Raw genomic sequence first — 57,671 nt, 5'->3', positions numbered from 1 at the left:
TTTTTCCAAGTGGATTTTGGGAGAACTTCGCGATCGGATTCTGGCGGCGGACAGACAGGAATCGTCGGATCGTCAGGGACGGGATGCAAATCTTGGAGGATTTCGTCTACCGACTGGTAGCGTTGTCTGCGGGTGCTTTCCACCATTTTGTCGAGAATATAGCCTAATTCTGCACTGACCGTGGCAATGTTGCGATCGCGCCACATCCAAATCTCTTCTTCCGTATCGTAGATATCCAAAGGATCCAGACCCGTTAACAAACACAAACAAGTGACCCCCAAGCTATAAATATCGCTGGCGTAAAGCGGTTTGCCTAAAATTTGTTCGGGAGGAGCATAGCCCATCGTACCAATTACCGTTCCGGTTCCGATTAATGAGGTTGTACGATTGGCCGTCGCCGCGCCAAAATCAACTAAGACTAATTCTCCCGTGTTGCGCTGAATAATATTTTCTAATTTAATATCGCGATGAATGACTTTATGTTGGTGAATAAATTGCAAAACTGGGAGTAAACTATCAAGAAAACTGCGAATTTTTGCTTCGTCAAACTTGCCTTTTTCTTTGAGAACCGTATCGAGATTTTCTCCGGCGATAAATTCTTGAACCAAATATTGTTCTTGGTCTTGATAAAAGTGTGCGAATAAGTTAGGAATTTGTGGATGAGTTCCTAACTCATCCAAACGGGCTGCTTCTCGAGCAAATAATTCTGAGGCTTTACTCAGGGTTTCGGGATCTCGCGCTTGAGGAGAAAATTGTTTGATGACACAATGGGGTTTTGAGGGTTTATCTTCATCGATCGCCAGAAAAGTCTTGCCAAAACTCCCGGAACCGATGGGTTTCAGCGCCCGATAGCGATCGCGTAACAAGAGTTTTCCGCCGCAACTCTGACAAAAATTGACAGTTTCTGAGTTTTCAGGGTTCTGACACTGAGGATTCAAGCAATAGCTCATGGAAAGAGAGTCGAGAAATAAGGGAACTCTATAGATTAAGAGTTCTTTTCTCAGCCTAGCAAACCCCCCTGAAAAACCCTTAAATTCAGTAATTTTGCTTAATTTCCTTATCGGGAATTAATTATCATACTCCTGTAGTCAACTCTGGTGTATTTATTGCCAAGGAACAATTATGGTTAAAACGTTTGTGTTTGTAGCGATCGGTTTGGCGATCGCCTTACTGATAACGCTAACGGCTGCACCCGCGCCAGCAAACTCGACAGATCCAGCAGTGTATGCGTGGGAATACCTCAGACCGGGAAGCGATCGCCTCGTTTGCCAAAAAATCTCTCTTCACCTCAAATCTCTCCCACCAACAACGACCACTCAAAGTCAGCCTATTCATACTCGGTCTCAAATTGTGCGCGATCGCTTCTGTGCCGATTTGACAAAACCGATCGATCGTCCCTAAATAGGTAGAAAATAATTTCTTGATTTACAAAAGTTTCTGTGTAAAACTTTACACTTTCACCTTTTGTTTAGAGCCTTTCGCTAGACTAAAACTATGGGGATCGATTTAAACGAGATCGCCAAAAGTTTTCTTTCCGGTGGAGGTTTTTGTCATGATTCGCGATCGAAACCGCACAAAAGTTCTCATTATGGGGGCAGCAGGACGAGATTTTCATAACTTTAATCAGGTTTACCGCGATCGCTCCGACGTTGAAGTGGTTGCCTTTACCGCCGCCCAAATTTCTGGAATTGCCGGGCGGCGTTATCCCGCTTCTCTCGCGGGATATTTGTATCCAGAAGGGATTCCCATCGTCGAAGAAAACGAGATGGATCGCCTCTGTCGCCAACACGCGATCGATCGCGTCGTTTTTGCCTATAGCGACGTTCCCCATGCCGAGGTCATGCACTTGGCTTCTCGGGCGATGGCTGCCGGGGCGGATTTTCTGCTATTGGGTCCCGAACAAACGATGTTACAGGCAACCGTTCCCGTAATTGCGATCTCTGCGGTTCGCACGGGTTGCGGGAAATCGCAAACCACTCGCTGGCTCTCGAAATTATTGCGTCAAGAAGGGCTGCGCGTGGCTGTCATTCGCCATCCCATGCCCTATGGCGACTTAGAACGCCAAGCCGTACAACGGTTTGCCCAACGCAAGGATCTAGAAGCCGCTCGCTGTACCGTGGAAGAGCGAGAAGAATACGAACCTCACTTAGAAATAGGTAACATCGTCTATGCCGGAGTAGACTACGGCCAAATCGTGCGCCGCGCCGAAGCAGAAGCCGATGTCATTCTCTGGGATGGGGGTAATAATGACTTCCCCTTCATTCGCCCGGATTTACATTTAGTACTGGTAGATCCCCTCCGTCCCGGTCACGAGTCCACCCATCACCCCGGAGAGGCTGTATTGCGTATGGCAGATATTATCCTCGTAGCAAAGGTAGACTCGGCCTCGGCTGCGGATGTCCAGAAAGTTTCCGATGCCGCACGCCAGATTAACCCCGATGCAGTTATTCTACGAGCCGCCTCTCCTATTCGCTTAGATAATCCCGAGTTGGTGCGCGATCGCATTGCCCTCGTGATTGAAGACGGTCCCAGCACCACTCATGGGGGAATGCCCTACGGTGCGGGCTATGTGGGAGCAACCCGCGCCCATGCCGCGCAAATTGTCAATCCGCGTTCCTTCGCCGTCCCAGAAATTGCGGCACTCTACGATCGCTATCCTCACATTGGCAATATTCTCCCGGCAATGGGCTATTCTGCGGCACAATTGGAGGCTTTGCGCCACACGATTAATGCGACCCCCGCCGATGTTGTCGTCGCGGCCACTCCGATCGATCTGGCGGCTTTGATCCAAGTCAATAAACCCGTCATTCGCGCCCGTTACGAATTCGCCGAAGCCAGTACCCCCGGTCTCGGTCATTATATTCATCACTTTATCGCCAAGATATCCGTCAAAGTTTAAGGGGGTTGTCATGAAAATCGTGCTTGCTCTCGGCGGCAACGCCTTACTCAAACGAGGGGAACCGTTAGAAGCAGAGGTGCAGTTGCGGAATATTCAGGTTGCCGCTCGCGGGATCGCGGCGATCGCTCGGGAGCATACCGTTATCGTCACTCATGGCAATGGTCCGCAAGTGGGGTTGCTGGCGTTGCAGGCAGAGGCGTATCAGGAGGTGCAGCCCTATCCTTTGGATGTTTTGGGGGCGGAAACCGAGGGAGCGATCGGGTATTTATTGGAGCGAGAATTACAAAATTGTTTGCCCGATCGCCAAGTGGCTACTTTATTAACTCAGGTGGAAGTCGATCGCCAAGATCCGGCTTTTGCTTGTCCTCGCAAGTTTATCGGCCCGGTTTATACCCCGGAAGAGGCGCAAAAACTGGCTCGCGATCGCGGCTGGGCGATCGCGCCGGATGGGAATGCCTACCGTCGCGTCGTCCCGTCTCCAGAACCCAAGCGCATACTAGAGTTAACGGCAATTCGGCTCTTGCTGGCGGCGGGGGTTTTAGTGGTTTGTGGGGGAGGGGGTGGCATTCCGGTGACGGTTGATGCGATCGGTACGATTCGCGGCGTTGAAGCGGTGATTGATAAGGATTTAGCTGCGGCTTTATTAGCGCAACAAGTGAGAGCCGATTGGTTGTTATTGCTCACGGATGTGGATGCAGTTTATGCGAACTGGAATGAGGCGAAAGCGCAACCTTTGGGGCGGGTAACGGCGAAACAACTGCGGTCTTATCATTTTGCACCGGGATCGATGGCACCTAAAGTAGAGGCGGCCTGTCGTTTTGTGGAGCAATTTGGGGGTCGCGGGGCGATCGGTCGATTGGAGGATGCTGGGGCTATTCTCGCCGAACAAAAAGGAACTCAAATTTTTGGCGATCGCGCTTCCTTTTAGACATATTTTGGTGCGGCTGCGATCGCTTTAATACAACCCATAAAAGTTATTGTAATAATCGATTTGTCCAATAATTGGGTTTGCGTTGCCAGTGCATCACAGCAATAATTACAAGTTGTTCTTCCTGAATTTGATAAATAATGCTGTAGGGAAAACGGCTCATGCGACAGCGCCTTGTATTCACAGATAATAAAGACCAAGCCTCTGGAAATGCCTGAATTCTCTCGACAGCCCGTTCAAATTCATCTAAAAAGGCTTCACCCAACGAAATGCTAATATTATCGTAATAGTTAATTGCTTCCTCTAATTCTTGCCTTGATGACGGATGAAAACGATATATCATTGTTGGTGTCTCGATCGCAATTCTTGGATGACTTGTTGACTGGGAAGCGATCGCACTTGACCGTCAGTCAGTTCTAATACTCGTTTTTCTGCTTCTTCAGCCCAAGCTGCATCAATTTCACGCTGTTCTGCTGAATCAAGACTTGTTAATAATTGTTCTGCTAACATAGCTCGCAAATTCGGAGAGAGTGCGATCGCAGCACTAAAAATGTCATCGTAAGTTGCATTAATCATAACGTTATAGCGTGGATTTTTAGAGATATTCTCATTTTAACGCGATCGCGCTTCCTTTTAGACATATTTTGGTGCGGCTGCGATCGCTTGCCAATCGGGAAAAGTTTGCGCTACAACTGAGGGAGATTTTGGCAAGTTATTATGTTACCTCTCGCAGCAAAAATTATCGAACTTGTTTTTGAAACCGCGATCGCAACGGGGGCGACCCAAGCAACGGAAGGGGCGATCGCACAAGGGAAAGCACTATGGCAGAAGATTAAGGCGCGTTTTCAAGGTCAACCGCAATTACAGCAGGCTTTGGAGGAGGCTGAAAAACAACAGTCGCAAGAAATTTTGGAGGCTGAGATATTGACTCCTTTGGCTGAAGAAATGCAACGCGATCGGGCTTTTGCGGAGGAAATTGAAGCACTTTATCGAGAAATCGAGCAACTTCGGCAGGAAGGCGATAAGATTTCTATGACAGGGACTTCCCATGATGAAAGTACCCTCAAAATGGTGGGTAAAATTGAAGCGAAAGAAGTCAATTTTTAAACTCTGGGATAAATAATGACGGAAGAGAATCCCAATTCTGTAAATATGGATGCGATTGCCCAAGATAAGAGTAACTTCAATCAGATCGCAAACCTTAAGGCAGATACAGTTAATATTGGCACAGGTTCAGATCGAGAAACTTCCTATCGGGAAACTTCCGCGAGAAACAATGAGGGCGATCCTTATAAAAGGCTCGCCTATTGGCAAGGACGAAAGGAGGAGATTGCCAAAATAAATCAATGTTTAGCCGATCCTAATATTAGTTTAATTGGGATTCATGGGGTCGGGGGTGCAGGAAAATCGACTCTTGCAACGAAAATCTTTATAGAACAAGAACAATCAAATCGCTATTGGCGAGATGTTACTTTTAGGTCTGATTTTGCAGAATTAGCGCAGGATATTTTAAATAAGTTTGGCAGACCAATTCCCGAAGAGTTAAACAAACTTGGCGAACCGATTACCAAAGAAAAAGAATTGATCGGGGCATTAATTAAATGTTTGCAACAGGAACATTGTTTTCTGGTTATTGATAATTTAGAAAGTCTGCTTGAAAGGAATAATCGTCAGTGGAATAATGAATTTTATCAGGAATTTTTTAGGCGCTGGCTCGAACATGGTGAAAATAGTACGATTTTGGTGACGACGCGGGAACAGCCAGATTTAAACGGGTTTAATGAGTGGATTCCTTTGAAAGGTTTAAAAGTAGAGGAAGGCGTTCAATTATTGCAAGATTCAGGAATTCGGGGTGATTTAATAGCATTTTCTCAATTAGTTGATGGGCATCCTCTAATATTGCATTTAGTAGCAGATTTTCTTCGTAGTAATTATCGTCAAGATCCAGATTTAAAATGGTTTCCGGCATTAGGGACGTTGCGAGAGTTGTTAAGAAATCCGGAGATCAAAGGGCAGCATCGTCAGCAAGAAATCGCGATCCAGTTCGTTTTTGAGGAAAGTTTTGAGCGCTTGAGTGAAATTCAGAAAGAACTTTTGTTAAATACTAGCGTTTATCGAAGGGAATTCGATACAGAAATGGCTGAGGCTGTTTTAGGCAATTGCAAAGAAGATAGTCAAAATATTGAGGCAGAGTTGAAAAATTTAGTTAAACTGTCTTTATTAGAAGAAAGATTAAGCGATCGGTATTTCTTTGAGTTTCAGCCTGTTATTTTGGAGTATATACGCGACAAGGTTGAGAAGAGACTGACCGCGCATTATAGAGCAATAGATTATTATCGTTCCCAATTTAAACCTGTAGAGAAACAAGAAGATATTAGAGGATATCGAGAAATCGTTTATCATTATTTGCAACTGAAAAACTATGATACTGCTTTTGACACCATTCGACAAATTGACGAGTTTTTGACTTTACAAGGACTGGCGACAATTCGGATTGAATTATACGAACCTTTAGCTCGGGTTTGGAAACAAAAAAACGCTAAGCAAAATAGGAGATATGGTGCAAGTCTAATGGTTTTGGGAAATGTCTACACTTCCTTGGGAAAGTATAAAAAAGCGAGAGATTACCACCAGCAGTCTTTAACTATCGCAAGGGAAATCAGCGATCGCTCTGGTGAAGGAGGTTCTTTATGTAACTTAGGAAATATCTACAATTCTTTAGGAGACTATGAAAAAGCTATCAACTATTATAAACAAGCTCTTACAGTTTTAAAGTTAATAAAGCATAGCGAATTCATTGCTAATACGCTTATGGGTTTAGGAAATGTCTACAATTCCTTGGGAGAATATGAAAAAGCGAGAGATTACCAGCAGCAGTCTTTAACCATCGCAAAGGAAATCGGCGATCGCCGTGGGGAAGGGAAATCTCTGGGCAATTTGGGAAATGTCTACAATTCCTTGGGAGAGTATGAAAAAGCAATAGATTACTACCAGCAGTCTTTAACGATTAAAAGGGAAATCGGCGATCGCAGTGGGGAAGGGATTTCTCTGGGCAATTTGGGATTAGTCTACTATTCCTTGGGAGAGTATGAAAAAGCGAGAGATTACCACCAACAGTCTTTAACGATTACAAGGGAAATCGGCGATCGCAGTGGGGAAGGGATTTCTCTGGGCAATTTGGGATTAGTCTACTATTCCTTGGGAGAGTATGAAAAAGCGAGAGATTACCACCAACAGTCTTTAACGATTACAAGGGAAATCGGCGATCGCAGTGGGGAAGGGATTTCTCTGGGCAATTTGGGATTAGTCTACTATTCCTTGGGAGAGTATGAAAAAGCGAGAGATTACTACCAGCAGTATTTAACCATTGCTAGGGAAATCGGCGATCGCAGTGAGGAAGGGAAATCTCTGGGCAATTTGGGAAGTATTTATGCAGGTTTAGGACAATTTTTAACAGCAATTGAATATCACGAAAAATCCTTAATTATTAAACGAGAAATTGGCGACGAAAGAGGCGAAATGAACTCGCTTCAATCTCTCGGGCATTTATATCTCAAGGTGGGTAGAATCCAAAAAGGGATTGTTGCAAGTATTCAAGCCTTAGCAATTTCCCGAAAGTTAAACTTACCGCTTAAGGTGCAACCTTATCCCAATTGGCTGAAATCTTTGATACGATTTGCTCAACGCAGTAAATTGCATCTCGTTTTATGTTTTATCCTTGGTTTTATTGCTTCTCCTGCGATTTTAATCTGGATTATCGGGGGTTTTCTTGTTGCATTGATTCTCGCTCCCTTCTATCGAAAATGATACGAGAGAACCTCAAATCCATAACTTTTGCGTTAATCCTAAATGGGGGTTGCTGATAAAAAGGGAAAAGGTTGCTCCGCAAGGGCTAGAGGAGAAAAATCCAGAAATCAAAGGGAGGAAAAAGAGGTAAAATGGTAAAAATCCTTGTATTTTTCAGCAGAAAATGTACCGAAAAATTGAGAAAGCTGAAAAGATCGTAGAAACATTTGAACTGCCCTTTGAGGGAAAGTTATGTGAAGAAAATCGATGGGTAATAATGTCAAAGCTCATCCCGTTCTTACTTGGTTGGATATGGCGAGGAAACCTCGCCATCCCCCAAGCGCTGGGCAGAATTTGAAGAGGAATATGCCCAAAATTTCTCAGAGGAAATGGGAGCACCAGCAAAACCATTGAGGAAAGGATTATCGATAATCCCAGATTATGATTTCTCACTTCTAAAATGCGATCGCCCTCTCCCCCAATTTTTTTCTAACTTTTTCAGCAAACCCTAATTAGATTCTATTTCTAGGGCGCGATCGTAGCTTTCAAATCCTCCAGCACGTCCTCATCTCCTCGCACCGCCCGACAGCCGGATCCTCCGGTTGTAAAGGCGCAGGAGTAAAGGAATTATACATCTCATCGAGGAGAGCTTCCATTTCTGCGGAGGTAAACATAGTACGACGCAATCTGTAGACGACTGATTTGGGTGAAAATATTTGGGTGAAAAAATCTAATTGGGAAATCTTTTGGGTGAATGAATTTTAGCTTGATAAAATACTCTCCGCAAATTAACCAAACTTTGACGAATTTGAGACAACTCGAATAATGCTTGCATTTGTTCCCCATGAATTAACTCCACGCGATCGCTCAAATCAATCAATACGGGATATTCTTCCTCCGTCAGCGTCTCATCTTGACGTTTTTTCACCAACTCGCGATCCTGCTCGCGATCCTCTCAAATAATAGCAAACTCCTGCGATATTTTACTAAACTTGATTTAAAGTCTAGCTTCAACTAACAATTGAATTTCCTCGCGTCTCAATTCAATTGGATTATTCCGATTGCGAGTTTTATCCAAAATTTTCCCTAAATCTTTTTTCTCAATACCATATTCTCCCAAACGAGGGATTTCTAAAAGTTCCGTCCATTCCGCTAAAATATCGACTAAAACATCGCAATAATAAGGAATACTTTGCCCGGTTTTTCCTGAAAGTAATTCTCCGAGTTTGGCCATTTTAATAGCTGCCGGATTATTGCGATCGCGCTCTTTTATCGCTTGCCAATTCACCCGCACCGCCGCCGCCATTAAAGTCCCGCAAACTACTCCATGAGGAATGGGAAAAAATCCCCCAATGGGAGAAGCCAAACCATGCACGATTCCCAATCCTGCATTAGCCAAAGCGATCCCCGACATCAGTGAAGCACAAGCCATTTTTTCTCGCACGGCAATATCTCTCGCACCTTCTCCATAAGCAGGGAGTAAATTCGCCGCGATCGCTTCTAACCCTCCCCAAGCGATCGCATCGGTAAAAGTCGAAGCTGTCGGAGAAAGATAGGGTTCGAGAAGTTGAGTCAAAGCATCCATTCCGCAAGCCGCCGTCACGGAACGCGGACAAGAAACAAGTAATTCCCCATCAACAATAACCGCATCGGGAATTAAATTTTCATGGCGCAAAGATTTTTTATAACCATTTTTGCCAACTTCACTAATAACCGCATTTTTGGTGACTTCTCCTCCCGTTCCCGAAGTCGTGGGAATGGCAATATAAGGCAATTTAACTCCGCTATGAGGCATTCCTTTTCCTACCCCTTCGAGATGGTCGAGAAGGGAATTTTCGTGGGGAAGCATCGCCGAAATCGCTTTCCCCATATCAATAACACTTCCGCCCCCAATTCCCACCACCGCATCGATCGCCTCAGTGCGTTTTTCGTGGCAAATGCGATCGATTTCCGGGGTCGTAGGTTCCCCCGTACAAGTAATAGTTTGCTGGGCAATGCCCTCTTGACTTAAAATACTTTCAATCTCGGATAACTTTCCCGATTCTGCCAAAGATTGGCGACCGATAACCAACAAAATATTCTGACTGGAAAATTTAGCCAGAATTTCCGGCAACTTTTTGAGATTTCCCGCCCCAAAATAAAGCGGTGGAACTTTAGCGAAATTAAACATAATGCGATCGCAACTAAAAATTTAGGGCGCAATAACAGTGTAAGAAATTCCTTTACGAGGTTCGGCCATCCAAGAGGCGACTGTTTCTCGCCAAGTCTGGTAATGTGCCGTTTCTTTATGAGCCTTGGGACCCGCCTCATTCTCATAGGCTTCATATAAAATAAACTGGCTCGGATCGTTCGGGTCTTGCAAAATATCAAAACGGCAATTTAACGGCTCTTTGATTGAATTCTCGTGATTGATTTGAGTCGCTTTGATAAAATCTTCGATATTTTCCGGCTTGACGGATACATGAACGCAGGTAACAATCATTGTTTTCTCTCCTCGATCGCAAAACTCATTGATAAGGTATAGTCTCGCATCGCTTAACTTTTTAGATAAATTTTACCGGAAAAACCGGGTAAACTAAAAAAGTAAAGACTCCTCCAGTTTCTCCCCTCAATTTCTTAACGCGCATTTTCCAAAAACTTATGAAAACTGCTCTCGTTGTTGAAGATAGCAAAACCGAACAAGAATTCATGAACCGCACCCTCACCCAAGCAGGTTGGCAAGTGGTCATTGTCTCCGATGTAGATGATGCTCGCGGGAAAATGGCAAGCGGAAAACCCGATGTTATCTGTCTGGATGTCATTCTCCCCGGTCAAAGTGGTTTTGAGTTTTGCCGGGAACTGAAACTCAACCCCGAGACCAAAAATATTCCCGTGATTATCTGTTCGACCAAAGGCACAGATGTCGATCGCACTTGGGGAACCATGCTCGGTGCCGATGCCTATTTAGCGAAACCCATCGATCCCGAAGAATTGAAAAAAACAGTCGATCGCTTAAGTTAACTTGGAGATTAATGGTGACTGGTGACTGGTGACTGGTGACTGGTGACTGATTTAAGCGTTGGGGTAAAGCAAGGAATGGGTTGCAAGGGAAACATCCAAAAGGAAAATCGGTCTTTTTTCCGCTTCTGTTTCCGTTGCTTGTTTCTCGTTAGATTGCCAAAGGGCAACATATTGAGCCAAACGACCGAGATTAGACTGACGCGAGGAAGTCGGCATTTCCTGTACCGTCGCGAGAGACAAATCCATCGCCGTAGGGAGTTCATCAATTTCGATACCGCACAACTGTTCGCGATTATTGCGAATGAGAATGAGATATTTTCCCGCACGAGGGCGGCGATCGCCCTTCTCCCATTCCTCGAGAATCCAGATTAAGTTTAATAACAATACCGTTTCCCCTTCAATTTCCAACAAACCCACATCGTCAAAACCTTCATCGAGTTCGGGAGGTCGGGGAATAATTTTCAGAACGGCTTTGAGGGGAAGGGCAAACAAATAATGATTCACCGCAAAAACGATAACGCGGACGGTTTGCGGCTCTCGGAGGGTCTTGCTCATGGGAAAGAGTCTCTCGGAAGGGAAAAGGCGATCGCGAACTCATCAACTCTAGCAAAACGCCAGCAGTTGCCACAAAGAAGAATTTGACTTATCATCAAGAGAAAGAGATGGCTTCCGTCGCGAAGTCATCACCAATGACCAAACATCAATTAAAACGTTTGGAAAAGTGGGTGAGACCCGCTTTTTTTTGTTGGCTTTATCTCTTGTGAATTTATTTTTTTGAATTCATCTTGTTGATTTTATTCAGTTGATTTTGTCATCGTGACTCATCCTCTCATTCCTCAAATTCTCGAACTGGCCGCGTCCATCGCCGAACAACTGGAACTGGACGTAGCAGGAGCCGTTTATCAAACCAACCAGAATCCTCCCATTTTGCGCGTGAATATTCGCAACCCTAACGGCGATATCAGCTTAAAAGATTGCGAGGGGATGAGTCGCGCTCTCGAAGAACGTCTCGATGCGATCGAACTCATTCCCAATGCCTACGTGTTAGAAATTTCTAGCCCCGGACTTTCTCGCCAACTAACAAGCGAGCGAGACTTTAGCACCTTTAAAGGCTTTTCCGTCCTCGTTAAAACCCATACTCCTTTTAAAAAGAAAAAAGAATGGCAAGGACGGCTTCAGGGTCGCGACGAAACCCACATTCATCTCAATCAAAAAGGTCGAGCGATCGCCATTCCCCGAGAAGCGATCGCAGAAGTCGAACTTTGGGACAAGGATGAGGGGTGACAAATTCTCCCCCACTTCCTCAACGCCCCACTACCCCAACCCCCAACCCAATATATAAGGAGATATCCCCGTGTCCCTAGTCAGTTTGCCAGGACTCAAAGAAATGCTTGAAGAGATTAGCGCTCAATATCACCTCCCCGAAGAAGACGTGCAAGAAGCCCTGCAAGAAGCCCTTCTCAAGGGTTACGAACGCTATCGCCGAGCGCAACAACTGGAAAAACGCATTCAATTTAGCGAAGACTATTTCGATAATTTCGATGTCGAACTCGATACAGACGAAGAAGGGTTTCGCATCCTCTCCACCAAAATCATCGTCGAGGAAATCGAAAATACCGATCATCATATTGCCCTTGAAGAAGTGCAAAGTTTGCTGACCGAAGAACAAGACAGCCCTGAAGAAGCCTTTGTCCCAGAAGTTCAACTCGGAGAAGCCGTGGTCTTGGACGTTACCCCCGACCAAAAAGAATTCGGACGGATGGCCGCCATTCAAACCAAACAAGTTCTCTTGCAAAAACTGCGCGATCGCCAGCGCAAAATGATTCAAGATGAATTCAAAGACCTCGAAGGAACCGTTCTCCCCGCCCGGGTGTTGCGCTTTGAACGCCAGTCCGCGATCGTGGCCGTAACAAGCGGTTTTGGCAAACCGGAAGTCGAGGCAGAACTTCCCAAACGCGAACAATTGCCCAACGATAACTATCGCGCGAATGCCACCTTTAAAGTCTTCTTAAAAAAAGTTAAAGATGGAACCCATCGCGGCCCTCAACTCCTCGCCTCCCGAGCGGCGGCCGGTCTGGTGGTCGATTTATTTGCCACAGAAGTCCCAGAAATTGAAGATGAGGTTGTTCGCATCGTCGCCGTCGCCCGAGAAGCCAGTCCTCCCTCTCGTCATGTCGGGCCTCGCACCAAAATTGCCGTTGATACCCTCGAACGAGATGTAGATCCCGTTGGAGCCTGTATTGGAGCCCGAGGCTCTCGCATTCAAGCCGTTGTCAACGAATTGCGCGGTGAAAAAATCGATGCCATTCGCTGGTCTCCCGATCCTTCCACCTATATCTCGAATGCTCTCAGTCCTGCTAAAGTCGATGAAGTGCGCCTCGTGGATGCGGAAGAACGTCAAGCCCTTGTCTTAGTCCCAGAAAATCAACTCAGCCTCGCCATTGGCAAAGACGGTCAAAACGTTCGCCTTGCCGCTCGTTTGACCGGCTGGAAGATTGACATTAAAGATACCGCCACCTTTAAAACCGAACAAGCCGTCCGGGAAACAATGCCCGAACCCGAGCCGATCGCCGAATTTGAAGCCGAAGGAGAAGCGATCTCCGAAGAATTATAGCAATGGCCGCTCTTGCGAAAGACGAATAAATAAAAGATGCCCCTCAAACCGAAAAAAATGAGAAAATCAAAGTAGTGTTTCTCTAATGCCAGCCCGGGTGACGTGAAGGAGGAAAGGAGGATAATTTTTGAAACCGAACCTGCGCCGCTGTCTAGCCTGTCGAAAAATTGCCCCCAAAAGCTACTTTTGGCGAATTGTTAGACAAGTAGGTGATGATATCCATCCCGAGCAAACGGTACAATTAGATCGAGGGATGGGTCGGTCTGCCTACCTCTGTCCCCGACGCGACTGCCTCGAGGCAGCCCAAAAGAAAAACCGATTGGCGCGATCGCTCAAAGCCAACGCGCCCCAAGAAGTCTACCAAGACATCTATCAAACCCTTCGCTCGCGCCTGGCAGCGAACGAAGAACTCAATCCCAGTCCACCTTAACCCCTAAATACAATGAGAGCCAGCAATGTTTAATCCACCCTTACACCCAAATAACCACCGAGCGCGAAAACGGGGACTATTGCATGAACAACGGAAAAACCAGAATTTACGACTTATCTAAAGAGCTTAACTTGGAAAACAAAGACATCTTAGAGATTTGCAGCCAACTCAATATTGCTGTGAAAAGTCATAGCAGCACGATTACAGATGCACAAGTCGAGCGGATTTGTGCGGCAGCGAAAACTTACCGACCCTCGCCCAAAAACGAGAGAAATTCTCCCTCAAAATCCAGAGAGGAGCGAGGCTCTGCCGTTAAGTCTCCCGGTCCAAAAGCGCCGCGCAAACCCGAAATTCGCGGCATTGTTAAGAACGCATCTCATTTCGATCGCGCCCAAAGACCTCAGACTTCTCATGGGAACAACCCAAAATTAGTTGCCCCTCCCCATCGTCCTCAAAAAAACAAGCCGGTCTCATCCGAGGCAACAGTCGTCAAGAACGTGCCGGTCAAACCTCCCAACCGTACCTCGCAACGGGAATCGGAGGAGACGACAATAGAAGAGAGCCGTCCGTCACCATCATTCGATGTGCCGCCCAAACGCCCAACGGAAGAACATTCTTCTGTAGAGCGTCCTCTCAAACCAACCGCAGGCACGCCGGAAAAACCCGAGGAAAAACGCGAACTGCTTGTTCCTCCCAGCAGACCGCAAGCCCCTGCGGTGAAAAAACTCGATGAACGACCTACCCCTCGTAAGGGGAAAAAATCCGATAAATCCGAGCGGAAACAGTTTGGCGAGAGAACGCCAAGTCAACCAGACAAAGCGATCGCGACAACAGACGGTAAAAGTAGAGACAGTAAACAGGAAGGTAGAAAAGACAAAGAAACCAAAAAAGCCAAAGTTGGTACAAAATTACAACAAAAACCCCAAAAAGCCGGTACTCCCCAATTGCGGAAACCGAAAGCGATCGCAGAAACTGCGTCAGACGATCTCGATGAAGGGGTAAGCGGTGATGAGAATCAAGAGCTTTTTGAAGAAACGACTCTTCTCGCTCCACCAGAACGACCGCAACTTAAACTCAAGCGCCCCAATGTCAGTCGCAAACCGAAAGAATGGGAAGACGACGACGACAGTGAAGGGAAAGGCAAAGCGGGTAAACCGGGCAAAGCCGGCAAAGTCGGCAAAGCCGGTAAAGCAGCAAGTAAGAAGAAGCGCAAATCCTTAATTCTCGAAGAGGACGACGATGAATTTAATGTCGATCGCGGTAGCCTTGTCGCGCCAGCCGCTGTAAGTTTGTCCATCGCTCGTCCTCCCAAGCCAACCGGTAATCGACCGAAAGCAACTCCTCAGGCCAAAACGGCCAAGAAACCATCGGTGAAGGGGAGTAAAGATCGCGTTAAAGAAGATTCTCGCAGCAAAGCCGAGCGGGAAGTTGCCGAAAAACCGCCAGAGAAAGTTGCGTTGACCGGGAGCTTGAGTCTGCGGGAACTCGCAGAATTGATTCTCATTCCCGAAACCGAAATCATTAAACATCTTTTCTCGAAGGGAATTGCTGTCAATATTACCCAAACTTTAGATCTCGATACCGTCAAGATGGTATTGACAGAATTGGGAATTGAGGGGGAAACCCAAGAAGAACAAGCTGCTGCCACCAAGAGTGAAATGCTCGATGTGGCAGATTTGGAAAATCTGCAATTCCGTCCTCCAGTAGTGACGATTATGGGTCACGTGGATCACGGAAAAACCACTCTCCTCGACTCCATTCGCAAAACCAAGGTCGCTCAAGGAGAAGCCGGGGGAATCACTCAACATATCGGTGCCTATCACGTCGATATGGAACATAACGGCAAAATGCAGCAGGTGGTCTTCCTCGATACTCCCGGTCACGAAGCCTTTACCGCCATGCGGGCGCGGGGTACGAAGGTCACGGATATTGCCATTTTAGTGGTGGCTGCCGATGATGGGGTACGACCGCAAACTAAAGAAGCGATCGGCCATGCCAAAGCCGCAGAAGTCCCCCTCATTGTCGCGATTAATAAAATCGACAAGCCAGGAGCCGAACCCGATCGCGTCAAGCAAGAATTGGCAGAGTTGGGTCTGGTGACGGAAGAATGGGGAGGCGAAACCATTATGGTACCGGTGAGCGCCCTCAAGGGTGAAAATCTGGATTCTCTCTTGGATATGATCCTATTGGTCGCAGAACTCGAAGAACTCTCTGCCAACCCCGATCGCCCGGCGAAAGGAACGGTCATTGAGGCCCATCTCGATAAAACGCGCGGTCCGGTGGCAAGCCTATTGGTACAAAATGGCACCCTCCGCGTGGGCGATTGTGTCGTGGCCGGGGGAACATTTGGAAAAATTCGTGCCGCCATTGACGATCGCGGCGATCGCGTCGAAGCAGCCACACCCTCCTTTGCGATCGAGGTGTTGGGTATGAATAACGTTCCCGCCGCCGGAGAAGAGTTTAATGTCTTCCCTACGGAAAAAGAAGCCCGCACCATCGCCGAAAGTTATGCTTCAGAAAACCGCGAGACCCGTCTACAACAGGCTATGTCCCGTCGCGTTTCTTTGAGCAGTATTTCGGCACAGGCACGAGAAGGAGAACTCAAAGAACTCAATCTCATCCTCAAAGCCGACGTACAAGGTTCAGTGGAAGCAATTTTGAGTTCCCTCGAACAATTGCCGCAAAATGAGGTACAAATTCGCGTGATCCTCTCGGCTCCCGGTGAGGTCACGGAAACAGATGTCGATTTGGCAGCAAGCGGGAAAGGTGCAGTGATCGTCGGCTTCAACACCAATTTGGCAATCGGTGCAGCTTCGGCAGCCGATCGCGAAGGGGTAGATATTCGCGAATACAACATTATCTACAATCTCTTAGATGATATTCGCGCGGCGATGGAAGGTCTACTCGAACCGGAAGAAGTCGAAGAACCCTTGGGAACCGTAGAAGTGCGGGCAGTCTTCCCCGTGGGCAAAGGCTCCGTTGCCGGTTGTTACGTTCTCTCGGGGAAAGTCGTGCGAAATCGCCGCATCCGCGTGCGCCGCAACGGAGAAGTCATCTACAATGGCGTTCTCGATTCTTTGCGACGGGTCAAGGAAGACGTGCGAGAAGTCAATGCCGGTTACGAATGCGGTATCGGTCTTGCCAAGTTCAATATTTGGGAAGAAGGCGATATTATCGAGGCCTATCAAATGGTCATGAAACGCCGAACCCTCTCGCCAGTTTAATCAGTCACCAGTCACCAGTCACCCAGTTACCAGTCACCAGTCACCAGTCACCAGTCACCAGTCACCAGTCACCAGTCACCAGTTACTATGAACTCATTTCGCTCGGAACCTTTTTTATGGATTCACCTAGCAGGGTTGGCAGTTGTCCCTCTGAGTTTGTTGGTGGTATGGCTGGGACTGGCGGTTGGAGATCCGGTTCTTCCCGTTGTCTTGGAGATTGGATTTTTGGCGATCGCGGGTATTGTCCCCATTGTGTGGATGCAGTGGCAGCGACCTTTTGATATTTTCAGTTTGTTGGTGCTGGCGGTTCGTCCCGATCGCCTCACCGAGGAACAGCGCAAGATTTTGCGCTTGCTTAAAACCCTGAAAATTCGCATTGCAGCGATCGCTCTCGCTGTTTTTATGGTTGGGGCGATCTGGCAAATTTATCGGGCTGCTCCCCTCGCCGCGATCGCGACTCCCCTCTCTCCTCGCTGGCATTTACTCGGCTTATTTATTGCCGCCATTGCTTTTTTCTCGAGCAATCTTTTCCTCCAAATTCCCGTGAGCGTCCTCGGGGTGTTACTCACCTCAGATTCTCATTTTGCAAAAATCGAACCCTATGAAGTCGAAAATATTGGGCGAGATTTCTTCATTTTTGGCATGAGAATTCAGAATTTTTTCGCGATTGCTCCTGTCCCGACTTCAACTCCTCCAATTGCAAAAACGCAACCTATCAAACCCCCTGTGGAGGAAGATCCCTTCCCCGAGCAAACTTTTACTGAGTTCCTAGAAAGCGAAGAAAAAGTCCAAGACGAAAATATTGTTATAGAAGAAAATATTGTTATAGACGAACCCGTCACATCCCAAGCTCTAGAAGAAGAAAATCTACTCTCGGAAAATAGAGAAAATACGTTAACAGAAACAGATAAGGAATAATCATCTCATTGATAATTGAGGTCGTTCCCTTTAGCATTCCCGATAAGGAGCAGAGATGGCGAATTGCATTTGCCATCTCCAATCGACCTGTTGTTCATTGCTCTATTGACATAGCTCGTCCCCAATTTTGTGTAATTTGCATCATAATGGAAAGAGAAATCGAGATATTGTCAAGATATTGTTAAAGTATGTTTAATTTTGGAGGTGCAAATGCCTAATTCGACCGCCATGAACTTTCCGGCAAAAACTGGCGATACCAGCGATCGCGAAGTTTGGCAGAACTTGAAAGACGCGATCGCGAATAGCTCCGGGTTTCAGCGTTGGATGTTGGAGCGACAACTCAAAAATACGGTCTCTAACAATACAGTCTTTGAAAATACAGACAAATTAGTGCGTTCCTATTTGCGGGAAACCCTAGAAACGCTGGCTTACTAAACTTTACGATTGTTTAAAGCCTATCTATAACAGCAATTGGAGTCTATTGCTTCTCGATCGTTCGAGCAAACCCAACTCAAGAATAAATCCTCAATCTTATACTAGAAGGTAAGACCTTCAAAAAATTGAGAACGGGCAATGACTCCAAACCCCGCAATTATAAAATCCGTCGAACATCTTGGATATCGCGTTACTGTTGGCGATATCGCAGCACAAACAGGCTTAGATGTCAACCTAGCCCAGCAAGGACTATTAATTTTAGCCTCAGATTCGGGGGCAAATTTACAGGTTGCCGAATCCGGTGATATTGCTTACGTTTTCCCCAAAAATTTTCAAGGAATTCTCCGCAACAAATACTTGCGCTTGCGATTGCAAGAATGGTGGGAAAAAATTTGGAATGTTCTTTTTTATCTGATTCGTATTTCTTTTGGAATTCTCTTAATTCTTTCTATTATTTTAATCTTTCTCTCGATTTTCCTGATTATTATTGCGCTCAATTCTTCTAGTGATAATGATTCCGGTGGTGGAGGTGGTGGGAGAAGTTCCCGTTCCTCGGGCGGTGGCTTGATGTTTTTCCCGCGCTTTTGGTTTTGGTCGGATATTTTTTGGATTTTTAACCCGGGTTATGGGTATTCAGATTATTCTCGACGGACTCATTCTCGGGAACAAGGGCGATCGCGCTCTTCTTCTGAGAAAAGTACCGAGAAAAGCGAACTGACTTTTTTAGAAGCGATCTTTTCTTTTCTCTTTGGCGACGGTAATCCCAATATTGATATAGAAGAGCGACGATGGCAAGAGATCGGTCAGGTGATTCGTAACAATGGTGGAGCAATAATTGCTCAACAAATTGCCCCTTATCTCGATGAAATCGACGCGATCGCCCTTGAGGAAGAAAGTTATATTTTACCCATTCTGTCACGCTTTAACGGCTATCCGGAAGTGTCTCCCCAAGGGGAAATTATTTACTATTTTCCCGAATTGCAAGTGACGGCAAAAGAGCAACAAAAAACCTCAGAATTGACGGCATTTTTGCAAGAGCATCCCTATCGATTTAGTGCAGCAGGAAGCGGTCAACTAATGGGCGCGATCGCGTTGGGTAGCGTTAATTTGATTGGGGCATTAACGTTATGGTCGTTAATGCAAGGCGGTATTGCCGCTCAAATTGTCGGTTTGGTTGCGTTTGTGGCTTCGATTTATTGGTTGTTATTGGGATATGGCATTGCCTTTTTTACCATTCCTTTACTTCGCTATTTCTGGATTCAACAAAGAAATGGCACAATTCAACAGCGTAATGGACAGCGAATTCAACGAGTAGAACGTTTAAAACAAGCGGATGAAGCGATCGTGCAAAAACTTGAGTATGCCCGTCAATTTGCTCGGGAGCATATTATTGGTGCAGAAGATTTAAGTTATTCGACAGAAACCGATTTAATCGATCAAGAGTTAGCCAATCTCGAACAAAGCGATCGCGAATGGCAAAAACGCTTGGAATCTTAAAGAGGATTGTCCTACAAATTGAAAATGAAGCGAAAAACCTAAGAAGATAAAATGAGCATCAAAACTGAGGTAGGTCGAGTTGTCTGGCATGACTTGATGACTAATAATATTGTCAAAGCAAGGCACTTTTACGCCGAATTGCTGGGCTGGGAGTATCACATCGAACACGCTTCTGATTTCGTTTGGAAGCCCGGGGAAGCCGAATATCCTTTAATTATTGCCAATGGGGAAGCACATGGGGGCTTTGTCGATCCCGGGCAGAATATCTTCTCCCATTGGATTGTTTTTGTCGCGGTTGAAGATGTTGATGCTGTCACGGCGAAGGCGAAGAGACTGGGAGGGACAATCGCTCGCCATCCTTTTGATATACCGGGAGTAGGACGCACCGCCGCGATCGGCGATCCCCAAGGTGCAACGATTTATCCGTATATTCCTACACACAACTTTCCTCCTCCAAACGGTACGTTTCTTTGGGATGAGCTGATTACTGACGATGTTGAGTCTGCAAAGAGCTTCTACGGCGAGCTTTTTGGCTGGAAGACTAGGGAGAGCGATCGCTATACTGTCTTCAAGTGTACTGACGGTATCGACGCGGCTGGAATAAAATGTTTGTTTGGAGAGAGGTCGGCTTCTTGGGTGACGTATCTTGCGACTGATGATATCGATGCGACTATTGCTAAAGCAAAAATACTCGGTGCGATCGCTTGCAGGGAAGGTAATATACCCAAAGTTGGAAGATTTGCCCTCCTTACCGATCCGACAGGTGCAATGTTCGGTCTTTTAGCATTAAGGGAATCTCGCAAACCTTGACGTATATGCTGGCCAATCCGCAACGCGATCGCCCTGTTTTTGGTATGGTGACAAATGAGGGGAATTTTATCTTTATAGTCAATTATAAAAATGGTCAAAATTATTAAACGAAAATCCCTTGATATGCAACCTGTCTACGACATCGGTGTAGAACGAGATCATAATTTCTTATTAGAAAGTGGGTTAATTACTTCTAATTGTTTTAATAAATCTCACTCCACTGCCTATGCCTACGTTACTTACCAAACAGCATATTTAAAGGCTAACTACCCCACCGAATATATGGCAGCGTTGCTAACGGGAAATAGCGGCAATAAAGATAAAATTAAAAGCTATATTGCCAAGTGTGCCGATATGGGAATTGATGTCGAACCTCCTGATATTAATCGTTCTAATATTGATTTTACCCCCGTTGGTAAAAAGATTTTATTTGGTTTATCTGCGGTTCCTCAACTAGGAGATGGTGCCATTGAAAGTATTTTAGTTGCTCGCAGAGAAAACGAAGGGCAGTTTCAATCGCTTTCGGATTTTTGCAGTAAAGTCGATCTGCGTACCGTCAATCGGCGTACCTTAGAAACTTTAATTCATTGCGGTGCATTTGACAAAATGCACGATAATCGCAAGCAACTTGTAGATTATCTCGATCCCGTGATTAGTTGGGGACAAAAACGTGCAAAAGAGCGCACTAGCGGTCAGATGAATCTATTTGATATGTTAGGAGGAGGAACAAAGGGAGAAGATGGAGAAACGAAGAGTTTTGATTCTGCACCTTTACTCCCTCAAGTCCCTGATTTTTCACCTCAAGAGAGACTCAAAAAGGAAAAAGAAATTTTGGGTTTCTATGTTTCCTCTAATCCTTTAAATACAATTAAACCGGCTGTTTCTATTGTTGCGCCGGTTAGCTTATCAAACCTGAGAGATTTTCCTAAACGGCACAAAATTTGTGCGATCGCATTAATTAGTTCAGTTAAAACAATTATGACGAAAAAAGGAGATCCCATGGCATTCCTACAGATTGAAGATTTAAGCGGACAAGTAGAAGGGGTTGTATTTCCCAGTGCATTTGGAGAAGTTGAAGAATATTTACAAGACGATGCACGCTTAATCTTTTGGGGGAATGCTGATAAAAAGGATGGTAAAGTTCAATTTATTGTCGAGTCTGTCGAACCGGTAGAAGAAGTTAAAATGGTCATGGTAGAATTGACCGTACAACAGTCACGAGATCCGCGTATTCAAAACAATCTAAAAAGCATTCTCCAGCAACAAGCGGGAAATAATGGCAATGGCGCAAAAATTCCGGTTGTGGCACGAATTGGTACAGGAAAAGATGGCAAACTTGTGCGCTTAGATCGGAAGTTTTGGGTACAAAACGATCGCATTGCTGTCACTGCATTAACGAATGCGAATTATACAGCCAGCAGCGACTATATTCTCCCTCATTAGTTATAGGTTATTTGAGTGGTCTAGTTGATATCATAGGGTGATTATTCACCAACCAATACCCAATACCCAATAACCAATTATTGAGAAGTTACTTGGGTCACTTGACGTAAAGCGCGAGTTTGATCCATTAATGCTTCCATATCTTCTTCGGATAAGCGCTGAACATAATTTATTTTCACTTCTTCAATTAAAGCCACCAATAAATATTCTAAGCGATCGATGCTTTGCTTGGCTTTAATTTCTACTCTCATCGACTCGGTAAAGGTTTCTACCAGATGTTCTAATAATTTATCAAATTCGGGATCTTCCTCAATTAGCTGCTTAATTTGAACGTAAATAATTTGGTAAATCTGCGAGATTGTTTGTTTTGTTAAAGTGCTGGTCGCGTCTTCTACTCCAGGAAGCATCTTGATGCCTTGGTAGGCGGGGCTATCCTTTACTGCTTTTTCGATGCTATATTGTAGAAGTCCTTCAATATCATTCCGAACATCAGGAAGCACTTTATTCACAACCAATTGTAAGACCAAACGAGTAATTTCTGCGATTTCATTGGTATCATTGAGATCGACGTAAGGATTAGTATTTTGTTGTGCTAAAAAGTTGGTTAGCTCTCCTTTTCTAATTGAGCTTTGAACTTGATTGAGAACGCCTACGACGACCACTTCTGTTAAGTCTTCTGCAATCCCAGCAACAAACCCTTGACTGGCTTGTTTTTTGATTTTTTGCATATCAATGATTTTAGCTTGGTGGAGACGAATTGTGACTGGAATAATCCGCAACCAACGTAGGGGACTCAACCAATGCGGAATCGGAAAAAACAGTAAAATATCATACCAACGCCAAAGCATGGCATCTCCCCAACTGACCCCTTTTCGCTGGCGACTAATAAACCACGATCGCGCGATAAATTCAGCAAAAAAAGGAAAAGTAAAGAAAATATCAATTAAGCCAAAATTATTAAAGGGCTGACCATTTTCACCAATAGGACGAAAATAGTTAGTTTCCATGAGAGGACGAATATTGCGATCGAAGAATTCCAGTTCATCTGACGCACTGTTTCGAGAAAGATATTCCTCGCTCCAAAAAATCCTAAAGGCTTCTTTTGCAGAGCCATTCGCTTCTGGAACGCGATCACGCATGAGATTTTTAATTCGCTCTAATGTTCCGGTTTTGTTGGCAACTTGAAAAGGGTTCGTATCGACAATATCAACACTGCGATCGCGCAAATCCGCTAAAATATCTTCAACTTGCGGAGTGCGGAAACTATTCAGTTCTTTGTCAAATTTTTCAACTCGTTTTAAATACTCTTGCGTGTCTCGATTCGGTTCTATTCCTTTAAAATTATCGTAGAATTGCGTAATAGGTAAATCATGAATATCCATTGGCTCTTCAGGAAACTGATATTCAAATTCCCCCAATTTAAAAGCAATTAAAGATACGCGACCTTGCAGCCAGAAATCTCGCAAAGGAATATAAGTATAATCAAATAAAATGAGGATAAAATTGAGGAGCGCCCAAAGAGCCATTGCTCGTTCAAACCAGAGATTCTTCTTTTTCACAAAATCGGTAACTGCGGGAGGAATTCGTTTAGAAAGAGTCATTTCAGTGAACAGCGAACAGTAAACAGTTAAATCTATCGGCAAAAAAAAAGGAGTTTCCCGATACTTTTACCCATTTATAACCGATCGCCTGCCGTCGCGATCGCAACACAACATTTATTAAAGAAATTTGCCTATTGTCTCCTTTCTCTAAAGCCAAAAGCACTCTGCTTCCGTACAAACGCCATCTAAGCGCCGATCCCAAGGATCTACAGGTAATTGAGCCAATAATGCCAATTGAAAAACAATCCCGATCGCGGGGATATTTCGCCATTCTGGTAATGCCAGCATTCGATCGTAATATCCTCCCCCGTATCCCAAACGAAAGCCGCCGCGATCGCAGGCTACTGCCGGAACGAGGATTAAATCGACATTTTTCGCCTCTAAGCGAGGGAAATCGGCATCAGGTTCAAAAATGCCATAAGCTCCTGCTTTCAGTTCTTGTGAGGGCTGCCAGTGATGCCAAATGAGAGATTTATCGACACATCGAGGTAAGCCCCATTGTTTTTGCTGGTTCCCAAATAAAGAACTCAAATCGGGTTCCCGACGAAAATGAGTATAAGCAAGAATCGTGACAGCATTGGCAAATAAAGGCAACCCTTGCAATTGAGAACAAAGGCGATCGCTTTTTTCGCGCCAACTTTCTTGAGTCAAGGCTTGTCTTTGCTGTAATAATTGACGGCGTAGGGCTTTTTTCTTCATCTTTGATTGCGATAGGCTTGCCATGCGAGGGCGACAAGAGCGGCATCATTTTGGTCACTATCTCCCGATCGCATTGCTCTCAAGAGGCGATCGCATTCGCTGCGACTGACATAAGTACACCCCCAAGAAATCAAGACATCGCGATCGACGCGATCGCCATCGGGTTTGTACCAAAACCCCCCAAACTTCGCATTTACGCCGTTGGGATACTTCCAAACGGACCCAAAACTGGCATATTCTCCATTAGGATAACGCCAATCTTGTCCGGTACGAACTTGTTGTCCATTGGGATAATGCCAAAGAGAGCCAAATTTCACGATTTGTCCGTTCGCATAGCGCCAGACTCCCGATCTTCGATTTGCGGTATATTGCGAACAAAAGATCTGCTCTTCACTGGCCACCATCCGTGTCAAGATGCTGTTTCCTTCCCCAACACTGGCCAATCGCGCCATAATCATGAGATGGGAACAGGTAGAACTTTGGGCAGGATCGGAACGACGGATTCGACCGCAATAACGCTCCTCAAGGATGGCTAAATTGCGATCGTCCAACCCTTCAGCCCGAAGAATCTGTCGCGATCGCCGAATTTCCCGACATCGTTGAGAAATAGCTAAAGCGCGATCGCTCTTGAAGAAAGGGAAGAAGCAACAGGCAATCAGCAATAAATAATATTTTTTCATTTCATCATTCCTCCTGCAATTAGAAACGAATATTGGTATAAGATTCTTTGCCTTTGGATAAATACAAATTGAGTAAAGAAAGAGAGAAAATAATTAAAAATAAAACCAATCCCATCGTACAAGCATAACTGATTTCTAAATTATTAAATGCCTGTTCGTAAATATAATAAACTACAGTTTTAGAACTATTCTGAGGTCCGCCTCGGGTCATGATATACACTTCTTCAAAGACTTTCGTCGCCGAAATTGCCGAAATTACCGCAACCAACACTAAATAAGGACGCATTAAAGGCACCGTAATATCCCAATGCTTGCGCCAGCCATCAGAACCATCAATGGCTGCTGCTTCATACAATTCCGCCGGAATAGATTGCAACCCCGCTAAATAGATGGTCATGTAATAGCCCAATCCTTTCCAGATGGTCACCAGCATCACACTCCAAAGGGCATATTTAGGACTGGTTAACCAACGGATTCCCGACTCAAAACCGATGCTTTTCAAAAGTTGATTGAAAATGCCATTGGAAGCATAAAGCGCATTCCAAGCAATTCCCGCGACCACCATGGAAATAACGACAGGAGTATAAAACGACATCCGAAACCAATGTATTCCCTTGAGTTTTTGATTGACTAAAATCGCCAGACCCAAAGGTGCGATCGCTAACACGGGAACGGCTCCCACCAGATAAATTAATGTATTGCCGAGGGTTTTCCAAAAGACGCGATCGCCTGCCAAACGGCGAAAATTTTCCCAGCCGATCCATTGGGGCATCTGAGTTAGATCGTATTCATAACGGGCAAAACTTAAAGAAAATGCTTGTAAAGCCGGTAAAAAAACCGTTAGCGTTAAAATAGTTAGAGCCGGTAACAAAAATAAATAAGGAGTGAAAGACCGACTATGCAGGATTGGCGATCGCGAAGGCAACTTACGCATAAATTTCTCAAAAGAATGTAGTTAGATTAACAGTTCATTGCTTTTTAACTATAGTTTAATTTAATTGAAGACTAAAGTAACAGCTAAACTTAACCCATAACTTTTCAGTCATGCTTTTTCCCCCTTAACCTCCAAGAAAACGAACAAAGGTAGAGAAAAACAGTGGTGTATTAAAATTGTTCAGTCTCCGTTTCAACCCATACTGAAGGTAAATTGCAAATTGAAGTTGGGAGACGGCGAATTACATTCGCCAAGTCAAACCAACCTGTTGCGAATTGTATAACGCCCATGAACTCCATCGAAAATGCTACACAACCCTTCACTCCGACATTTTTTGCTCAAGGATCGCCTCCGATGGAACGAGAAGCACGATTTGCCCTCGCTTTATTTCAGTCTCTCCCCGTTCCGGTTATCGTGGCTAGACTGAAGGATGGAATTATTCTCCACACGAACGAATATTTTTGCTCGATTTTTGGCTTGAGTGTCGGGGAAGTGGTGGGTACTCGCTGTTTACACGATTATTTTGAACCGGCGGCTTGGCAAGTTCTCCAGCAAGCCCTGTTGCAATACGAATTTCTCCCCAACTATGAACTCAAGCTCCGGCGAGTGGACGGCAAAACCCTTTGCGGGGTGGTTTCGCTGCAATTGCTTTCTTTTGAAGGAGAACAAGCGATCGTGGGCGTATTTCACGATATTACCTATTCCAAAAAAGTTGAATACCTCCTCCACGAAAATCGTCGCAATTTTTCCACCCTAGCGGAGAATTTACCCGGAGTTATCTATCGTCGTCTCTGCGATCGCGAGTATCATAGCGGCGAATTGCTTTGCGAGTTCGTCAGCGACGGCTGTTGGGCTCTCACGGGGTATATGCCAGAGGATTTTACCCACCAACGCATCGACCTCGATCGCCTCATTCATGCCGACGATCGCGATCGCGTTCTCAAAACGCGAAAAATCGCTCTCGATCGCCAACAACCTTATACCATCGAGTATCGCCTGATCGCGCGATCGCAGGAACAAAAATGGGTACGAGAAAAAGGTAATGGCATTTTTCGTCAAGGGAAATTAATCGCCCTCGAAGGTTTCATCAGCGATATTAGCGATCGCAAGCGCGGACAAGAAGAATTAAAGTTATTTCAATACCTCACTCGGGCGGTGGCAGAAGCACCAGACTTTAACACCGCCCTCGAATTAGTGCTAAACCGTGCCTGTCAAGTTCTGGAATGGGATATCGGAGAAGCATGGATTCCCAACGAAACAGAAACAATTTTGGAATTGAGTCCGGCTTGGTATGGCGATCTCGCTAAACCCAACTTGTTCGCCTTTCGCGAACAAAGTCATGCCTATTATTTTCCCAATAGCGTCGGCCTTCCCGGACTGATTTGGCAAACCCGTCAGCCGCAATGGTTTCCCGATCTTTCGCACCATAGCGAATTCCTCCGCAATCAATTAGCTTGGGAATCTGGTTTGAGGACGGCTTTTGGCGTTCCCATTATCGCTGATGATAAAGTGGTGGCAGTATTAGTCTTTTTTAGCTGTCGCGATCGCCAAGTCGATCGCCGCCTGCTCGATCTGATTTCCACCATCGCTGCCCAACTTGGCGGGATTATTCAATGCAAGCAAGCCGAAGCCGCCTTGCGGGAAAGTCAACGCCAATTACACAGCTTAATTAACTCCACCCCGGGTATTTTCTTTAACGCTGCCAATGATGCCGGATGGTCCATGACTTACCTCAGTGAAGGCTGTCAAGCCTTGACGGGATACAAAAGCGAGGAATTGCTCGCCCAGAATCCTCACTCTTTTGAAAAGATTATCCATTGCGAAGATGTCTCGAAAGTTTTAGCCGCGATCGAAACCGGCGTTCGACACCAAAAACCCTACGTGGTTGAGTATCGCATCTGTACCAAACAGGGAGAATACAAATGGGTTTGGGAGAAAGGGCGCGGCGTTTATGATGAAGCGTCAAATATTTTGGGATTAGAGGGTTTTATTACCGATATCACCGAACGCAAGCATGCCGAACAAACATTGCGATCGCAAGCCTCGGAACTACAGGCTCTATTTGCGGCCATGACAGATATCATCCTTGTTTTTGATGCCACAGGACGCTATCTCAAAATTGCCCCCACCAATCCAACTTTACTTTACCGACCCTCGCAAAATCTCATTGGCAAACACCTTCATCAAGTCTTCGATCGCGATCGTGCCGATCTCTTTTTAGGGTATATTCAACAAGCCTTACAAGAGAAAAAAACCATTAATGTTGAATATAGTCTCACGCTTCAAAAGCAAGAGATTTGGTTTGCGGCAACAGTTGCTCCGACAGAAGAGAATACCGCCATTTTCGTCGCTCGAGATATTACCGAAGCCAAACACGCCCGAGAAGCCCTCAAACAGGCTGAGACCAAATATCGCAGTATCTTTGAAAACGCAGTCGAGGGTATTTTTCAAACGACCCCAGACGGTCACTATATTAGTGCAAATCCCGCCCTTGCTAAAATCTACGGTTACGAGACCCCACAAGATTTGATCGTTTCTTTGACAGATATCGAACATCAACTTTATGTCGAACGTTCACAGCGAACGGAATTTGCGCGTTTAATTCAACAGGATGATGAAGTCGTCGGCTTTGAATCGCAAATTTACCGACAGGATAAGAGTATTATTTGGATTTCTGAGAATGCCCGCGCCGTTCGCAACACAAAGGGCAAAGTTCTCTACTATGAAGGCATGGTCGTCGATATTACCGAACAGAAACAGCATAAAGAAGAACTTCATCAACGAGCATTTTACGATGCGTTAACGGGACTGCCTAATCGTGCCTTATTTCGCAAGCGTTTGAATGAAGCTTTAAAACAAGCAAGGCAAAACAATCTCGAAAAATCTTATTATTTTGCCGTTCTTTTTTTGGATTTAGATCGCTTCAAAGTCGTCAATGATAGTTTAGGGCATTTAGTCGGCGATCGCTTACTGATTGAAATCGCCAGAAGGCTAGAACAATGCGTGCGACAAGAGGATACAGTGGCACGTTTGGGCGGAGATGAATTTACGATTTTGTTGGATAACATAGAAGATATCAGTACGGCAATTCGCGTGGCAGAACGTATCGAAAAAGAGTTACAAGCCCCTTTTCAATTAGATGGCTATACCGTATTTACTGGCGCGAGTATTGGTATTGTATCTTGTGGCGTTCGCGAAGCATCTCGGCCAGAGAACCAGCTTTATACAGTCAGTCTTAATGAAGTAGAACAATCCCAAGGGGTTCTCTGTCAACACCAACAAGGAGAAAAAATTGAGTCCTGTATTTATTATCAAAATCCCGAGGATTTATTGCGAGATGCAGATACGGCATTATATCGTGCTAAAGAATTAGGAAAAGGGCGTTACGAACTTTTTGATCCTACCATGCACCAAAACGTTGTTTCGCAATGGCAATGGGAAACGGAATTGCGCCAAGCTTTAGAAGAAAAACAATTTGAGGTTCATTATCATCCTATCGTTTGTTTAAGCACGGGAAAGTTACAAGGATTTGAAACGTTATTACGCTGGCAGCATCCCCAAAAAGGTACAATTTATCCCTCTGAATTTCTCGCGGTTGCAGAAGAAAGCGGTTTAATTATTCCTATTGGCAATTGGATTCTAGAAACGGCTTGCACGCAAGTTCAGTCTTGGCAAACCGATCGAGAAAATTATTCTCCCTGTGATATTCATATTAATATTTCTAGTAAGCAATTATTACAGCCGGATTTAATCGATCGCATCGATCGCATCTGCAACCAAACCGGATTCAATCCATCTGCATTAAAGTTAGAAATTGCTGAAAGTTTGTGGACGCAAAAAGTGGATGCTGCGCGGGCTATTTTACAACAGTTACAATCGCGGAATATCGAACTATGTATTGATGATTTTGGAACGGGTTACTCTTGTTTGGAATATTTACAGCAGTTCCCGATTTATGGTTTGAAAATAGAAAGAACTTTTGTGAGTGCAATAGGAAGTAACGAACAAAAAGCAGAAATTGCTCGCATTATTGTTATGCTGGCCAAAAATTTGGGCTTGCGAGCGATCGCGGAAGGAATTGAAACCCAACGACAATTAGAACAGATGCAGGCATTTGGGTGCGATCTCGCTCAAGGATATTTCTTTGCTAAAGTATTGACATCCCAAGAAGCCCAAGAATTATTCGCCAGCAACGAACCGTTATTCTCAAATTAGTGGGTATTAATTATTGGTTATGGATTCATGAATCAAGCGAAAAAGCCCAAACATATTGTTTTAACGTCTCATCCCCATCCTGCTAAAACCAACTCCGTACCGATTTGTTGGGGAGAATTAGACCCCATTAAACGCGGTCCCGTCATTGGCACGTTAGCCAAACAAGACCATCGCAATGCGATCGGAACCCATTCGGGATCTTATGCTGTTTATCGTGCTTTAGCGGTGGCCAGTGGCGCATTACAAGCCGATCATCGTGCAGATCTGACCCATACTTCTCCCATTGAAGCGATCGGTCCTTATCCCAGTTGGGGAGATGCCGATAAAATCGTTTCTTTGGATCCTTTTGGGGCTGTTGTGGATGAGGTTTATGGGGAATTTTACGATCGCGGTTTCGATATTCGTCCTACCATTGCCATTACGAAAGCGCAGATTAATTTGCCGGAGTTACAAGAAGCAGTTGTTAAAGGAAGAGTTAAAATAGATGGGACAATCGTGAAAAAAAATGGCGCTTTGGCGGTGATGAAAGTCGCGATCGATCCGGTCTGGTATTTGCCGGGGATCGCCAAGCGCATCGGGGTTAAGGAAGGGATTTTGCGGCGCACTTTATTTCAGCAAACGGGGGGGATGTTTCCCGAATTGGTCACTCGTCCGGATCTCCATGTTTTTTTACCCCCCATCGGGGGTATGACGGTTTATCTTTTGGGGAATTTAGCTGGCGATCGCCATCCTCTCGCCGTTAGGGTTCACGATGAATGCAACGGATCCGATGTTTTTGGCTCGGATATTTGCACCTGTCGTCCCTATTTGATTCATGGGATTGAAGTTTGCGTGCAGGCAGCACAGGAAGGCGGATCGGGGGTTATCATCTACAATCGCAAGGAAGGACGTGCTTTGGGGGAAGTGACGAAGTTTCTTGTTTATAATGCCCGCAAGCGTCAGGAAGGGGGCGATCGCGCCGATGCTTATTTTTCTAGGACAGAATGCGTGGCGGGGGTTCAGGATATGCGTTTCCAAGAACTGATGCCGGATGTGCTGCACTGGTTGGGGATTACACGGATCGATCGCTGGGTATCGATGAGTAATTTAAAATATAATGCGATCGTCAATTCGGGAATTGAAATTGTCGATCGCATTGCCATTCCCGATAATTATATTCCCGAGGATGCCCGGGTCGAAATTGCTGCAAAAACGGCGGCGGGATATTACACGGAAGGAGAAACGCCAGATGAAGAAAAGTTAACACAAATTAGCGGCAGGAATTTACAGGAATATTAATAACTGCTGGCATCTTGGTGCAAATTAAAGAGAATAGCCGTGCGATTGTCAGAACATAGGCAGATTTTCGGAAACACCATACCTTGTCAATATTCCCCAGCTAAACTAGATTAGATATCTTCTGTTAGAGTATCTTCTTCTTCTCTGATTCCGACCAGCAAATCATTTTTAGAAGAGTTCGGCGATCGCAATCTCTCCCATCCCTATTATTGGAGTGCTTTTACTTTAGTCGGCAGTCCTTGGTGATTTCAGCGATCGGTAAACAGTTATCAATTATCAGTGGGGAATGCGATCGACAAATTAGTGGCAACTGATGGTTTAATAATGGCCAAACAACCCATAACAACTTATTTCTAATCCCTAGCGGGGAATAATCAATATAAACAATGGTTTTACCGAATTATATCAACGGAGCATGGCAAGCGTCAAAAGGAACAGAAATCCTCGATATTGTTAACCCTGCAACGATAGATATTCTCGATCGCGTGCCTTTATCCCGTCGTGTAGATATAGAAAGTTCAGTGCAAGCGGCTTCTACGGCTTTTAAAGATTGGCGCAAAACGCCCCCTCTCGACCGCATTCAATATTTATTTAAATTAAAAACATTAATTGAAGAGAATTTAGAGGAATTGTGCCGCACGATTACCCTTGAATGCGGGAAAACTTTGGCAGAATCCAAAGGAGAATGGCAGAGAGCGATTGAAAATATCGAAGTTGCTTGCGGTATTCCCATGTTAATGCAAGGATACAACTTGGAAGATATCGCTCGGGGCATTGATGAAATTATGATTCGTCAACCTCTTGGCGTAACGTCAATTATTGCCCCGTTTAATTTTCCGGGGATGATTCCCTTTTGGTTTTTACCCTATGCGATCGCTTGTGGCAATACGGTCATTGTCAAACCTTCAGAAAAAGTTCCCCTCACCATGCAGCGCATCTTTGCGTTACTTCATCAAACGGGTTTACCCAAAGGCGTTGTCAATTTGGTCAATGGCGCAAAAGAAGTTGTTGATACCATCTTAGAACATCCTCAGATCCGGGCGGTGAGTTTTGTCGGCTCTTCTCCTGTTGCGAAATACGTTTATAGCAAAGCTGCCAGTCACGGTAAGCGGGTTCAGTGTCAGGGAGGAGCCAAAAATCCGATTATTATCCTCCCCGATGCCGATCGCGTCCTGACGACTAAAATTGCGGCGGATAGTGCCTTTGGTTGTGCGGGTCAGCGCTGTTTGGCGGCTTCTTTAGCCGTAACGGTGGGAGAGGCGAAAGATTGGTTTGTGGAAGCGATCGCAGAGACCGCAGAAACGCGCATTGTTGGCAATGGTTTAGAGGAAGGGGTGCAAATGGGTCCCGTGATTAATGCTCAAAGTGCGAGCAGAATTTCCGGACTGGTGGAGGAAGCGATCGCCGCAGGGGCCAAACCTTTAGTCGATGGACGCGATGCCAAGATTTCCGGCTATGAAAAAGGGCATTTTCTCCGCCCAACTCTTTTAAGCGAGGTCGATCCTATCAGTACCCTTGCACAAACCGAAGTGTTCGGACCCGTTTTGGGATTAATGGAAATGGAAACGATTGACGATGCGATCGCCCTCGTTAATAGCGGACAGTGGGGCAATATGGCGTGTTTGTTCACTTCTAGTGGTGCTGCGGCAAGGAAATTTCGTTATGAAGCCGAAGCGGGAAATATTGGCATTAATATTGGGGTAGCAGCACCGATGGCCTTTTTCCCGTTTAGCGGCTGGAAAGAGAGCTTTTTCGGCGATCTCCACGGTCAAGGAAAACATGCTGTCGAATTTTTTACGCAAACCAAGGTTGTAGTCGAACGTTGGTTTGAAGACTGGACGCGACAATTTTAGCGGTGTAGATATGTTTTGCGATATTCTTGCCGTGCCATTTCCTTTGCTTCTTTTCGAGTCCATTGAGAAAACGAAGGAAGCTGAGGAAGTTTTAGATATTGAGAGGGTAAAGGTTGCCGATAAAGAGTGAAAATAACTTCTGCGATCGTCCGACAGCAAGCCTTCGGATAGCGCACGGTTTGCTCCTCGCAAAATCTAATCACCATCCATCTTCGGCTGAGAAAAAATTGATTGCGGCGATTATCAATCCCTTGAAAATGAATGGGTTTTCGGGTATTATAAACATAAGGTTCATCCAGTTCAATATCAATATGTAGCCCATTTTCGTCAATATAAGTAAAATCGGCAGTATAAGAAAAACCACGAGAAAATTTGGGATTATGCAGTGTTTTGCCAATATAAATTTTACCCGGAAAGTATTGCTTTAATGTGCGTTCAAAGGATTTTTCGTTATAACCTCGCGGAATGAGTTTGTTATCTCCCGGTTTTGTTGTTTTCGCTAACTGTTTTTGCATTGCCCTCAGTGCAATTTTATAATTGCTTTGCCATTGTGCGAGACGGCGATCGCTTTCTTGTTTTTTTCGTGCAGATGTGGCTAAAGTCGTTTTAGGTGTGCGATCGCGATAGTGTTGCAATTTTTGTTGATAGGTGCGTTCTCGTTCTAAATGAATTCTGTATTTTTCACGGCGATCGAAGTAGAGAAAGAGAATGGCAGCGATCGCAACAACAATAAACATGGTAATACCCAGCAATGGGATTGTAAAAGTCCAATATCCCCCAAAAAAGCAACCCAACAAACCAAAACCCACGATTAAAGGATGGGGTTTAAAATCGAACTTTGGGGGAGCAATAGGCGGCTTTTGCGGGTCAACAAGAGATATTTCCGGATGAGAAGGCAAACGAGATGAGCATTTTGCGATCTCTGGAGGAATCAAAACAAGCGGATAGGAGGAGTTCATCAACGAATTCAACCAAGCAACGAATATTTGAATCTTCCTTGTCATGGGTTGGCAACAGCAAAATAATTTGTGTACATTAGATTATCTTTGATATTGTACTTCGTTCGTTTGACTGAACTGACAATGACGATTTATTTTTATACGACTCGCGATCGATCTTATGGTTGTTTTTCCAACTTTTCCCCTCATGGTTTCGAATTAGATGAAGTTTGGTGGCCGACGAGCGAACATTATTTTCAGGCGCAGAAGTTTGCCGGAACCTCTCACGTTGAGGAAATTCGCAAGGCTAAAACGCCAAAAATTGCCGCGAATATGGGACGCGATCGCAAGCGTCCTTTACGACAAGATTGGGAAGCAGTGAAAGAAGAAGTCATGAAAAAAGCCTTATTACAAAAATTTACGACCCATGCCGATATTCTCGCAATTTTGCTCTCGACTGGAACAGAAGAAATTATCGAAAATTCTCCCTTTGATTATTATTGGGGTTGCGGAAAAAATGGCAGTGGTAAGAATCGTTTGGGTTTTCTCTTAATGGAAGTTCGGGAAACTTTACGCGATCGCAGCGAACAATAAACAACCAAAAAGCCTTCTGGTTTTTCTGGTGCAAAGAGAATTAACCCATCATCTTTTCATCACAAGTTTAGTTTTGTTGAGAGACTCAGCATATTTTCAACAAAACCCAGTAAGCTCATAACGATGTCATTAGTATTCAAAATTAGATCGGCTGAGAAATACATGAAGTCAGAATTTCCCGCCCGATCGTTTTTAACTGGCAGGATCGTTAAATTTGAGAACTTCAATTATGACAAATACATCAATCCAATGGTTCAAGGTTTTAACACTCGACGAACTCCCGGAAGGCCGCGTTAAAACAGTGGTTGCGGGTCATAAAAGTTTAGCGCTCACTCACTACAACGGTCAGTATGGCGCTTTGGATAATCGCTGTCCCCATCAAGGCGGACCTCTAGGAGAAGGCTCGATTGAGAATGGGATGTTGCGCTGTCCTTGGCATGGTTGGGATTATTGTCCTTTGACCGGACGGCCTCCGGGGGATCTGGAGGTCGATGACGCTCTGGAAACCTTCCCTGTTGAGGTGCGAGAAGATGGAGTTTATGCGGGCTTACCCGTAGAAAAGCCACACTTGCGAACCGTTAGCGATGTCATGGCCGAAACAATGACGAACTGGGGGATTACGCATGTATTTGGCATGGTGGGGCATTCTAATCTAGGATTGGCAGATGCCCTGCGCCGTCAAGAAGAACAAGGAAAACTCACTTTTATCGGCATTCGTCATGAAGGAGCCGCCGCCTTTGCAGCCTCGGCCTATGCGAAACTGACGGGACGACCCGCAGCCTGTTTGACGATCGCGGGTCCGGGGGCAACCAATTTACTCACGGGAATGTGGGATGCTAAGGTGGATCGCGCTCCCGTGCTGGCTTTGACGGGGCAGGTTAATTCCCAAGTATTGGGGACGGGGAACTTCCAAGAGTGCGATCTGAGTGCAGCTTTTAGCGGCGTTGCTGCTTGGAGTCAAACCGTGTTGAGCAATAGCAAACATGCTGAGTTGATGACCCTTGCGATCAAGCACGCCCTCTTAAAACGAGATGTATCGCACCTAATTTTTCCCGATGAAATTCAGGTACAATCCGCCATTGACGTGCCAGCATCTAATTCAACTGGACGCATTACCCCGCTTCAGATTGCTCCACCTCCCGAGTCTTTGCAAGGCGCGATCGCACGCCTGAAACAATCCCGCCGTCCCGCGATTATCGTGGGTCATGGTTCTCGCTTTCATATGTCCGCTATTATCGAACTGGCAGAACTATTGAATGCACCTGTCCTTACCACATTTAAAGGAAAAGGGTTGATTTCAGATCGCCATCCCCTCGGTTGTGGCGTGTTGGGGCGAAGCGGTACGCCTATTGCCAGTTGGTTTATGAATGAAGCGGATGTTTTGCTGGTGTTGGGGGCATCTTTCTCCAATCACACGGGAATTTATCCCGGTAAGCCCATTATTCACGTGGATTTCGATCCCCTCGCCTTGGGTAAGTTTCATCCGGTGGAGGTGCCGGTATGGGGCGAGATTGGGGTTGTGGTGGAACAACTGAAAGCCGCCCTAACCGGTCAAGTTACCAGCGAAGATATGCGATCGCAAATCGCAGAACGTTGGCAGATTTGGCGAGCCGAAAAAATCCGTCGAGAAGCCGACGATCGCGGTCAGGGATTAAACTCGGCGGCCATTTTTGCGGCGATGACCCGTCAGGTTCCCCATAATGCTGCGATCGCTGTCGATGTGGGCAATAATACTTATTCCTTTGGCCGCTATTTTGAATGTGAAGCGCAGTCGGTTTTAATGTCGGGTTATTTAGGCTCAATTGGTTTTGCGTTTCCAGCCGCAATGGGAGCATGGGCTGCAGCCGGACAAGAACGTCCGATCGTTTCCGTGTCGGGAGATGGCGGTTTCGGTCAATACTTGGCAGAGTTTACTACTGCGGTTAAGTACGGCATGAACATCACCCATTTCTTGGTAAATAACGCTCAACTGGGCAAAATTAGCAAGGAACAACGAGCAGGAGAATGGGACGTTTGGCAGACTTCATTGCACAATCCCGATTTCTCAAAATATGCCGAGATTTGTGGCGGGCTGGGCATTCGGGTCACTCGTAAAGAAGAACTTGATGAGGCAATGCAGCAAGCATTAGCGCATCCGGGGCCGGCGTTGGTTGAGATGATTGCCGATCCAGAATTGATCTAAAATCATTAAACTTTAGCGTCAGGGTATCAAGGATTGGGGGTATCGATACACTCATCAATAAAGTTAAGAATATTTTGTGGTAACTCTTCTCCTGTTCTCAATTTTCTGGCAATTTCCTGATATTGAGAATAAGGAATATTCGCTTTGATTTTATCAAAAGTACAGCCACAAACAATTTGAAATGTTGCACTCTGACCCGATGCACAGCTACTAATAAAAGCTCCTCTTTCATTCGGTGGATAAGAGTTGGTAACGCTTGTATTATTGCCATTCCCATTATTATTTGGTTGGGAAGTTTGAGCATGGGTCAGTGTTGCAAATAACAACCCCGATAAACACAAACCTAAGGAGGATAATACAAAAGAACTTAATTTCATGGGAGCAAAATTGAAAAGAGGACTAAGATCGTAGACTATAAAGGATGATTAATTGTTTCTCAAAGAAAATATTTCTTATTATCTAGAAAGCGATCGCGATTATGGCGTTAAAAAGCGTTCCGATCGCAAAATAAGTTCTTTTTGCAGCACTTCTAAGCGATCGCTGCGGATGCGATAAGTATAGCTACCGTTTTGGGCGGAAAACCCTCCCGCGATCGCCTGTGCGGGCAGCCACAATGAAGAAAAGGGATTGCGTTTCTCTTGAGAGAAATAAAACATTTGACTGCCAGACAAACAGACCTGAACGCGAAAATTGCGGGTTTCTCGGTTAAATAGCAAGCGATCGCTGCATCCTTCTGTCGGTGCGATCGCATTGCCTCGTGCATCGGGAGCATACGTTGAATTTGCCGTAGAGTCGGGGAGAAATCCCAGAGGATCGACGGGATCGCGACCGTTGGGGCGGACCTCAAAATGCAGGTGCGGGCCGGTACTGTTGCCCGTACTGCCCATTTCTGCGACGGCTTGGCCTTGGTATACGGACTGACCGACGCGGACAAAAAGGCGCTGATTGTGACCGTAAACCGTGCGACTGCCATCCTCATGTTGTAGTACAATCGCATTTCCCAACCCCCAATCATCCCAACCTGCCATCGTCACCATCCCGTCTCTCACGGCTAAAATGGGCGTACCCGCAGCCCCGGCAATATCGAGGCCTTCGTGGTAGCGGTGAAAAGTTTGGGAAATTTGCCCGGCGGTCGGCCAGATCAAATCTTGACGATCGCGACGAGACAAAGTAGCAGAAGTGCCGTAAGGACGACTTTCCACAGAACGATCGAGAGTTTGCCGAATGGGAATTGCGATCGCTACTGCCATCGCACCGAATAAACCCAACCCCAGCAAACTGAATGATAGCGATCGCACGAGCCAACTTTTGATCATGATTTATTCAATAGTAAACAGCAAACTCGCAAACTCTGACAAGAGAGTCAAGATCGGTGTTCCCTATTTTCTGAATGAGGGATGAGGGAATGATAGGGACAAAGCAATTCGGTATCGGCTTCTACTGTTTTCTTGTCTCTATGCGTTCCATCCGCAAACTTTTTCTTTATATCATTTTCGAGGGGCATTCATCACGATTTTCCCGATCGCTTTCCCAGTCATTGCTCATTGTTCATTGAAATTACCCTAAGCCCAATTCTCGCTTGAGTAAATTAATCGATTTTTCCCCGATGTAATTTTCACTGCAAATCAAATCGGGATGGCGAATTAAATCCTCTCGAGCCTCGAGGATCGCTTGTTTGGTGGCATCATAACTAGCGCGATCGCAGATAATCGTGTGGGCGCTGCGGATGAGGGCATTGAGGCGATAAGTATCATCTACTTTGGCGGTCATCACTAAAAGATCATCCCCACGCAAACTATGAACTAAAATTTGAGCAATCCCTAAAATGCCATCACTTAAACTCACTAACCCTAAACAACTATTTTGACGGAGATTCTTAACTTTAACCAATTCCTGATTGTAATCGTAAATATCAACAGGAATCACCCGCACGGAGTTGGGAGCCGCGATCGCTTCGGCTTCTTTGATAAAATAGCGACTGGTGACGACGGTTCCGGAATGAGTTTGCTCGAGAATGCCGACTAATTCCTCAAGAGCAACTAATTGAATAGGGATTTTTAACGCCCCTTCTAATTCCTTGACCATTAACTCTCCAGCCCCCATATCCCGTTGAGGAACCGTCACCAATACTCTCGCACTACACCGCAAGCGCCAATCAATTTCCGAGAGAAATAATTCTCTGGCTTGAGAGAGGGTACAACCCTGTACTAATAATTCATCAATGCTTTTCTGGACGACTTGATAAGCCTCAGGGTATTGTTCGAGCATGGGAGAGCCGAGATTTGTCCCCCCTTCGTGACCCTGTGCTTTGACATAGATACCCGATCCCGCTTGAGATTCCACCAACCCAGTTTCTTCGAGTTGGCGATAGACCTTACTCACGGTATTGCGATGCAGTCCCGTAATTTGCGCCAATTGGCGGGTGCTGGGGAGACGATGACCCGGGGGATATTGACGAGAAGCGATCGCAAACTGAATTTGGTCGAATAATTGTTTCGAGGCGGGAATATCACTATCAGTTTGAATATTAAATTGCAACGGGTTAGCCATAGCTGAGAATTCGGCAAAATGAGCGCGTTTCTCTAGTGTAGATTGTTCTCAGACGGTTTTGGGGAAGATTACGAACTATGACAGGTACAAATATTCGCACAGAATGGGTGAAGGTGCAGAATGGAGATTTACAGATTGATGCCTACCTCGCCCAACCGACGGAAAGGGGAACTTATCCCGGTATTATTGTCATTCAAGAAATTTTTGGAGTGAACGAACATATTCAAGATGTAGTTGAACGCATTGCGAAAGAAGGATATGTAGCGATCGCACCAGCCATTTATCAGCGTTTGGCTCCCGGTTTTTCTGTCGGCTACTCTCCCCAAGAGATCGAACTCGGGCGAAAATATAAAGTGCAAACCCAAGCTGACGAACTCTTGGGGGATATGCAAAGTGCGATCGACTATCTCAAAACTCTCCCTAACGTCAAAAGCGGAGGAATGGGCAGTATTGGCTTTTGTTTTGGGGGTCACGTCGTTTATCTGGGGGCGATTTTGGCTGATATTAAAGCGACAGCCTCGTTCTATGGAGCAGGAGTGGCAACCTTGACCCCCGGGGGAGGAGAACCAACTCTCACCCGCAGCCAAGATATTAAAGGCACGCTATACGCATTTTTTGGCCGAGAAGATCGTTTAATTTCTCGCGAGGAAGTGGAGGCGATCGCTGCCGAGTTGAAAAAATGTAACATTCCGCATCAAATTTTCTGCTATGACAGAGTAGGGCATGGCTTTTTTTGCGATCGCCGTTCGGACTACGACGAATCCTCTGCAAAAGATGCGTGGCAAAAAGTGTTACAGTTATTTAGCTCAATACTCTAGTTTCCCGCAGAAACGGTTAACGTAATATAGAAGAGCGCTCTCGTTTTCAATGGCATCCGGATCGGTTTAATTTTCCTCGAGAAAAACGTCCCTACCCATTTGAAAATGCTTAATTTCACCGTACAGACTGTTATGAGTTCCAAACCGACCGATTCTAATCCAGCTAATACATCCTTTTCGATGGATGACTTTGCCAAAGCCCTCGAAAGAGAAACCTTCAGTTTTCAGAGAGGGGATGTGGTACGGGGCAAAGTCATCGAGCATAGTTCCGAGGGGGTTTATGTTGACATTGGTAGCAAATCTTCTGGATTCGTTCCCATTGATGAAGCGGCGTTGGAATCCGCAAGCGATTTGACTAAAATTTTGCCGTTACAGGAAGAATTTGAATTTTTAATCGTTCGCGGACAAGATGCAGAAGGACAAGTCTTGCTTTCTCGCCGCCAACTTTCGATTAAGCAGTCTTGGGACGATATGCTGGAAGTGAAAGAAAACGGTTCTTCAGTACAAATGCGAGTAACGGGAGTCAATCGCGGCGGCGTAACCGGACAAGTGAAAGGATTGCGTTCTTTTATTCCGCGATCGCATCTCATGGAAAAAGAGAATTTAGATGATTTGATCGGGAAGTCTCTCACGGTAACTTGTTTGGAGGTCGATCCCGAACGACGGAAATTAGTACTATCACAACGAGATGCAGCGCGATCGGAAGCAATTAAGAGTGTAGAACCCGGGACGCTATCAGAAGGCAAGGTAGTCAGCATTCAACCCTACGGAGTCTTTGTCGATATTGGCGGATTAACGGGATTATTACACATCAAACAAGTGAGCGACAGTCCCATTCATTCTCTCAATACTGTTTTTAAAATCGGTCAAGAACTCAAGGTGATCGTCGCCGACATTGATGAAGATAAAAATCGCCTTTCTTTCTCAACGAAGATGTTAGAAAGTTATCCAGGAGAAATTTTAGAAAAAATGGATGCGGTGATGGCGGATGCGGAAACACGCCTTGAAGCGGCAAAAAACAAGAAGGCAAATCAAGAACAAGAGAAAAAACACGCATCAATTACTCAACCGCCCCCTCCCGGGGCAATTGTGCAACCGCCTCCTCCCGGTGCGATCGCCCCTCCTCAAGAACAGCCGCCTCAACCGCCTCCTCCCGGTGCGATCGCCCCTCCTCAAGAACAGCCGCCTCAACCGCCTCCTCCCGGTGCGATCGCCTCTCCAACTGCCGTTCCTGACATGGTGACAACAGCAGACCCACTCATCCAACCCCCACCCCCCGGTGCATCTATTCATCAGCAATCGCCGCCGTCGAGGGTGAGTCCAGAAGAAGAGTAATTCTTGAGTTTTATGTCTAGAAAAATAGCCCACCTCGTTTGAGATGGGCTATTTTTCTAGGTGTTCTCTTGAATGAGTTTTAGCTGATGGCGCGATCGTCACGCTTGTACTGCATATAAGCTGCAAAAAACAGACCTAAAAGTGTAACAGAAACCAAACCGAGAACGATTCCTAAAAGTAAATGTTCGACCATGTTTAACTCCGAGATCTTTCTATTCTTCTATTTTATACCAAAAGTCTTCCTTGACAAAGATTGTTTTTTTGGATAGTCTTAGTAGGGATTTTTATTTTTTGCTGTATCAAGAGATTTCAATTGATTAGATTGAATTTGTTTAGTCGATTGAATTAAGAAGCAATATATCTGTTTCAAACCAATACTTTTGAGATCGTAATCGATCGTCAAGATTCGATATTAGTATGACATCAGAATCAAAAACTTTAGCAAAAACTTTTCAGTCAAATTTTAATTTTGGTACAGCTAGTCTTTCTTTAATTGCATTAGGTATAGCTTTAATTGCAATGTCTTTTGCTGGAATCTTCACCAATTTGAGCGAACGGGAAATTAGTCCAAGTGCCACTATTTTTCATCGTTTCTGGACAGCCTTTATTGTTTTATGGCTATGGGTTATCTGTAAAGCAAGATATGGAAAATGGAAAGGCAAATATTTACCAACAGAAGAATACACAACCCAAGATAAATTACTTTTAGTGGCAACAGGTATTACATTTTGGTCGTGGAATTTTCTTTGGGCTTGGTCGTTGACTCAGACCAATGTTACGAACTCTACTCTTCTGCATAACCTGACCTCATTATTTACTTGTTTGGGAGGTTGGCTTTTATGGAAAAGACAATTTGACCAAAAATTTATAATCGGCATGATTTTGGCGATTGGAGGAGCAACAGTTCTCGAAATTGGCGACTTACAGCTATCTTTAAATCATTTTATTGGCGATATTTCTGCTCTTTTGTCGTCGATTTTCTATGCGGCAAATTTGATGTTAATTGAAACGTTGCGCTCTAAGTTTTCAGTGACCACAATAATACTTTGGAGTTGTTCGCTGGCCACAATATTGAGTTTACCCGTATTGGCAGTAACCCAGCAGAGAGTTTTTCCGATTTCTTGGCAAGGTTGGTTTTTTGCAATTTCACTAGGAATTATTTGTCAGCTTTTAGGTCAAGGACTTGTTGCTTACAGTTTGAAAAACTTATCTTCAGCATTTGTTTCTCTGAGTGAATTATTAGAACCTGTTTTTACTGCTATTGGCGCTTTTATTGTTTTTAACGAACAGTTAAACTTGCTCAATTGGTTAGCTTTTTCCGTTGTTTTATTAGGATTGTATTTTGCAACTGTTAGTCAATCTCTTGTTACTGAATCAAGTTTAGAATAGTTACTATCAAGAGGGAAATTAAAGGTAATGGACATTTTTGAAAAACTAGAATCTAATATAAGAAGTTATTGTCGCTCATTTCCAACCATATTTACGGAAGCAGAGGGAGCAATTTTAAAAGATGAAAAAGGAAATCAATATATTGATTTCTTTAGCGGAGCAGGAGTATTAAATTATGGCCACAATCATCCAAAAATCAAAGAAAAGTTATTACGCTACATCGAGAAAAATGGTCTTGTTCACAGTCTTGATATGTCAACTGTGGCCAAACGAGAATTTTTAGAATCTTTTGCGGCTATTATTCTCAAACCGAGAAAGTTAAACTATAAAATCTTGTTTCCTGGCCCGACTGGAACAAATGCCATTGAAGTTGTGTTAAAAACTGTCCGCAATGCGACAGGACGGGAAAATATTATTGCTTTTTCAGGTGGCTTTCATGGTGTTACATTTGGCTCTCTTGCCATGACAGCTAATGCTTACTATCGCGAGGCAGCAGGAATACCTTTGATGGGATCTCATTTTATGCCTTATGATGGGTATCTCGGAGATAATGTTGATACAACCGAATATTTAGATCGGGTTCTTTGCGATCGCAGTAGTGGTGTTGATTTCCCTGCAGCAATTATTGTAGAAACCGTTCAAGGAGAAGGGGGAATTAATGTCGCCCGTTTTTCGTGGTTGCGATCGCTAGAAAAAGTCTGTCGCAAACATCAGATTCTCTTGATTATTGATGATATTCAGATGGGTTGTGGGAGAACTGGATCGTTTTTCAGTTTTGAAGAAGCATCGATTTCTCCAGATTGCATTGTTTTATCAAAATCTTTAAGTGGTTTTGGATTACCGTTATCTGTTGTCCTGATTAAACCTGAATTAGATCGATGGAAACCCGGACAGCATAATGGAACTTTTCGAGGAAATAATCTAGCTTTTGTAACAGGAAAGGCAGCCTTTGAAATTTATTGGCAGAACGATGATTTTGCGATTTCTGTTCGGAAAAAAGGGGAAAAGGTTCGAGATTTTTTAGAGCAAGAGATTCAACAGAACTGGCCGGAAATGTTTAAGATAAGAGGACGAGGAATGATTCAAGGAGTCACGGTTCAAGATGAGACGCTTGCAAGCCAGATCGCCCGTAAATGCTTTGAAAAGGGACTTGTTATTGAAACTTGCGGCTCTCGAGGAGAAGTGGTTAAGTTTCTCTCTCCTTTAACAATTTCTGAAGAAGAATTATATTTAGGACTCGAAATTTTTAAAGATAGCATCCAAGAAATATTATAACGTACGCAATTACTCTTTTACACACCCGTGACATCCATCGAGCGAACGGCTTATCCTCAATTTAAGCGCTATTATACCCCCCAAGAACTCCAAGAAATTTACACCCCCACTCATGTAGAAATTGCCTTTGGACGCACCTCAACCACTGGAGAAAACCACTATCTCAACCTGATGCTCCTGCTCAAATCATTTCAGAGATTGGGCTATTTTCCCAAACTCGAACGCATTCCCCATTCAATCGTCAATTACATTCGCACTTATCTCAAACTACCCCAAGATTTGCAATTTGGATATCAATACCCCCAAACGAAATCGAGTCATAAACGAGCCATCCGTTCTTACCTTCAAATTAGTCCATTCCCTCGAGAAATTAATCGCTCCATTGCAGAAATTATTGAAAGTCTAGCATGGGTTATGGATAATCCAGCCGATTTAATTAATGCAGCGATCGAAGAAATGGTTAAAAATCGTTACGAACTGCCTTCTTTTGCAACTTTAGATCGTCTGGTCAGTCACATTCGCACCCGAGTCAATCATCTCAACGATTTATTCGTACACTTGACATGGCTAGAAACTCTCGGAGATGTTGACTCTGCGATCGCCACTCTCACCCCCGGAAAAAGAGACCATTTTGCCTCGGAAGCTAAAGCGCTAAATGCTTCGGAATTGAAAGAGATGAAAGCACCAAAAAGACTGACGCTGCTTCTGTCTTTAATCCATTCGGCTCGCGTGCAGACCCGCGATAATTTGATCGAAATGTTTCTCAGACAGATGAAAAAGATTCATCATAAAGCCAAAGATAAGTTAGAAGAAATTCACCAAAACGAGCGAGATACGACAGAAAAATTAGTTTCAGTTTTAACGCAGATTTTGCACGTTTTTAACGATCCTTTACCAGAGAACAACGCAGTTCAAGAAGTGCGAGATATCGTCAAATCTCAAGGTGGAGTCGAACGACTCTTGGATGAATGTGAAGCCGTTAATGCTTATCGAGGCAACAATTATTTTCCTTTACTATGGCGCTTTTATAAGAGTCATCGTAGTGCTTTCTTTCGCGTTATTAATGCCCTTCAGTTCGCTTCTACAAACCTTGACAGAAGATTGACGAACGCTTTGGAATTTCTCCTTCAGAATACCCATCGTCGCGGAGAATGGCTTCCGGCTGAAGTCGATTTATCCTTCAGTTCCGAGACTTGGCAAAAGTTGATAAGGAGCCAATCGAATCAGAAGACTAAAATAGTGCGACGACACTTTGAAGTCTGTGTTTTTTCCTACCTCGCTGCCGAACTTAAATCTGGAGATATTTGCGTTCTCGGCAGTCAATCTTATGCTGATTATCGAGAACAATTACTGCCTTGGTCTGAGTGCAAAGATTGGGTCAGACAATACTGCCGGAATTTAGGTTTTCCTGAAGAGGTCAATGGCTTTATCGAACATCTTAAAACTCAACTCACTGAAATTGCTCAAACTGTGGATGAAAGCTATCCCAATAATACATCAATCTCGATTGATGAAGCAGGAAAATCTGTTTTAAAACGACCACTGCGCCAGTTTAATCCTCCTTCTTTACACGCTCTCGAAGCGTTGATTGAAGAAAGAATGCCAGAACGAAATCTCATTGATATTCTCAGAAATGTCGATTACTGGACGAATTTTACTCGCCAGCGACGAATAAAGTGGAAGCCTATCATGGTTTTTCTAAGTGGTTCTTTTTCGGTGGCGATCGCGTTATCGCGACCAATGATGTCGAACAACAAGAAAAGATAATCAAATAGCGATTTGGCGATTACACCATCGATATGGAAACTACTCCTCGTGCTTTGGATGAAGGGATGGCGATCGTTCTCTGAAGGGGTTCGTTACAAAACTTTACATCGCGTTCAATTTTACAGGTATCCCCTCTCTACCTCTAATTAATACTGAAGGAATTTTTAATTCAGGTAATAAATATCTTTCCAACCATCCTTCAAATCCTATTGCATCTAACCTTCCTGTAAATATCATTGGTGCAATTAAATCTTTTTTCTTTTTTCTCCTTCCCGCTACTAAATTTTCTCGTTTTCCTCGTTTTCCTTGTTTCTCTCCATATATTTTTTTGCCTCGTTTTGACCATATTTCTTTCTCACTAGCGATCGCGAGATTCTGTAGGTTTTGAATCTAATCTGTGAATCTGTGGTTCATTTTCTTCATGTCCTAACGTATTTGCGTAATGCGATCTCGAGCGTAACTTGACAAAAATACCTTACTCAATTATCGCGATCGCCCTCTTAAATATCTCACTGGATAATTTGGGTCAGGGTATCGACAAAATTCGGATAAGAAACCGCCGCCGCTTCCGCACGATGAATGGTAGTTTTGCCCTTGGCTGCTAATGCCGCGATCGCTAAACTCATGGCAATACGATGATCTGTATAGCTATCGGTTTCGCACCCCGTTAAAGTCACCCCCCCCGAAATTTCCAACCCATCAGGTAACTCGGTTATCTTTGCACCCATGCGATTCAACTCCGAAGCCGTCACCGCAAGGCGATCGCTTTCCTTCACCCGCAATTCCGCCGCATCTTTAATCGTTGTCGTCCCTTCTGCAAACATCGCCGCCACGGCCAAAATCGGGATCTCATCGATGAGACGGGGAATGAGATCCCCTGCGATCGCACACCCTTTTAATTTCCCATAGCGCACCCGCAGATCTGCCACGGGTTCCCCGGTTACGAGGCGTTCATTTTCCCGCACGATATCTGCACCCATCATCGCCAACGCCTCCAAAACCCCCGTCCGCGTCGGGTTAACCCCCACATTTTCAATCAACAATTCCGAACCCGGTACGATCGCCGCCGCCACCAACCAAAACGCCGCCGAACTGATATCCCCGGGTACAATCACAGTTTGACCTCGTAACATTGCCGATTGTCCCATCACCGTCACGCTGCGAGTCTCGCGATCGACGTTTAAATCTGCCCCAAATGCCTTTAGCATCCGTTCGCTGTGATCCCGCGAGAGAGCGGGTTCTGTCACCGTTGTTTGACCTTGCGCCAATAACCCCGCTAAAAGAACGCAGGATTTCACTTGAGCCGACGCAATGGGAGAATGGTAATGAATGCCCTGCAATTGCCGTCCGCGAATGGCTAACGGTGCGAGAGAATTCTCCTTGCGTCCCCAGATCGTCGCCCCCATTTGTTCAAGCGGTTTCACCACCCGGGACATGGGACGCGATCGCAAAGAATCATCCCCCGTCACCGCAAAAAAGCGATCTCCGTGAGAAGCCAACAACCCCAACATTAACCGCAAGGTCGTTCCCGAATTTCCGGCATTTAATACGCCTTGCGGTTCTTGCAAATTTCCCAAACCAATCCCTTCTACAATAACTTCTTTCTCATTTAAATCAGAAATTGTCGCCCCCATCGCTCGAAAACAAGCGGCGGTACTGTGAGGATCTTCCCCTAATAACAATCCTTGAATCGTTGTTTTTCCTGCCGCGATCGACCCTAACATGAGAGCGCGATGGGAAATCGACTTATCTCCCGGAATTTTCACCGTACCTTGTAAAGAGATTCCCGCCGTCGGTGGCGTAACGATTAAATCTTGATGGGGCGAACAATTCTCGAGCAGGACAACCATGAATCAAAAAAAAGGGGGGGGTGCAAAACTTTTTGATTGTACAACGATCGCACCCCACTCTCAAACAAAAACGATCGCGAGATGAGGATCGCTTTCATCATTACAAATTGTGAATTGTTAAACTTTGACGAGCATTATTATGTTTGTTCTCGAGTTTAAAGTTAAACCAAAACCTCATCAAATTGAATCTATTAACGAAGCGATTTGCACAACTCAGTTTGTCCGAAATAAAGTGTTGCATTATTGGATGGATCGCCGAGGGATTGGAAAAAAAGGACTCTTCAGATACTACTGTCCTGTTTTTAGGGAAGACGACAGCGATCGCAAGCTCAAGTTGCACATTCAGGCATTTTTCAGTAAAGATAGCCAATATTAAGATAATCCGATCGCAAAACATCTGAATGTCCAATCAATCCCCCGATATTATCCTTCTCGTCCTCGATACCCAGAGAGCCGATCGCCTGTCCTGTTACGGCTACGAAAAAGAAACCTCTCCAGCCCTAGATCGCCTCGCTACAGACTCTACCTTATTTCGTCATGCCGTCGCCGCTGCCCAATGGACGATTCCTTCCCATGCGTCTATGTTTACGGGGGTGTATCCCGACATTCATCAGATGGTACAGTCTTATTCCGTTTTGCCTCGGACACTCCCTACTTTAGCGGAACGTTTGCGAGAAGGTGGTTATTATACTGCCGCCTTTTGTAATAATCCCCTTGTCGGTGTCGTCAATAATGGCTTGCGACGGGGCTTTTATAGCTTTTTGAATTATAGCGGACTCCTCACCGATCGCCCCAACCAAGCGGGCATTCCCGCGAACTTAATCGATCGCTATCGCTCTTGGTTCAAGCGAGTTTTAGCGGGAACTTTTGGTAAAGTTCAGGATGCCTTTGCTCGCAGCGATGCCTTACTCTCTCTCTCCTTTAATCCCCTCATGGTTCCCCTCTGGCAAACCGCATTGAGTTTTAAGGGCAATACGGCGAAATCCTTAAATGATGCGGCAGAACTCCACATCGAGCGCAAAAAAACCGAAGGGCAACCCATCTTCACTTTTATCAACTTGATGGAAACTCATATGCCCTACCATCCCCCTCGCAAATTCGTCGAGCGTTTTGCTCCTCACGTCCTCAAAGATAAAGACGCGCAAGGCTATCTGCGCCAATTTAACAGTGATGTGTACGGCTGGTTGGCTCCCCTCGCCGATCCCCTCAATGCCCGGCACAAGGAAACCTTAGACGGAATGTATGATGCAGAAGTTGCGGCGCAGGACGAACAAGTCGGACTGTTTATCGAACAATTACAAAGGAGCGGCATTTTGGATAATGCTTTATTGGTTGTTTGTGCGGATCATGGGGAACATTTGGGAGAAAAACGGCTCTTGGGTCACACAAATGCGATTTATAACGAACTGGCACGCGTTCCCTTAATTGTCCGAGATGCCACCAATGCCTTTCCTCGCGGTACGATCCGAGATGAAGTTGTGTCCACCCGACAACTTTTCCATAGTATTCTCACCTCCGCAGGCTGCGCGACAGAAGTGGAAATGCCTCTCACTCTCGCCTTAACGGGAGAAACACAACCTGTATTTGCAATGGCTATCCCTCCGCAAAATGTGCTGAACTTATTAATGCAGCGACAACCGGAATTAGTGCGAGAAATGCAATGCGATCGCCCAGCTTTAGCAGTTTGGGAACGAGAGTATAAGTTATTGGCACGGGGAAGCAGTGAAGACTTTCTCGAGAGTTGCGAACTCTATAATATTGTCAGCGATCCCACAGAAACCCTAGATTTGCGAGATATTTTACCCGAACAAACAGAAATTCTGCAAGATTATTTAGAGGATTTTTATCAACAAAAAGATCTGGTTGGAGTTAGCGATCGCCCCGATAATTTCGACGATCCCCAAGTTTATCAACGCTTGAAAGACCTCGGCTATTTAGAATAATTTGAGCAATTTTCCGCAACTTTGAGAAAAAAATCGTCGCGATCGGCAATAATCGATGGGGGAATTAGTCTTACCGATTACTGATTTCCCATTACCGATTACCTAAAAAAATGTATCCACCTGTCGATCCAATTCTCTTTCAACTCGGTCCCTTAACTTTACGCTGGTATGGCGTATTAATGATGAGTGCCGTTCTCATTTGCGGTTGGCTTGCCAGCCGAGAAGTCGAGCGACGAGGGCAAAACTCTGACGATCTCTGGGATATGCTGCTCTGGATTATCATTCCGGGGTTTCTGGGTGCAAGGCTATACTACGTCTTTATTCAGTCTCCTCGAGATGGTTCTGGTATTGGTTATTATTTAGCCAATCCGGGGAAAATCTTGCAAATTTGGAGCGGTGGAATTCACATTTTTGGGGGTTTTATTGCCGGAGTTATTGCCTTGTGGATTTTTACGCGAGTGCGAAAATTACCTCCCTTAATTTTCCTTGATGCGATCGCTCTCGGACTTCCTCTCGCACAAGCGATTGGACGTTGGGGTAATTTCATCAACCAAGAATTATACGGACCTCCGACAACCCTTCCTTGGGGCTTAAGAATCGATCCACAACATCGCATTCCTCCTTATAACAACTTGGGACAATATCCTGAAAGCGATCGCTTTCATCCCCTCTTTCTCTACGAATCTCTCTGGAATTTCCTCGGTTTTGCTATTCTGTTTTGGATTTCTCGCCGTTTCTCCAAACAACTCAAACCGGGGGATATGAGCTTGCTTTACTTAATTTGGTATCCGTTAGGACGCTTTTTTATCGAATTTCTTCGCACGGATTCTTGGTTTTTTACCGGTACGCCCTTTAATATGGTTCACATTCTCAGTTTTATTGCGGTTGCAAGCAGTGCGATCGCTTTATATTTGCATCATAAAAATGTAACCAGCAGCCGCTAAATTTCCAGCGATCGCCTTGGGAAGGAAAATTTCGCAGGCGATCGCTGAATGAGTCCAAGAATTTCGCTTCGATCGCATTCTGGATTTACTCGAGGAGATGATTGATTGAGAATCCCATAAACGTTAGATATCTAACATTTATCAAGCGTAAACTTGACAATCATTATGGTTTTATCAAAACTTTAAAGAATGAATTATTCTCTATCTTGATTATCTATGAAAAAATAAGAGATGTTAATGCTCGATCGCTAAAGATTTACTATTGCGGGTGAGAGCATTTAAAAATCTTGGCCAGCACAAATCTATAAACCCATAAAAAATTCATAAAAAATTCATAAAACTAATACTCATATTAATTGTGTGGACAGTCAATATCGATTTTGTTAGGATTGAAAAACCTTGGCAGTACAAAACCTTGAAAATGATTTCACCCTTGGGAGCAAAAATGAAAATTCGGTTGAAAATTTGGCACTGGGAGAAAATAATAGGTGTATTTTGCTTGGGTTTATTGCTAACAAACTGTGCGGGAGCGATCGAAAAGCAAGACCCCAACTCCTCGGAAAAGCCATCTCAGAAAGATGAAACGTTAACCATTTGGTGGAATCGAGGTTATTACATTCAAGAAGATGAAGCCCTCGAAACTATCATTACAAAATGGCAACAGGAAACCGGAAAAAAGGTCGCACTCTCTTGGTTTTCTCAAGATGATTTGCTCAAAGAAATCGATAATGCGGTTAAAACAGGAACTCCTCCCGATATTGTTTTTTCCAGTCAAGCAGATAACTTGACAACTCCTCGTTGGGCGTGGGAAGGAAAACTGGCGGATGTTTCTGAGGTGGTCGAACCTTTAAAAGAACTGTATAGTCCAGCCGTCCTACAATCTGTTTATCTTTATAACAATACCGCGCGATCGCGTTCTCTTTATACCGTCCCTATTAAACAGCAAACCGTACACATTCACTACTGGCGCGAAATGCTGGCAGAAGCAGGTTTAAAGGAAGCAGATATCCCGACAGAATGGGATGCCTTCTGGAAATTTTGGCAACAAGCTCAAGATAATTTGCGCGAGAAAGGGCGAACGGAAATCTACGGTATCGGTTTTCCGTTATCCAGTGAAGCCAATGATACTCACTTAGCGTTTGAACAGATATTAGATAGTTATGACATACAAATATTGGACGAAGAAGGCAATCTTCTCATTGAGGATCCGCAAGTGCGTCAGAGTGTTGCGGCGGCTTTAGCATGGTTTACCAGTTTATATAAAGCAGGTTATATTCCCCCCGAGGCAAATAACTGGACGAATGGCGATAATAATACCGAATTTCTCAATCAAAAACTCTTGATGACCTTCAATCCTACTCTTTCGATTCCAGGATCTCAGCGAGAAGAGGAAGATATTTATCGCAACCAAATCGCAACCATTGGCTTTCCCAATGAACCCGATGGAGAACCCCCTCAATATGTTGCCACGATCAAACAAGTGATGCTTTTTGCCTCGTCTCCTCGTCAAGAGACTGCCAAGAACTTTCTTACTTATTTCGTTCGTCCCGAACATCTGGCCCCTTATCTTGAAGGGGGTTTTGGCCGCTATTTCCCAGTGATGCCACAATTAACAGCCCAGCCATTTTGGAACGATCCGGCGGATCCTCACCTTTCTGTGGCGGCTCGACAATTCCAAACGGGAAAAATTCGCTCTAATTACCAATCTCGCAACCCGGCTTATGCTAACGTGCAATCGGAAAGCATTTGGGGTCGAGCGATCGAACGCATTATTGATAAAGGTGCATCCCCTGAAGAAGCGGCGAATGAGGCCTTGAACCGGATCGAAGAAATTTTTGCGGAATGGGATAGTTAACGCGATCGCAAAGCTCTCAAAAATTATTATGATTCATTTCTGGAAAAAAAGCCTGCTGGTGCAAATTGTCGGATCGTTTTCCGTCTTATCTTTGGCAATTGTTGCTTTGGTGGGTTACGTTGCTTTTAATCAAGCCCGAGATTCCCTCAAACAATCCGTGTTTGACCGACTGACGGCGGTGGCTGCTTCTAAGGAAGGAGAGTTAAATCGTTGGTTGCTCGATCGCCGGGATACTCTCATCTCCCTCAGTCACTTGTTAGAGATCCGCTCTCAAGCAACCATTGTGCTGACTCAGCCCAAATCAGCCCCGGAATATCAAGCTGCTTTAGAAGCCCTGCAACTTTCTTTGCAGAGTTTTATCCGCGATCGCTCCGATTATCGAGAAATTGTCGTCCTCTCGAAAGGGGGACGGGTATTAGCTTCAACCCATTCCGAGAATATCGGCCTGTATTCCCCTCTCTATCAAAATATCCAAATCTCTCGCAGCGATACAAACGACACTTTCGTCTCGAATTTTTACCAATCCTCAGATACGCGCAAACCGACCACCACCTTTAGTACGCCGATTTTTGATGAGGAAGGCAAACGCTTGGGGTTATTTGCCATTCATCTCAATCTCGATCGCATTGATGACATTATCCGAGAGAATCGAGGCTTAGGCAAGACCGGGGAAACCTATTTGGTCGCCAATATGGGGAGTAATTTTTCGCCTCGTAATGTTTTTGTATCTGCGACAGGATTTGGTTCGGAAGAATTTCCCGATGGGGTGAATAGTCAAGGAATTAACATTGCGATGGCTGGAGATGAAGATCGCGGACTTTATCGGAATTATCGAGGCATTCCCGTTATCGGCGTGTATCGGTGGCTAGATAATCGAGATGTGGCTTTGCTGGTGGAAATGGAGCAAAGAGAAGCGTTTGAGCCAGCACGTCGCCTCGCTCGCTCGATTTTATTAGTGGGTTTGAGTTTTGCGGGAATTCTCACGGTGGGAATACTGATGATGAGTCGTCAGATTGTCAAACCGATTTTAGCGATCGCTCAAACGGCGCGATCGGTGGGAGGAAAGGTGCGAGCGGGCAATTTTACCGATCTGCAAGCCGCCCCGGTTTTAACTAACAATGAAATCGGCATCCTTGCCAGAACATTTAATCAAATGACGCGACAATTGCAGCGATCCTACGAGCAATTACAGGAATACAGTCATGTTTTAGAGTCAAAAGTAGCCGCCCGAACTCAAGAATTAAGCGATAAAAATGAGGATTTGCACTCGACTCTGTACCAACTCAAACAAACCCAGACGCAACTGATTCAAAATGAAAAAATGGCGAGTTTGGGGCAAATGGTGGCCGGGATCGCTCACGAAATTAATAATCCTGTGAATTTCATTCATGGCAATTTAAAACATTTACATGAATATTCAACAAACTTGCTTGATTTGCTTCGGCTTTATGAAAAAGAATATCCCCGAGAAACACCAAGTATTACTGAAGAAAAAGAAGCGATCGATCTCGATTTCCTGCAAAGCGACCTGCCGAAAGTCCTCACTTCGATGAACATCGGCACGACGCGTATTCGAGAAATCGTCATCAGTTTGCGGAATTTTTCTCGCTTGGACGAAGCCGATCGCAAAGAAGCCAATCTTCACGATGGCCTTGAAAGTACTTTGCTGATTTTGCAAAATCGCCTGAAGGCCAAGGCCGATCGCCCGGAAATTCAAATCGTCAAAGAATACGGTCAACTCCCAGAAATTGAATGTTATCCCGGGCAACTCAATCAAGTATTTCTCAATTTGATCGGCAATGCGATCGATGCACTGGAACCTCTAGCGATCTCGGGAGAAATCGTCACTCCCACAATTTGCATTCGCACGATGTTGAAAGAGAAACGCGCCCTCGTTTGTATTGCCGATAACGGTCCCGGAATGCGGGCAGAAACTTGTCAGAAAATCTTCGATCCATTTTTTACGACTAAGGCGATCGGTAAGGGGACGGGATTGGGTTTATCGATTAGTCATTCGATTGTTGTCAAGCGTCACGGTGGGGAGTTAAATTGCATTTCTTCTCTCGGTCGAGGGGCAGAATTTAGGGTAGCGATTCCGGTTTGAGAGGATGCGCGATCGCAAGGTTTTGCAAAGGCGCTTATTAATTTGTTTGTATGGGTTGGGAACGAATACAGGAATGAAGCGATTGAGCTTGGGAGACTTGGGCGAAAAATATCAAGATTTACTGTACGTTCGGCGTAAATTCATCCATGTTTAAGATGTTTTTATTCTCCCAAAAATTGTCCGAGGAGGTGGCGATAGCTATTCCAGTTTTGCGGCCACTGGGCGATCGCTCATCGGGGAAGGTGAGGAAACTGCGGGGGTTGGACTCATGGGAGAGGTTGGGGGAGTTCTATATCGATACGAGGGGTATTATTTCACAAAATGAGTTTTAGGGATGAAGGCGATCGCTTTTCCATTATTTTTCTCGAATCGCCTGATACAACTCGGTATCGATCCCAATACTGTGCTTTAATTTTGGCAGTGCGATCGCTTTTTCCACTTGTTAGATCGCCAGCAACAGAGAGCTATTCTAGCTGAAAATGAGTGCGATCGCGAACGCTTGGAGAAAGAATAGGAACAACAAAGAGCCGATCGCGAACGACAAGAAAAAGAGCAAACTCAAGCAGCCTTAGAAAAGGAAAAACAGAAAAATAAACAACTTCTAGATCGCTTGATACAACTCGGTATCGATCCTGATACTTTGCCTTGAGAGCGCTTTCTTTCAGACTTTATTGGGAATGCGATCGCGCTTTAGAAACAACAGATTGCAAACGACCGGAAATGGTGCGTTTTGCTTTTGCCAACGCACCCTACGGCGATTAGCAATCTAAGTTCCTTATCTTTTTTTATCTTGAATTGTCATTACTAGCTCTATAATCACTAGAATAGCAAAGGTTATCCAAAAAACTGGATTATTTATCTTAACGTCAGCAATCAAAATACCATTGACTGACACAATCAAAAAAGATACTGATATTAAATATATTCGGAACTCTCGTACAAACCATTGCCTGCGTTTTTCTACAAAACTTTGATTCTTTGTTTCAATCTCTGATTCTCGCTCCTCTTGATGATTGGTAGATTTATTTTTTTGAATATTGCGACAAAGTGTCCCTAGAAATTTTGGGAGCATTAGAAGCAAAAATCTCATTTTTTTGATAAAAACAAATAATAATATATTTTCCTCTATAAGAGTACACCATTCTTGTTCTTTTGTCCAGTTAAAGTGTTGTAGAAAAAATTGCAAAAATCATACACAATACTGCACTATACCTATGTTATAAAAATATCTAGCATCATAATTGGACTTTGGACAAAGAAAGGTAAGGACTAGCCAAAGGAAGGGGCAATAGGGGATAAAGAACAAATAGTGAAATCGCTCAACCCAATTGCCCATGAAGAGGTTAGATTGTATCAAATCCTTAAAGGAATTCCGCGAACAAGTATACGCAAGTTTCCCGAAGAGAGCAGATAGTGCAATGGATTTATTGGATGCTCTGTGTGGAAATGAGAGAGGCAACTCGGTGGTAGAATTATCACTAAATCCGTTGTTCCGTCGAGGATATAGTGCATTGTACAAGGCAATAGAAGGGATAGGGAACAGGGAAGAAGCAACAAAAGAGGAAGAAAGTCCACAGAAGCCGTGGCAGAATCAAAGCCAAAAATTTCCCAGTCAGTGGAAGAGAGCAATAGCAGGAGTAATACCATCACCACAAGAGCGGGACTATTGGCTTTGGGGAGTAGATACAACCCCAGTAGCGAGAAGTTATGCCAAGACATTAACGGATCGCGAACGAGTCTATCAACCCACCCCAGTACCGGGAGTGATGCCCATAACCCTAGGACATAATTATTCAATCTTGTCGGGAATAGCGGAAAAGGAATTAGGTGGGAGTAGTAGTTGGGCAATACCGTGGAGTGCGGAAAGAGTCAGTAGTTTTGAGACCGGAGCATCCGTGGGAAAAAGACAAATTCAAGAGATGGTGACGGACTCATCAATGCCTTGGTATCAAGAAAAATCTGTGGTAGTTGCTGATGCCAATTATAGTCATCGAGGTTTTCTTTATCCGTTGAGAAATCAGCCCAAGCTGTGTATTATCAGTCGTTGTCGCTCTAATCGAGTCTTTTATCATCAACCAACAGTCCCATTATCTCCCAAGCGAGGTCGCCCTCGCCGTTACGGAGAACGTTTTGATCTCAAAGAAGAATCGACTTGGGGAAAACCGTGCCAACAAGAGAGTTGGGAGAGTATTACCCGCAGAGGTTCAACGCTTTTGAAACTGCCAACATACAACTCGAACAGACTTGGATTCAATTTTGTTGTCTGGTAATGGCACAACTTTGGGCAGCTCGACCTTTGGCTACTCTTCTCCCTCCTCCTTGGCAACGCTATCTTCCCTCTGTTTCCGATAATATCATTAGTCCTTCTGCCGTTCAACGAGACTTTTTCCGCATTATTCAACACATTGGCACTCCTGCCTCTCCTCCTCAACCTAGTGGTAAATCCCCCGGACGCTCTTGCGGACATACTCTTCCTCCTCGTCCTTTTCGTCCTCTGGTCAAACGACGAGTCAGCCGTGCCAAAAAACGACGATTAATAGCTTAATCTGTCTTCTCCTTTAATGATTTTTGGCTTTTTCTCAGGTTCTTCTCGACTGGGCATAATGGGAGCAGGTCAAACCTGCTGAACACATGAACTATTGACAAATAAGATAAAAAGAGATAAAGAGAAGAGAATCTAAATAGTGATAGCAATGATGACACCAGAAAAACAACAAAAACTAGAAGAACATCTCAAAGCGATCGCAGAAATTCTCTATGAGGAGGCTGACTCGGAAAAAATCAAAGATTTAGAAGGAATAGAAGAAACAATTAGAAAGCAAACTCTCGAATATAGCAATTCCCTAATTCATGAGGTACAGTAGCAGCAATGAGTGTACCAAT

52 protein-coding genes and 4 pseudogenes (1 of these 56 running past the window's edge) are annotated in these 57,671 nt (G+C 44.8%); 37 read left to right on the top strand and 19 right to left on the bottom strand.

Features of this window, described 5'->3' with window-relative positions:
• Positions 1 to 950: the 5' portion of a protein kinase domain-containing protein gene (locus AC6RV6_RS19880; protein ID WP_500242618.1), read on the bottom strand. The gene continues 871 nt to the left of window position 1, outside the view; the window shows 950 of its 1,821 coding nt (coding positions 1-950); it begins with the start codon at positions 948 to 950; the stop codon falls past the left edge of the window.
• Between the two features lie 172 nt (positions 951 to 1,122).
• Between AC6RV6_RS19880 and AC6RV6_RS19875 the strand changes: the two genes are divergently transcribed.
• The 3 genes from AC6RV6_RS19875 to arcC all read left to right on the top strand — a co-directional run bounded on the left by AC6RV6_RS19875 (position 1,123) and on the right by arcC (position 3,827).
• Positions 1,123 to 1,401: a hypothetical protein gene (locus AC6RV6_RS19875; protein ID WP_500242617.1), complete on the top strand. Its 279-nt coding sequence runs from the start codon at positions 1,123 to 1,125 to the stop codon at positions 1,399 to 1,401.
• Between the two features lie 151 nt (positions 1,402 to 1,552).
• A complete protein-coding gene (locus tag AC6RV6_RS19870; RefSeq protein WP_500242616.1) occupies positions 1,553 to 2,899 on the top strand; it encodes a cyclic 2,3-diphosphoglycerate synthase in 1,347 nt (448 codons plus the stop codon).
• Between the two features lie 10 nt (positions 2,900 to 2,909).
• Complete coding sequence (arcC, locus tag AC6RV6_RS19865) at positions 2,910 to 3,827, top strand: carbamate kinase (protein WP_500242615.1); 918 nt, start codon at positions 2,910 to 2,912, stop codon at positions 3,825 to 3,827.
• Positions 3,828 to 3,873: 46 nt separating this feature from the next.
• Here the strand turns inward: arcC and AC6RV6_RS19860 are convergent, their stop codons facing one another.
• Together AC6RV6_RS19860 and AC6RV6_RS19855 are read right to left on the bottom strand one after the other, a co-directional pair.
• A complete protein-coding gene (locus AC6RV6_RS19860) occupies positions 3,874 to 4,170 on the bottom strand; it encodes a type II toxin-antitoxin system RelE/ParE family toxin (protein ID WP_500242614.1) in 297 nt (98 codons plus the stop codon).
• The gene (locus AC6RV6_RS19855) at positions 4,167 to 4,403 is read right to left on the bottom strand and encodes an addiction module protein (RefSeq protein ID WP_500242613.1); all 237 of its coding nucleotides are present in this window, start codon (positions 4,401 to 4,403) and stop codon (positions 4,167 to 4,169) included. Before AC6RV6_RS19855 ends, AC6RV6_RS19860 begins: the two co-directional genes overlap by 4 nt.
• Positions 4,404 to 4,544: 141 nt before the next feature.
• On the opposite strand from AC6RV6_RS19855, the gene AC6RV6_RS19850 reads away from it, so the two are divergent.
• The 3 genes and pseudogenes from AC6RV6_RS19850 to AC6RV6_RS19840 form a co-directional block, all read left to right on the top strand.
• Positions 4,545 to 4,934, top strand: a complete 390-nt coding sequence (locus AC6RV6_RS19850) for a hypothetical protein (RefSeq protein ID WP_500242612.1) — start codon at positions 4,545 to 4,547, stop codon at positions 4,932 to 4,934.
• 15 nt (positions 4,935 to 4,949) lie between these two features.
• Positions 4,950 to 7,634 (top strand): tetratricopeptide repeat protein, encoded by a 2,685-nt coding sequence (locus AC6RV6_RS19845; RefSeq protein WP_500242611.1) that lies wholly within the window; start codon positions 4,950 to 4,952, stop codon positions 7,632 to 7,634.
• Between the two features lie 163 nt (positions 7,635 to 7,797).
• A pseudogene (locus tag AC6RV6_RS19840) lies at positions 7,798 to 8,047 on the top strand (hypothetical protein); the annotation flags it as partial.
• 296 nt (positions 8,048 to 8,343) lie between these two features.
• Here AC6RV6_RS19840 and AC6RV6_RS19835 read toward each other — a convergent pair.
• The 3 genes from AC6RV6_RS19835 to AC6RV6_RS19825 all read right to left on the bottom strand — a co-directional run bounded on the left by AC6RV6_RS19835 (position 8,344) and on the right by AC6RV6_RS19825 (position 10,095).
• The gene (locus AC6RV6_RS19835) at positions 8,344 to 8,541 is read right to left on the bottom strand and encodes a hypothetical protein (RefSeq protein ID WP_500242610.1); all 198 of its coding nucleotides are present in this window, start codon (positions 8,539 to 8,541) and stop codon (positions 8,344 to 8,346) included.
• A 69-nt stretch (positions 8,542 to 8,610) separates the two neighbouring features.
• The gene (locus tag AC6RV6_RS19830; protein ID WP_500242609.1) at positions 8,611 to 9,783 is read right to left on the bottom strand and encodes an iron-containing alcohol dehydrogenase; all 1,173 of its coding nucleotides are present in this window, start codon (positions 9,781 to 9,783) and stop codon (positions 8,611 to 8,613) included.
• A 21-nt stretch (positions 9,784 to 9,804) separates the two neighbouring features.
• The gene (locus tag AC6RV6_RS19825; RefSeq protein WP_500242608.1) at positions 9,805 to 10,095 is read right to left on the bottom strand and encodes an antibiotic biosynthesis monooxygenase; all 291 of its coding nucleotides are present in this window, start codon (positions 10,093 to 10,095) and stop codon (positions 9,805 to 9,807) included.
• A gap of 158 nt (positions 10,096 to 10,253) precedes the next feature.
• Here AC6RV6_RS19825 and AC6RV6_RS19820 point away from each other — a divergent pair, with 158 nt between their 5' ends.
• Positions 10,254 to 10,613, top strand: a complete 360-nt coding sequence (locus AC6RV6_RS19820) for a response regulator transcription factor (RefSeq protein ID WP_500242607.1) — start codon at positions 10,254 to 10,256, stop codon at positions 10,611 to 10,613.
• 51 nt (positions 10,614 to 10,664) lie between these two features.
• Here AC6RV6_RS19820 and AC6RV6_RS19815 read toward each other — a convergent pair whose 3' ends face one another.
• Complete coding sequence (locus AC6RV6_RS19815; protein WP_500242606.1) at positions 10,665 to 11,168, bottom strand: chemotaxis protein CheW; 504 nt, start codon at positions 11,166 to 11,168, stop codon at positions 10,665 to 10,667.
• Between the two features lie 261 nt (positions 11,169 to 11,429).
• Between AC6RV6_RS19815 and rimP the strand changes: the two genes are divergently transcribed.
• From rimP to AC6RV6_RS19765, 10 genes are all read left to right on the top strand, one after another.
• Positions 11,430 to 11,897: a ribosome maturation factor RimP gene (gene rimP, locus AC6RV6_RS19810; RefSeq protein ID WP_500242605.1), complete on the top strand. Its 468-nt coding sequence runs from the start codon at positions 11,430 to 11,432 to the stop codon at positions 11,895 to 11,897.
• A 70-nt stretch (positions 11,898 to 11,967) separates the two neighbouring features.
• A complete protein-coding gene (gene nusA / locus AC6RV6_RS19805) occupies positions 11,968 to 13,227 on the top strand; it encodes a transcription termination factor NusA (protein ID WP_500242604.1) in 1,260 nt (419 codons plus the stop codon).
• A 127-nt stretch (positions 13,228 to 13,354) separates the two neighbouring features.
• Complete coding sequence (locus tag AC6RV6_RS19800) at positions 13,355 to 13,657, top strand: YlxR family protein (RefSeq protein WP_500242603.1); 303 nt, start codon at positions 13,355 to 13,357, stop codon at positions 13,655 to 13,657.
• An 83-nt stretch (positions 13,658 to 13,740) separates the two neighbouring features.
• Positions 13,741 to 16,881 (top strand): translation initiation factor IF-2, encoded by a 3,141-nt coding sequence (gene infB / locus AC6RV6_RS19795; RefSeq protein ID WP_500242602.1) that lies wholly within the window; start codon positions 13,741 to 13,743, stop codon positions 16,879 to 16,881.
• Complete coding sequence (locus AC6RV6_RS19790; protein ID WP_500242601.1) at positions 16,812 to 17,162, top strand: hypothetical protein; 351 nt, start codon at positions 16,812 to 16,814, stop codon at positions 17,160 to 17,162. Before infB ends, AC6RV6_RS19790 begins: the two co-directional genes overlap by 70 nt.
• Positions 17,044 to 17,799 (top strand): low-complexity tail membrane protein, encoded by a 756-nt coding sequence (locus AC6RV6_RS19785; RefSeq protein ID WP_500242600.1) that lies wholly within the window; start codon positions 17,044 to 17,046, stop codon positions 17,797 to 17,799. The genes AC6RV6_RS19790 and AC6RV6_RS19785 overlap by 119 nt, the downstream gene beginning before the upstream one ends.
• Before the next feature lie 210 nt (positions 17,800 to 18,009).
• Complete coding sequence (locus tag AC6RV6_RS19780; protein WP_500242599.1) at positions 18,010 to 18,234, top strand: hypothetical protein; 225 nt, start codon at positions 18,010 to 18,012, stop codon at positions 18,232 to 18,234.
• Between the two features lie 138 nt (positions 18,235 to 18,372).
• Complete coding sequence (locus AC6RV6_RS19775) at positions 18,373 to 19,731, top strand: hypothetical protein (protein WP_500242598.1); 1,359 nt, start codon at positions 18,373 to 18,375, stop codon at positions 19,729 to 19,731.
• A gap of 51 nt (positions 19,732 to 19,782) precedes the next feature.
• Positions 19,783 to 20,541, top strand: a complete 759-nt coding sequence (locus tag AC6RV6_RS19770; RefSeq protein ID WP_500242597.1) for a VOC family protein — start codon at positions 19,783 to 19,785, stop codon at positions 20,539 to 20,541.
• A 90-nt stretch (positions 20,542 to 20,631) separates the two neighbouring features.
• Positions 20,632 to 21,984, top strand: coding sequence for a helix-hairpin-helix domain-containing protein (locus AC6RV6_RS19765; protein ID WP_500242596.1), 1,353 nt, complete (start codon positions 20,632 to 20,634; stop codon positions 21,982 to 21,984).
• Positions 21,985 to 22,061: 77 nt separating this feature from the next.
• Here the strand turns inward: AC6RV6_RS19765 and AC6RV6_RS19760 are convergent, their stop codons facing one another.
• The 4 genes from AC6RV6_RS19760 to AC6RV6_RS19745 form a co-directional block, all read right to left on the bottom strand.
• Positions 22,062 to 23,585, bottom strand: a complete 1,524-nt coding sequence (locus AC6RV6_RS19760; protein ID WP_500242595.1) for a hypothetical protein — start codon at positions 23,583 to 23,585, stop codon at positions 22,062 to 22,064.
• A 147-nt stretch (positions 23,586 to 23,732) separates the two neighbouring features.
• On the bottom strand, positions 23,733 to 24,284 hold the full coding sequence (locus AC6RV6_RS19755) for a 5-formyltetrahydrofolate cyclo-ligase (protein ID WP_500242594.1): 552 nt from the start codon (positions 24,282 to 24,284) through the stop codon (positions 23,733 to 23,735).
• Positions 24,281 to 24,964 carry a hypothetical protein gene (locus AC6RV6_RS19750; RefSeq protein ID WP_500242593.1) on the bottom strand — a complete coding sequence of 228 codons (684 nt, stop codon included), beginning with the start codon at positions 24,962 to 24,964 and terminating at the stop codon, positions 24,281 to 24,283. The genes AC6RV6_RS19755 and AC6RV6_RS19750 overlap by 4 nt, the downstream gene beginning before the upstream one ends.
• 19 nt (positions 24,965 to 24,983) lie before the next feature.
• Positions 24,984 to 25,898, bottom strand: a complete 915-nt coding sequence (locus AC6RV6_RS19745) for a carbohydrate ABC transporter permease (protein WP_500242592.1) — start codon at positions 25,896 to 25,898, stop codon at positions 24,984 to 24,986.
• Positions 25,899 to 26,186: 288 nt separating this feature from the next.
• Between AC6RV6_RS19745 and AC6RV6_RS19740 the strand changes: the two genes are divergently transcribed.
• From AC6RV6_RS19740 to AC6RV6_RS19730, 3 genes are all read left to right on the top strand, one after another.
• Positions 26,187 to 30,113 (top strand): EAL domain-containing protein, encoded by a 3,927-nt coding sequence (locus AC6RV6_RS19740; protein WP_500242591.1) that lies wholly within the window; start codon positions 26,187 to 26,189, stop codon positions 30,111 to 30,113.
• Between the two features lie 27 nt (positions 30,114 to 30,140).
• Positions 30,141 to 31,391: a GTP cyclohydrolase II gene (locus AC6RV6_RS19735; protein ID WP_500242590.1), complete on the top strand. Its 1,251-nt coding sequence runs from the start codon at positions 30,141 to 30,143 to the stop codon at positions 31,389 to 31,391.
• Between the two features lie 386 nt (positions 31,392 to 31,777).
• Positions 31,778 to 33,244: a CoA-acylating methylmalonate-semialdehyde dehydrogenase gene (locus tag AC6RV6_RS19730; protein ID WP_500242589.1), complete on the top strand. Its 1,467-nt coding sequence runs from the start codon at positions 31,778 to 31,780 to the stop codon at positions 33,242 to 33,244.
• On the opposite strand, the gene AC6RV6_RS19725 is transcribed toward AC6RV6_RS19730, so the two are convergent.
• Complete coding sequence (locus AC6RV6_RS19725) at positions 33,241 to 34,248, bottom strand: hypothetical protein (RefSeq protein ID WP_500242588.1); 1,008 nt, start codon at positions 34,246 to 34,248, stop codon at positions 33,241 to 33,243. The two genes, AC6RV6_RS19730 and AC6RV6_RS19725, sit on opposite strands and share 4 nt — an antisense overlap.
• Before the next feature lie 78 nt (positions 34,249 to 34,326).
• On the opposite strand from AC6RV6_RS19725, the gene ybiA reads away from it, so the two are divergent.
• On the top strand, positions 34,327 to 34,776 hold the full coding sequence (gene ybiA / locus AC6RV6_RS19720) for a riboflavin biosynthesis intermediates N-glycosidase (protein WP_500242587.1): 450 nt from the start codon (positions 34,327 to 34,329) through the stop codon (positions 34,774 to 34,776).
• 229 nt (positions 34,777 to 35,005) lie between these two features.
• A complete protein-coding gene (locus AC6RV6_RS19715; protein WP_500242586.1) occupies positions 35,006 to 36,958 on the top strand; it encodes a thiamine pyrophosphate-binding protein in 1,953 nt (650 codons plus the stop codon).
• Positions 36,959 to 36,984: 26 nt separating this feature from the next.
• Here the strand turns inward: AC6RV6_RS19715 and AC6RV6_RS19710 are convergent, their stop codons facing one another.
• The 3 genes from AC6RV6_RS19710 to AC6RV6_RS19700 form a co-directional block, all read right to left on the bottom strand.
• Positions 36,985 to 37,335: a hypothetical protein gene (locus AC6RV6_RS19710; RefSeq protein ID WP_500242585.1), complete on the bottom strand. Its 351-nt coding sequence runs from the start codon at positions 37,333 to 37,335 to the stop codon at positions 36,985 to 36,987.
• A gap of 99 nt (positions 37,336 to 37,434) precedes the next feature.
• Positions 37,435 to 38,274, bottom strand: a complete 840-nt coding sequence (locus tag AC6RV6_RS19705) for a M23 family metallopeptidase (RefSeq protein WP_500242584.1) — start codon at positions 38,272 to 38,274, stop codon at positions 37,435 to 37,437.
• Positions 38,275 to 38,515: 241 nt separating this feature from the next.
• Entirely contained in the window at positions 38,516 to 39,508 is a 993-nt protein-coding gene (locus tag AC6RV6_RS19700) for a GntR family transcriptional regulator (RefSeq protein ID WP_500242583.1), read from the bottom strand.
• A 77-nt stretch (positions 39,509 to 39,585) separates the two neighbouring features.
• On the opposite strand from AC6RV6_RS19700, the gene AC6RV6_RS19695 reads away from it, so the two are divergent.
• Together AC6RV6_RS19695 and AC6RV6_RS19690 are read left to right on the top strand one after the other, a co-directional pair.
• Entirely contained in the window at positions 39,586 to 40,326 is a 741-nt protein-coding gene (locus tag AC6RV6_RS19695) for a dienelactone hydrolase family protein (RefSeq protein ID WP_500242582.1), read from the top strand.
• A 132-nt stretch (positions 40,327 to 40,458) separates the two neighbouring features.
• Positions 40,459 to 41,661 (top strand): S1 RNA-binding domain-containing protein, encoded by a 1,203-nt coding sequence (locus tag AC6RV6_RS19690; RefSeq protein ID WP_500242581.1) that lies wholly within the window; start codon positions 40,459 to 40,461, stop codon positions 41,659 to 41,661.
• A gap of 79 nt (positions 41,662 to 41,740) precedes the next feature.
• Here AC6RV6_RS19690 and petG read toward each other — a convergent pair whose 3' ends face one another.
• Positions 41,741 to 41,854, bottom strand: coding sequence for a cytochrome b6-f complex subunit V (gene petG, locus AC6RV6_RS19685; RefSeq protein WP_323226128.1), 114 nt, complete (start codon positions 41,852 to 41,854; stop codon positions 41,741 to 41,743).
• A gap of 224 nt (positions 41,855 to 42,078) precedes the next feature.
• On the opposite strand from petG, the gene AC6RV6_RS19680 reads away from it, so the two are divergent.
• The 4 genes and pseudogenes from AC6RV6_RS19680 to AC6RV6_RS19665 all read left to right on the top strand — a co-directional run bounded on the left by AC6RV6_RS19680 (position 42,079) and on the right by AC6RV6_RS19665 (position 46,100).
• Positions 42,079 to 43,050 carry a DMT family transporter gene (locus AC6RV6_RS19680; RefSeq protein ID WP_500242580.1) on the top strand — a complete coding sequence of 324 codons (972 nt, stop codon included), beginning with the start codon at positions 42,079 to 42,081 and terminating at the stop codon, positions 43,048 to 43,050.
• Positions 43,051 to 43,077: 27 nt separating this feature from the next.
• Positions 43,078 to 44,325: a diaminobutyrate--2-oxoglutarate transaminase gene (gene ectB / locus AC6RV6_RS19675; protein WP_500242579.1), complete on the top strand. Its 1,248-nt coding sequence runs from the start codon at positions 43,078 to 43,080 to the stop codon at positions 44,323 to 44,325.
• A gap of 27 nt (positions 44,326 to 44,352) precedes the next feature.
• Positions 44,353 to 44,832: pseudogene (locus AC6RV6_RS19670) on the top strand (DUF4158 domain-containing protein); the annotation flags it as partial.
• A 1,169-nt stretch (positions 44,833 to 46,001) separates the two neighbouring features.
• Positions 46,002 to 46,100: a hypothetical protein gene (locus tag AC6RV6_RS19665; RefSeq protein ID WP_500242578.1), complete on the top strand. Its 99-nt coding sequence runs from the start codon at positions 46,002 to 46,004 to the stop codon at positions 46,098 to 46,100.
• Between the two features lie 136 nt (positions 46,101 to 46,236).
• On the opposite strand, the pseudogene AC6RV6_RS19660 reads toward AC6RV6_RS19665, so the two are convergent.
• Both AC6RV6_RS19660 and aroA read right to left on the bottom strand, forming a co-directional pair.
• Positions 46,237 to 46,437 (bottom strand): annotated as a pseudogene (locus AC6RV6_RS19660) (transposase domain-containing protein); the annotation flags it as partial.
• A gap of 164 nt (positions 46,438 to 46,601) precedes the next feature.
• A complete protein-coding gene (gene aroA, locus AC6RV6_RS19655; RefSeq protein WP_500242577.1) occupies positions 46,602 to 47,942 on the bottom strand; it encodes a 3-phosphoshikimate 1-carboxyvinyltransferase in 1,341 nt (446 codons plus the stop codon).
• 139 nt (positions 47,943 to 48,081) lie between these two features.
• Between aroA and AC6RV6_RS19650 the strand changes: the two are divergent.
• From AC6RV6_RS19650 to AC6RV6_RS19625, 6 genes and pseudogenes are all read left to right on the top strand, one after another.
• Positions 48,082 to 48,252: pseudogene (locus AC6RV6_RS19650) on the top strand (RNA-guided endonuclease TnpB family protein); the annotation flags it as partial.
• Positions 48,253 to 48,343: 91 nt separating this feature from the next.
• Complete coding sequence (locus tag AC6RV6_RS19645) at positions 48,344 to 49,885, top strand: sulfatase (protein ID WP_500242576.1); 1,542 nt, start codon at positions 48,344 to 48,346, stop codon at positions 49,883 to 49,885.
• 110 nt (positions 49,886 to 49,995) lie between these two features.
• Positions 49,996 to 50,829 carry a prolipoprotein diacylglyceryl transferase gene (gene lgt / locus AC6RV6_RS19640; RefSeq protein ID WP_500242575.1) on the top strand — a complete coding sequence of 278 codons (834 nt, stop codon included), beginning with the start codon at positions 49,996 to 49,998 and terminating at the stop codon, positions 50,827 to 50,829.
• A 358-nt stretch (positions 50,830 to 51,187) separates the two neighbouring features.
• Positions 51,188 to 52,684, top strand: a complete 1,497-nt coding sequence (locus AC6RV6_RS19635; RefSeq protein ID WP_500242574.1) for an ABC transporter substrate-binding protein — start codon at positions 51,188 to 51,190, stop codon at positions 52,682 to 52,684.
• A 28-nt stretch (positions 52,685 to 52,712) separates the two neighbouring features.
• The gene (locus tag AC6RV6_RS19630; protein WP_500242573.1) at positions 52,713 to 54,788 is read left to right on the top strand and encodes a sensor histidine kinase; all 2,076 of its coding nucleotides are present in this window, start codon (positions 52,713 to 52,715) and stop codon (positions 54,786 to 54,788) included.
• Between the two features lie 4 nt (positions 54,789 to 54,792).
• The gene (locus AC6RV6_RS19625; protein WP_500242627.1) at positions 54,793 to 54,942 is read left to right on the top strand and encodes a hypothetical protein; all 150 of its coding nucleotides are present in this window, start codon (positions 54,793 to 54,795) and stop codon (positions 54,940 to 54,942) included.
• Positions 54,943 to 55,563: 621 nt separating this feature from the next.
• Here AC6RV6_RS19625 and AC6RV6_RS19620 read toward each other — a convergent pair.
• On the bottom strand, positions 55,564 to 55,974 hold the full coding sequence (locus AC6RV6_RS19620; RefSeq protein ID WP_500242572.1) for a hypothetical protein: 411 nt from the start codon (positions 55,972 to 55,974) through the stop codon (positions 55,564 to 55,566).
• 148 nt (positions 55,975 to 56,122) lie between these two features.
• On the opposite strand from AC6RV6_RS19620, the gene AC6RV6_RS19615 reads away from it, so the two are divergent.
• The 3 genes from AC6RV6_RS19615 (at position 56,123) to AC6RV6_RS19605 (ending at position 57,652) form a co-directional block, all read left to right on the top strand.
• Complete coding sequence (locus AC6RV6_RS19615) at positions 56,123 to 57,058, top strand: transposase (protein WP_500242571.1); 936 nt, start codon at positions 56,123 to 56,125, stop codon at positions 57,056 to 57,058.
• On the top strand, positions 57,058 to 57,333 hold the full coding sequence (locus tag AC6RV6_RS19610; protein ID WP_500242570.1) for a hypothetical protein: 276 nt from the start codon (positions 57,058 to 57,060) through the stop codon (positions 57,331 to 57,333). Before AC6RV6_RS19615 ends, AC6RV6_RS19610 begins: the two co-directional genes overlap by 1 nt.
• Positions 57,334 to 57,481: 148 nt before the next feature.
• Entirely contained in the window at positions 57,482 to 57,652 is a 171-nt protein-coding gene (locus AC6RV6_RS19605; RefSeq protein ID WP_500242569.1) for a hypothetical protein, read from the top strand.
• The last annotated feature ends 19 nt before the right edge of the window (positions 57,653 to 57,671 follow it).

The sequence above is a fragment of the Spirulina sp. LEGE 11439 genome (assembly GCF_059821285.1).
The sequence above is the reverse complement of the archived record's forward strand: the minus strand, read 5'-3'. Positions and strand labels throughout refer to the sequence as shown.

Bases quoted from the DNA above. Each gene is read 5' to 3' on its own strand.
- AC6RV6_RS19825 (WP_500242608.1), bottom strand. From the start codon at position 10,095: ATGATTGTTACCTGCGTTCATGTATCCGTCAAGCCGGAAAATATCGAA.
- AC6RV6_RS19780 (WP_500242599.1), top strand. From the start codon at position 18,010: ATGCCTAATTCGACCGCCATGAACTTTCCGGCAAAAACTGGCGATACC.
- AC6RV6_RS19610 (WP_500242570.1), top strand. From the start codon at position 57,058: ATGGCACAACTTTGGGCAGCTCGACCTTTGGCTACTCTTCTCCCTCCT.
- ybiA (WP_500242587.1), top strand. From the start codon at position 34,327: ATGACGATTTATTTTTATACGACTCGCGATCGATCTTATGGTTGTTTT.
- AC6RV6_RS19875 (WP_500242617.1), top strand. From the start codon at position 1,123: ATGGTTAAAACGTTTGTGTTTGTAGCGATCGGTTTGGCGATCGCCTTA.
- AC6RV6_RS19850 (WP_500242612.1), top strand. From the start codon at position 4,545: ATGTTACCTCTCGCAGCAAAAATTATCGAACTTGTTTTTGAAACCGCG.
- AC6RV6_RS19700 (WP_500242583.1), bottom strand. From the start codon at position 39,508: ATGGCTAACCCGTTGCAATTTAATATTCAAACTGATAGTGATATTCCC.
- AC6RV6_RS19705 (WP_500242584.1), bottom strand. From the start codon at position 38,274: ATGATCAAAAGTTGGCTCGTGCGATCGCTATCATTCAGTTTGCTGGGG.
- AC6RV6_RS19625 (WP_500242627.1), top strand. From the start codon at position 54,793: ATGCGCGATCGCAAGGTTTTGCAAAGGCGCTTATTAATTTGTTTGTAT.
- AC6RV6_RS19770 (WP_500242597.1), top strand. From the start codon at position 19,783: ATGAGCATCAAAACTGAGGTAGGTCGAGTTGTCTGGCATGACTTGATG.
- AC6RV6_RS19750 (WP_500242593.1), bottom strand. From the start codon at position 24,964: ATGAAAAAATATTATTTATTGCTGATTGCCTGTTGCTTCTTCCCTTTC.
- AC6RV6_RS19715 (WP_500242586.1), top strand. From the start codon at position 35,006: ATGACAAATACATCAATCCAATGGTTCAAGGTTTTAACACTCGACGAA.
- AC6RV6_RS19730 (WP_500242589.1), top strand. From the start codon at position 31,778: ATGGTTTTACCGAATTATATCAACGGAGCATGGCAAGCGTCAAAAGGA.
- AC6RV6_RS19695 (WP_500242582.1), top strand. From the start codon at position 39,586: ATGACAGGTACAAATATTCGCACAGAATGGGTGAAGGTGCAGAATGGA.
- AC6RV6_RS19870 (WP_500242616.1), top strand. From the start codon at position 1,553: ATGATTCGCGATCGAAACCGCACAAAAGTTCTCATTATGGGGGCAGCA.
- aroA (WP_500242577.1), bottom strand. From the start codon at position 47,942: ATGGTTGTCCTGCTCGAGAATTGTTCGCCCCATCAAGATTTAATCGTT.
- AC6RV6_RS19765 (WP_500242596.1), top strand. From the start codon at position 20,632: ATGGTCAAAATTATTAAACGAAAATCCCTTGATATGCAACCTGTCTAC.
- AC6RV6_RS19745 (WP_500242592.1), bottom strand. From the start codon at position 25,898: ATGCGTAAGTTGCCTTCGCGATCGCCAATCCTGCATAGTCGGTCTTTC.
- AC6RV6_RS19630 (WP_500242573.1), top strand. From the start codon at position 52,713: ATGATTCATTTCTGGAAAAAAAGCCTGCTGGTGCAAATTGTCGGATCG.
- AC6RV6_RS19775 (WP_500242598.1), top strand. From the start codon at position 18,373: ATGACTCCAAACCCCGCAATTATAAAATCCGTCGAACATCTTGGATAT.
- AC6RV6_RS19755 (WP_500242594.1), bottom strand. From the start codon at position 24,284: ATGAAGAAAAAAGCCCTACGCCGTCAATTATTACAGCAAAGACAAGCC.
- AC6RV6_RS19710 (WP_500242585.1), bottom strand. From the start codon at position 37,335: ATGAAATTAAGTTCTTTTGTATTATCCTCCTTAGGTTTGTGTTTATCG.
- AC6RV6_RS19860 (WP_500242614.1), bottom strand. From the start codon at position 4,170: ATGATATATCGTTTTCATCCGTCATCAAGGCAAGAATTAGAGGAAGCA.
- infB (WP_500242602.1), top strand. From the start codon at position 13,741: ATGAACAACGGAAAAACCAGAATTTACGACTTATCTAAAGAGCTTAAC.
- AC6RV6_RS19615 (WP_500242571.1), top strand. From the start codon at position 56,123: ATGAAGAGGTTAGATTGTATCAAATCCTTAAAGGAATTCCGCGAACAA.
- AC6RV6_RS19690 (WP_500242581.1), top strand. From the start codon at position 40,459: ATGAGTTCCAAACCGACCGATTCTAATCCAGCTAATACATCCTTTTCG.
- AC6RV6_RS19740 (WP_500242591.1), top strand. From the start codon at position 26,187: ATGAACTCCATCGAAAATGCTACACAACCCTTCACTCCGACATTTTTT.
- AC6RV6_RS19605 (WP_500242569.1), top strand. From the start codon at position 57,482: ATGATGACACCAGAAAAACAACAAAAACTAGAAGAACATCTCAAAGCG.
- AC6RV6_RS19735 (WP_500242590.1), top strand. From the start codon at position 30,141: ATGAATCAAGCGAAAAAGCCCAAACATATTGTTTTAACGTCTCATCCC.
- AC6RV6_RS19855 (WP_500242613.1), bottom strand. From the start codon at position 4,403: ATGATTAATGCAACTTACGATGACATTTTTAGTGCTGCGATCGCACTC.
- arcC (WP_500242615.1), top strand. From the start codon at position 2,910: ATGAAAATCGTGCTTGCTCTCGGCGGCAACGCCTTACTCAAACGAGGG.
- ectB (WP_500242579.1), top strand. From the start codon at position 43,078: ATGGACATTTTTGAAAAACTAGAATCTAATATAAGAAGTTATTGTCGC.
- AC6RV6_RS19725 (WP_500242588.1), bottom strand. From the start codon at position 34,248: ATGACAAGGAAGATTCAAATATTCGTTGCTTGGTTGAATTCGTTGATG.
- petG (WP_323226128.1), bottom strand. From the start codon at position 41,854: ATGGTCGAACATTTACTTTTAGGAATCGTTCTCGGTTTGGTTTCTGTT.
- AC6RV6_RS19845 (WP_500242611.1), top strand. From the start codon at position 4,950: ATGACGGAAGAGAATCCCAATTCTGTAAATATGGATGCGATTGCCCAA.
- AC6RV6_RS19680 (WP_500242580.1), top strand. From the start codon at position 42,079: ATGACATCAGAATCAAAAACTTTAGCAAAAACTTTTCAGTCAAATTTT.
- AC6RV6_RS19645 (WP_500242576.1), top strand. From the start codon at position 48,344: ATGTCCAATCAATCCCCCGATATTATCCTTCTCGTCCTCGATACCCAG.
- AC6RV6_RS19760 (WP_500242595.1), bottom strand. From the start codon at position 23,585: ATGACTCTTTCTAAACGAATTCCTCCCGCAGTTACCGATTTTGTGAAA.
- AC6RV6_RS19830 (WP_500242609.1), bottom strand. From the start codon at position 9,783: ATGTTTAATTTCGCTAAAGTTCCACCGCTTTATTTTGGGGCGGGAAAT.
- AC6RV6_RS19815 (WP_500242606.1), bottom strand. From the start codon at position 11,168: ATGAGCAAGACCCTCCGAGAGCCGCAAACCGTCCGCGTTATCGTTTTT.
- lgt (WP_500242575.1), top strand. From the start codon at position 49,996: ATGTATCCACCTGTCGATCCAATTCTCTTTCAACTCGGTCCCTTAACT.
- AC6RV6_RS19820 (WP_500242607.1), top strand. From the start codon at position 10,254: ATGAAAACTGCTCTCGTTGTTGAAGATAGCAAAACCGAACAAGAATTC.